This is a genomic window from Kribbella sp. NPDC043289, from assembly GCF_056436705.1.
The window spans coordinates 115,188-172,082 of record NZ_JBWKCB010000004.1; the positions used below are offsets into that span (position 1 = coordinate 115,188).

50 protein-coding genes, 2 tRNA genes and 2 pseudogenes (2 of these 54 running past the window's edge) are annotated in these 56,895 nt (G+C 68.0%); 26 read left to right on the forward strand and 28 right to left on the reverse strand.

All coding sequences use genetic code 11. The features are described 5' to 3' along the window. Together AC0662_RS24875 and AC0662_RS24880 are read right to left on the reverse strand one after the other, a co-directional pair. Positions 1-486, reverse strand: the 5' portion of a protein-coding gene (locus AC0662_RS24875) for an isoprenylcysteine carboxyl methyltransferase family protein (protein ID WP_452198097.1). 27 nt of this gene lie to the left of the window's left edge; the window shows 486 of its 513 coding nt (coding positions 1-486); its start codon is at positions 484-486; the stop codon falls past the left edge of the window. Beyond that, entirely contained in the window at positions 486-1,538 is a 1,053-nt protein-coding gene (locus tag AC0662_RS24880) for a type III polyketide synthase (RefSeq protein ID WP_452198099.1), read from the reverse strand. The genes AC0662_RS24875 and AC0662_RS24880 overlap by 1 nt, the downstream gene beginning before the upstream one ends. An 18-nt stretch (positions 1,539-1,556) precedes the next feature. Between AC0662_RS24880 and AC0662_RS24885 the strand changes: the two genes are divergently transcribed. Together AC0662_RS24885 and AC0662_RS24890 are read left to right on the forward strand one after the other, a co-directional pair. Next, complete coding sequence (locus tag AC0662_RS24885) at positions 1,557-2,369, forward strand: UbiA family prenyltransferase (protein ID WP_478303551.1); 813 nt, start codon at positions 1,557-1,559, stop codon at positions 2,367-2,369. A gap of 53 nt (positions 2,370-2,422) precedes the next feature. Beyond that, positions 2,423-3,907 (forward strand): sulfatase family protein, encoded by a 1,485-nt coding sequence (locus AC0662_RS24890; protein WP_478303553.1) that lies wholly within the window; start codon positions 2,423-2,425, stop codon positions 3,905-3,907. Here the strand turns inward: AC0662_RS24890 and AC0662_RS24895 are convergent. Further along, entirely contained in the window at positions 3,904-4,776 is an 873-nt protein-coding gene (locus AC0662_RS24895) for a LysR family transcriptional regulator (RefSeq protein WP_452198105.1), read from the reverse strand. The genes AC0662_RS24890 and AC0662_RS24895 overlap by 4 nt on opposite strands. Before the next feature lie 124 nt (positions 4,777-4,900). On the opposite strand from AC0662_RS24895, the gene AC0662_RS24900 reads away from it, so the two are divergent. After that, positions 4,901-6,430, forward strand: coding sequence for an MFS transporter (locus tag AC0662_RS24900; RefSeq protein ID WP_452198107.1), 1,530 nt, complete (start codon positions 4,901-4,903; stop codon positions 6,428-6,430). A gap of 126 nt (positions 6,431-6,556) precedes the next feature. Here the strand turns inward: AC0662_RS24900 and AC0662_RS24905 are convergent, their stop codons facing one another. The 3 genes from AC0662_RS24905 to AC0662_RS24915 form a co-directional block, all read right to left on the reverse strand. Then, a complete protein-coding gene (locus AC0662_RS24905; protein ID WP_478303556.1) occupies positions 6,557-8,128 on the reverse strand; it encodes a N,N-dimethylformamidase beta subunit family domain-containing protein in 1,572 nt (523 codons plus the stop codon). A 4-nt stretch (positions 8,129-8,132) separates the two neighbouring features. Further along, positions 8,133-9,695 (reverse strand): N,N-dimethylformamidase beta subunit family domain-containing protein, encoded by a 1,563-nt coding sequence (locus AC0662_RS24910; RefSeq protein WP_478303558.1) that lies wholly within the window; start codon positions 9,693-9,695, stop codon positions 8,133-8,135. A 64-nt stretch (positions 9,696-9,759) separates the two neighbouring features. After that, positions 9,760-11,238 carry a lysyl oxidase family protein gene (locus tag AC0662_RS24915; RefSeq protein WP_452198113.1) on the reverse strand — a complete coding sequence of 493 codons (1,479 nt, stop codon included), beginning with the start codon at positions 11,236-11,238 and terminating at the stop codon, positions 9,760-9,762. 216 nt (positions 11,239-11,454) lie between these two features. Here AC0662_RS24915 and AC0662_RS24920 point away from each other — a divergent pair, with 216 nt between their 5' ends. Both AC0662_RS24920 and AC0662_RS24925 read left to right on the forward strand, forming a co-directional pair. Then, entirely contained in the window at positions 11,455-13,494 is a 2,040-nt protein-coding gene (locus AC0662_RS24920) for a fibronectin type III domain-containing protein (protein WP_478303560.1), read from the forward strand. Positions 13,495-13,549: 55 nt separating this feature from the next. Further along, complete coding sequence (locus AC0662_RS24925; RefSeq protein ID WP_478303562.1) at positions 13,550-14,317, forward strand: DUF427 domain-containing protein; 768 nt, start codon at positions 13,550-13,552, stop codon at positions 14,315-14,317. On the opposite strand, the gene AC0662_RS24930 is transcribed toward AC0662_RS24925, so the two are convergent. After that, on the reverse strand, positions 14,259-14,645 hold the full coding sequence (locus tag AC0662_RS24930) for a MerR family transcriptional regulator (protein ID WP_478303564.1): 387 nt from the start codon (positions 14,643-14,645) through the stop codon (positions 14,259-14,261). The two genes, AC0662_RS24925 and AC0662_RS24930, sit on opposite strands and share 59 nt — an antisense overlap. Beyond that, positions 14,645-15,412: an SDR family oxidoreductase gene (locus tag AC0662_RS24935; protein WP_452198119.1), complete on the reverse strand. Its 768-nt coding sequence runs from the start codon at positions 15,410-15,412 to the stop codon at positions 14,645-14,647. The genes AC0662_RS24930 and AC0662_RS24935 overlap by 1 nt, the downstream gene beginning before the upstream one ends. A 260-nt stretch (positions 15,413-15,672) precedes the next feature. Here AC0662_RS24935 and AC0662_RS24940 point away from each other — a divergent pair. Continuing rightward, positions 15,673-17,625: pseudogene (locus AC0662_RS24940) on the forward strand (SulP family inorganic anion transporter); the annotation flags it as partial. A gap of 14 nt (positions 17,626-17,639) precedes the next feature. Here AC0662_RS24940 and AC0662_RS24945 read toward each other — a convergent pair. After that, positions 17,640-18,476, reverse strand: coding sequence for a phosphatase PAP2 family protein (locus AC0662_RS24945; RefSeq protein WP_478303566.1), 837 nt, complete (start codon positions 18,474-18,476; stop codon positions 17,640-17,642). 250 nt (positions 18,477-18,726) lie between these two features. On the opposite strand from AC0662_RS24945, the gene AC0662_RS24950 reads away from it, so the two are divergent. Next, on the forward strand, positions 18,727-19,356 hold the full coding sequence (locus tag AC0662_RS24950; RefSeq protein WP_478304223.1) for a hypothetical protein: 630 nt from the start codon (positions 18,727-18,729) through the stop codon (positions 19,354-19,356). Here the strand turns inward: AC0662_RS24950 and AC0662_RS24955 are convergent. From AC0662_RS24955 to AC0662_RS24970, 4 genes and pseudogenes are all read right to left on the reverse strand, one after another. Next, on the reverse strand, positions 19,346-19,534 hold the full coding sequence (locus AC0662_RS24955) for a hypothetical protein (protein WP_478304225.1): 189 nt from the start codon (positions 19,532-19,534) through the stop codon (positions 19,346-19,348). The two genes, AC0662_RS24950 and AC0662_RS24955, sit on opposite strands and share 11 nt — an antisense overlap. A 40-nt stretch (positions 19,535-19,574) precedes the next feature. Beyond that, positions 19,575-19,748 (reverse strand): annotated as a pseudogene (locus AC0662_RS24960) (aconitase X swivel domain-containing protein); the annotation flags it as partial. After that, positions 19,745-20,962 carry an aconitase X gene (locus AC0662_RS24965; protein WP_478303568.1) on the reverse strand — a complete coding sequence of 406 codons (1,218 nt, stop codon included), beginning with the start codon at positions 20,960-20,962 and terminating at the stop codon, positions 19,745-19,747. The gene AC0662_RS24965 and the pseudogene AC0662_RS24960, both read right to left, overlap by 4 nt. Before the next feature lie 120 nt (positions 20,963-21,082). Beyond that, positions 21,083-23,122, reverse strand: coding sequence for a S41 family peptidase (locus tag AC0662_RS24970; protein ID WP_478303570.1), 2,040 nt, complete (start codon positions 23,120-23,122; stop codon positions 21,083-21,085). A gap of 153 nt (positions 23,123-23,275) precedes the next feature. Here AC0662_RS24970 and AC0662_RS24975 point away from each other — a divergent pair, with 153 nt between their 5' ends. Together AC0662_RS24975 and AC0662_RS24980 are read left to right on the forward strand one after the other, a co-directional pair. Further along, positions 23,276-24,451 (forward strand): hypothetical protein, encoded by a 1,176-nt coding sequence (locus tag AC0662_RS24975; protein ID WP_478303572.1) that lies wholly within the window; start codon positions 23,276-23,278, stop codon positions 24,449-24,451. 31 nt (positions 24,452-24,482) lie between these two features. Continuing rightward, positions 24,483-25,187: a M50 family metallopeptidase gene (locus AC0662_RS24980; RefSeq protein ID WP_452198131.1), complete on the forward strand. Its 705-nt coding sequence runs from the start codon at positions 24,483-24,485 to the stop codon at positions 25,185-25,187. Here AC0662_RS24980 and AC0662_RS24985 read toward each other — a convergent pair. Further along, positions 25,184-25,912, reverse strand: coding sequence for a DUF5995 family protein (locus AC0662_RS24985; protein WP_478303574.1), 729 nt, complete (start codon positions 25,910-25,912; stop codon positions 25,184-25,186). The two genes, AC0662_RS24980 and AC0662_RS24985, sit on opposite strands and share 4 nt — an antisense overlap. Before the next feature lie 24 nt (positions 25,913-25,936). Between AC0662_RS24985 and AC0662_RS24990 the strand changes: the two genes are divergently transcribed. Continuing rightward, positions 25,937-26,524 carry a hypothetical protein gene (locus AC0662_RS24990; RefSeq protein WP_452198135.1) on the forward strand — a complete coding sequence of 196 codons (588 nt, stop codon included), beginning with the start codon at positions 25,937-25,939 and terminating at the stop codon, positions 26,522-26,524. Here AC0662_RS24990 and AC0662_RS24995 read toward each other — a convergent pair. Both AC0662_RS24995 and AC0662_RS25000 read right to left on the reverse strand, forming a co-directional pair. Next, positions 26,521-26,778: an aldo/keto reductase gene (locus AC0662_RS24995; protein WP_478304206.1), complete on the reverse strand. Its 258-nt coding sequence runs from the start codon at positions 26,776-26,778 to the stop codon at positions 26,521-26,523. The two genes, AC0662_RS24990 and AC0662_RS24995, sit on opposite strands and share 4 nt — an antisense overlap. Beyond that, positions 26,700-27,554, reverse strand: coding sequence for an aldo/keto reductase (locus AC0662_RS25000; protein WP_478303576.1), 855 nt, complete (start codon positions 27,552-27,554; stop codon positions 26,700-26,702). Before AC0662_RS25000 ends, AC0662_RS24995 begins: the two co-directional genes overlap by 79 nt. 46 nt (positions 27,555-27,600) lie before the next feature. Between AC0662_RS25000 and AC0662_RS25005 the strand changes: the two genes are divergently transcribed. Then, positions 27,601-28,101, forward strand: coding sequence for a mycothiol transferase (locus AC0662_RS25005; RefSeq protein WP_452198139.1), 501 nt, complete (start codon positions 27,601-27,603; stop codon positions 28,099-28,101). On the opposite strand, the gene AC0662_RS25010 is transcribed toward AC0662_RS25005, so the two are convergent. From AC0662_RS25010 to AC0662_RS25020, 3 genes are read right to left on the reverse strand one after another with little or no spacing between them, the layout of a single operon-like run. Beyond that, positions 28,094-29,203, reverse strand: a complete 1,110-nt coding sequence (locus AC0662_RS25010) for a hypothetical protein (protein WP_478303578.1) — start codon at positions 29,201-29,203, stop codon at positions 28,094-28,096. The two genes, AC0662_RS25005 and AC0662_RS25010, sit on opposite strands and share 8 nt — an antisense overlap. 1 nt (position 29,204) lies before the next feature. Beyond that, a complete protein-coding gene (locus AC0662_RS25015) occupies positions 29,205-30,074 on the reverse strand; it encodes an exodeoxyribonuclease III (protein ID WP_452198143.1) in 870 nt (289 codons plus the stop codon). Positions 30,075-30,105: 31 nt separating this feature from the next. Further along, entirely contained in the window at positions 30,106-30,882 is a 777-nt protein-coding gene (locus AC0662_RS25020; RefSeq protein WP_478303580.1) for a uracil-DNA glycosylase family protein, read from the reverse strand. A gap of 80 nt (positions 30,883-30,962) precedes the next feature. Here AC0662_RS25020 and AC0662_RS25025 point away from each other — a divergent pair, with 80 nt between their 5' ends. After that, complete coding sequence (locus AC0662_RS25025; protein WP_478303582.1) at positions 30,963-32,525, forward strand: amidohydrolase family protein; 1,563 nt, start codon at positions 30,963-30,965, stop codon at positions 32,523-32,525. A gap of 76 nt (positions 32,526-32,601) precedes the next feature. Beyond that, positions 32,602-33,552 (forward strand): helix-turn-helix domain-containing protein, encoded by a 951-nt coding sequence (locus AC0662_RS25030; RefSeq protein WP_452198251.1) that lies wholly within the window; start codon positions 32,602-32,604, stop codon positions 33,550-33,552. Positions 33,553-33,598: 46 nt separating this feature from the next. On the opposite strand, the gene AC0662_RS25035 is transcribed toward AC0662_RS25030, so the two are convergent. After that, complete coding sequence (locus tag AC0662_RS25035) at positions 33,599-37,333, reverse strand: S8 family serine peptidase (protein WP_478303584.1); 3,735 nt, start codon at positions 37,331-37,333, stop codon at positions 33,599-33,601. Between the two features lie 230 nt (positions 37,334-37,563). On the opposite strand from AC0662_RS25035, the gene AC0662_RS25040 reads away from it, so the two are divergent. From AC0662_RS25040 to AC0662_RS25060, 5 genes are all read left to right on the forward strand, one after another. Continuing rightward, positions 37,564-38,448 carry a sigma-70 family RNA polymerase sigma factor gene (locus tag AC0662_RS25040; RefSeq protein WP_478303586.1) on the forward strand — a complete coding sequence of 295 codons (885 nt, stop codon included), beginning with the start codon at positions 37,564-37,566 and terminating at the stop codon, positions 38,446-38,448. Between the two features lie 33 nt (positions 38,449-38,481). Next, complete coding sequence (locus AC0662_RS25045; protein ID WP_478303588.1) at positions 38,482-39,021, forward strand: hypothetical protein; 540 nt, start codon at positions 38,482-38,484, stop codon at positions 39,019-39,021. Positions 39,022-39,113: 92 nt separating this feature from the next. Beyond that, positions 39,114-39,186: transfer RNA gene (locus AC0662_RS25050), tRNA-Asn, on the forward strand. Positions 39,187-39,246: 60 nt separating this feature from the next. After that, positions 39,247-39,816 (forward strand): DUF4232 domain-containing protein, encoded by a 570-nt coding sequence (locus tag AC0662_RS25055; RefSeq protein ID WP_478303590.1) that lies wholly within the window; start codon positions 39,247-39,249, stop codon positions 39,814-39,816. 95 nt (positions 39,817-39,911) lie between these two features. Beyond that, positions 39,912-40,574 (forward strand): hypothetical protein, encoded by a 663-nt coding sequence (locus tag AC0662_RS25060; RefSeq protein ID WP_452198156.1) that lies wholly within the window; start codon positions 39,912-39,914, stop codon positions 40,572-40,574. 140 nt (positions 40,575-40,714) lie between these two features. On the opposite strand, the gene AC0662_RS25065 is transcribed toward AC0662_RS25060, so the two are convergent. After that, on the reverse strand, positions 40,715-40,852 hold the full coding sequence (locus AC0662_RS25065; protein ID WP_198681893.1) for a hypothetical protein: 138 nt from the start codon (positions 40,850-40,852) through the stop codon (positions 40,715-40,717). A 128-nt stretch (positions 40,853-40,980) separates the two neighbouring features. Between AC0662_RS25065 and AC0662_RS25070 the strand changes: the two genes are divergently transcribed. The 3 genes from AC0662_RS25070 to AC0662_RS25080 all read left to right on the forward strand — a co-directional run bounded on the left by AC0662_RS25070 (position 40,981) and on the right by AC0662_RS25080 (position 43,280). After that, positions 40,981-41,054: transfer RNA gene (locus AC0662_RS25070), tRNA-Ile, on the forward strand. A gap of 71 nt (positions 41,055-41,125) precedes the next feature. Next, complete coding sequence (locus AC0662_RS25075; protein ID WP_452198158.1) at positions 41,126-41,746, forward strand: SAM-dependent methyltransferase; 621 nt, start codon at positions 41,126-41,128, stop codon at positions 41,744-41,746. A gap of 757 nt (positions 41,747-42,503) precedes the next feature. Next, positions 42,504-43,280: a hypothetical protein gene (locus AC0662_RS25080; RefSeq protein ID WP_478303592.1), complete on the forward strand. Its 777-nt coding sequence runs from the start codon at positions 42,504-42,506 to the stop codon at positions 43,278-43,280. Positions 43,281-43,349: 69 nt separating this feature from the next. Here the strand turns inward: AC0662_RS25080 and AC0662_RS25085 are convergent, their stop codons facing one another. From AC0662_RS25085 to AC0662_RS25105, 5 genes are all read right to left on the reverse strand, one after another. Then, positions 43,350-44,423: a right-handed parallel beta-helix repeat-containing protein gene (locus AC0662_RS25085; RefSeq protein ID WP_478303594.1), complete on the reverse strand. Its 1,074-nt coding sequence runs from the start codon at positions 44,421-44,423 to the stop codon at positions 43,350-43,352. A 753-nt stretch (positions 44,424-45,176) separates the two neighbouring features. Beyond that, on the reverse strand, positions 45,177-46,376 hold the full coding sequence (locus AC0662_RS25090; RefSeq protein WP_478303596.1) for a hypothetical protein: 1,200 nt from the start codon (positions 46,374-46,376) through the stop codon (positions 45,177-45,179). 110 nt (positions 46,377-46,486) lie between these two features. Beyond that, positions 46,487-46,795 carry an EthD family reductase gene (locus AC0662_RS25095; RefSeq protein ID WP_478303598.1) on the reverse strand — a complete coding sequence of 103 codons (309 nt, stop codon included), beginning with the start codon at positions 46,793-46,795 and terminating at the stop codon, positions 46,487-46,489. A 35-nt stretch (positions 46,796-46,830) separates the two neighbouring features. Next, positions 46,831-48,336, reverse strand: coding sequence for a dihydrolipoyl dehydrogenase family protein (locus AC0662_RS25100; RefSeq protein ID WP_478303600.1), 1,506 nt, complete (start codon positions 48,334-48,336; stop codon positions 46,831-46,833). Positions 48,337-48,338: 2 nt separating this feature from the next. After that, positions 48,339-48,914 (reverse strand): hypothetical protein, encoded by a 576-nt coding sequence (locus AC0662_RS25105; protein WP_478303602.1) that lies wholly within the window; start codon positions 48,912-48,914, stop codon positions 48,339-48,341. Positions 48,915-49,054: 140 nt separating this feature from the next. Between AC0662_RS25105 and AC0662_RS25110 the strand changes: the two genes are divergently transcribed. Further along, positions 49,055-49,630: a TetR/AcrR family transcriptional regulator gene (locus tag AC0662_RS25110; protein WP_452198172.1), complete on the forward strand. Its 576-nt coding sequence runs from the start codon at positions 49,055-49,057 to the stop codon at positions 49,628-49,630. A 13-nt stretch (positions 49,631-49,643) separates the two neighbouring features. Here the strand turns inward: AC0662_RS25110 and AC0662_RS25115 are convergent, their stop codons facing one another. After that, the gene (locus tag AC0662_RS25115; protein WP_452198174.1) at positions 49,644-50,369 is read right to left on the reverse strand and encodes an HNH endonuclease family protein; all 726 of its coding nucleotides are present in this window, start codon (positions 50,367-50,369) and stop codon (positions 49,644-49,646) included. Positions 50,370-50,587: 218 nt separating this feature from the next. On the opposite strand from AC0662_RS25115, the gene AC0662_RS25120 reads away from it, so the two are divergent. Then, positions 50,588-52,933 carry an arylsulfatase gene (locus AC0662_RS25120; RefSeq protein WP_478303604.1) on the forward strand — a complete coding sequence of 782 codons (2,346 nt, stop codon included), beginning with the start codon at positions 50,588-50,590 and terminating at the stop codon, positions 52,931-52,933. A gap of 165 nt (positions 52,934-53,098) precedes the next feature. After that, entirely contained in the window at positions 53,099-54,319 is a 1,221-nt protein-coding gene (locus AC0662_RS25125; protein ID WP_478303606.1) for a DUF2252 domain-containing protein, read from the forward strand. A gap of 24 nt (positions 54,320-54,343) precedes the next feature. On the opposite strand, the gene AC0662_RS25130 is transcribed toward AC0662_RS25125, so the two are convergent. Then, positions 54,344-55,336, reverse strand: a complete 993-nt coding sequence (locus AC0662_RS25130) for a sugar-binding transcriptional regulator (RefSeq protein WP_452198180.1) — start codon at positions 55,334-55,336, stop codon at positions 54,344-54,346. Positions 55,337-55,432: 96 nt separating this feature from the next. On the opposite strand from AC0662_RS25130, the gene AC0662_RS25135 reads away from it, so the two are divergent. Continuing rightward, positions 55,433-56,482, forward strand: coding sequence for a carbohydrate ABC transporter permease (locus tag AC0662_RS25135; protein WP_452198182.1), 1,050 nt, complete (start codon positions 55,433-55,435; stop codon positions 56,480-56,482). Positions 56,483-56,556: 74 nt separating this feature from the next. After that, on the forward strand, positions 56,557-56,895 hold the start of the coding sequence (locus AC0662_RS25140) for a carbohydrate ABC transporter permease (protein ID WP_452198184.1). It continues 444 nt past the right edge of the window; only the first 339 of its 783 coding nucleotides appear in the window; it begins with the start codon at positions 56,557-56,559; its stop codon lies beyond the right edge, outside the window.

Here is a 56,895-nt window from a genome sequence, read left to right on the forward strand (position 1 = left end):
CGTCTCTTCGCACCGGATCCGGACGGCCAGCAGCGGAATGTTCAGGACGGTGAAGACCAGCGCGGTGATCCACGCGGTGTGCACGAGCGGCAGCGCGATCCCCTCCGCGACGACCGCCACGTAGTTCGGATGCCGCAGGAACCGATACGGGCCCCGAGCAACCAGCTTGAGCCCGGGTACGACGATCACGCGGGTGTTCCACTGATGCCCGAGCACCGTGATGCACCACCACCGCAGCCCCTGCGCGAGCAGCACGACCGCGAACATCGTCCACCCCAACCACGGGATGAACGGCCGATGCATCGCCTCGATCAGGCACGCCGCGAGCAGCCCGGTGTGCAGCGCGACCATGAACGGGTAGTGCCCCCGCCCCGACTCCACGCCGCCGTGCGCGAAGCTCCACTTCGCGTTGCGCAACGACACCACGAGCTCCGCCACGCGCTCTGCAGCGACGAGCAGCACCAGTCCCACATACCAGCCGTACATCACCACTCCATCAGCACAAGCTCGGAACAGAACCCAGGCCCCATCGCCAGCAACACACCAGGTCCCTGGGGAGCAGGATCCAACTCGAGAGTGTCACCGAGCACGTGCAGCACCGAGGACGACGACAGGTTGCCGACCGCATCGAGCGACTGCCACGTCAGGTCCAGCGCGCCGGGCCGCAGCGCCAGCGTCTCCGCGACCGCCTCGAGCACCTTCGGCCCACCCGGATGACTCACCCAGGTCCCGATGTCCGGCACTGTCAACGCGTGCTCCCCCAGGAACCCGCGGACATCGCCGCCCAGATAGGTCCGCACCACGTCGGGTACGTCGGCCCCGAGCACGATCCGGAACCCGCCGGACCCGACGTCCCACCCCATCACCCGCTCCGAGTCCGGATACAACCGGCTGCGCGTCGCCACCACCGAAGGACCCGACGCCAGCGGATGCTCGGACCCGGTCAGCACCACTGCCGCCGCGCCGTCCCCGAACAGCGCCCCACCCACCAGATTCGGCAACGAAGCGTCGTCCCGCTGCAGTGTCAGCGAACACAACTCGACCGACAGCAGTACGGCGACCTGCGTCGGCCACGCCGTCAGATAGTCGTGCAGCCGCGCGATCCCCGCCGCTCCACCGACACACCCGAGTCCGAACAGCGGCAGCCGTTTCACGTCCTCGCGCAGTCCGAGCCGCAACGCCACCCGCGCGTCGATCGACGGCGCCGCCACTCCGGTCACCGTCGTGAACATCAGTACGTCCACATCGGCCAGCGTCAGCCCGGCGTCGCGCACCGCTCCCGCGACCGCCTCGGCGCCGAGGTCCACGGCCGTCTCGATCCACGCGTCGTTCGCCGCACCGAAGTCCTTGAGGACGGCGTACTCCTCCAGCGGCAGGGCCAGATGCCGGTACGACACCCCCGCGTTGGCGTGCAGCCGGCGCAACAACGCCGTACCCGCTCCGTCCGGAAGACACATCGAGGCGAACGCCTCGGTCAGCTCCGACTGCGGATAGCGGTACGGCGGGAGCGCGGGCCGGACCGCTGCGACCCGCGTCATCGTGGCATCGTTACGTGGGTGGGGATCCTCAAGACGCTTCGCGGACTGGCACTCGCCTGCCACCCCGGTCCCACCGTTGCCGTCACCGCACTGGTCACGGCCGTCGCATGGTCGGCCGGGCGCAGTCCGGCCGGGTGTCTCCTCGTCGCAGCAACGATCCTCACCGGCCACCTCTCGATCGGCTGGAGCAATGACGCGATAGATGCCGCCCGCGACACCATTGTGAACCGCCAGGACAAGCCCGTGGTCCGTGGACTGGTGAGTCGGCGGACACTCGCGATCGCTGCCGGCGTCATGCTGGTGGTCACCATCCCCGTCTCCTTGGCCAACGGAATCGCGGCCGGACTGGTTCATCTGCTGTTCGTCGGCTGTGCCTGGGCGTACAACTTGGGTCTCAAATCCACCGCGATCTCCTGGCTCCCGTACGCCGTCGCGTTCGGCGCACTGCCCTCGTTCGTGACGCTCGGCACCGCGGACGTCTGGGCACCGTGGTGGGCCACCGCGGCGGGTGCTCTCCTGGGTATCGGTGCCCATTTGGCGAATGTCGTACCCGATCTGGACGACGATCTCGCGACCGGCGTCCGCGGCTGGCCGCAGCGACTGGGCCGCTACGCCCGCCTGCTCGCCCCCCTCCCGCTCGCCCTCGCGACCGGGCTGCTGGTGATCGCCCCGGCCGGGCCGATCGGGGTGATCGGCTGGATCGCGCTCGCCCTCGTTGCCGCGCTGCTCGCCACGATCCTGCTCTGGCGGGACGCCCCGTTCCTGATCACGATCGCGATCGCCGCGGTCAGCGTGATCTCGCTGGTCCTGCGCGGAGACGCCCTCGTCTGACCTTCAGCGACTCTTCAGGTGCGGATCGTCGCTTCGTGTTTACGGTGGAACACATGCTCTTCCGACGAACGTTCGCTGTCGTGCTAGCTCTCGTGGTCGCGCTGGCCGGATGTTCCCGGGCCGATCAACAGCCGACCTCGGTCAACACCAGCGCCAGTGAGCCCGACCACCCGAACATGGTGTTCGTGCTCACCGACGACCTGTCGATGAACCTGGTGCAGTACATGCCCCAGGTACAGAAGCTGGCCAAAGACGGCGCGTCGTTCGCGAACTACTCAGTCACGGACTCGCTGTGCTGCCCGTCGCGGTCGTCGATCTTCACCGGCAAGTTCCCGCACGACACCGGGGTGTTCACCAACGGCGGCAAGGACGGCGGGTTCAAGACCTTCCACAAGCGCGAGAACGAGGACTCGACGTTCGCGACCGCGCTGCAGAAGGCCGGCTACCACACCGCGATGATGGGCAAGTACCTGAACGGCTACCAGCCGGACGGCAAGGTCGACGGGCAGGACAACTACGTGCCGCCGGGCTGGGACGACTGGGCGGTCGCGGGTGCCGGGTACAACGAGTACAACTACACGCTGAACGTGAACCACAAGCTCGAGAAGCATGGCAAGGAGCCGAGCGACTACCTGACCGACGTACTCGCCGGAAAGGCGCGGGACGTCATCAGTACGTCGGCCGACGCGAAGCAGCCGTTCTTCCTCGAGGTGTCGACCTTCTCGCCGCACGGTCCGTACACGCCCGCGCCGCAGGACAAGGACAAGTTCCCCGGGCTGAAGGCTCCGCGCGACGGTTCGTACGGCAAGCTGCCCGCGAACGCGCCGCCGTGGCTCGCGAAGCACCCGCCGCTGACCCCGAAGCAGCAGACCGCGCTGGACCAGGCGTTCCGCAAGCGGGCGCAGGCCGTGCAGTCGGTGGACCGGATGATCGGCTCGCTGCGGGACACGCTGGAGAAGAAGGGTGTCGCCGACAACACCGTCGTCGTATTCAGCTCCGACAACGGGTACCACCTCGGCGAGCACAGCCTGACCGCGGGCAAGCAGACCGCGTTCGAGACCGACATCCACGTGCCGCTGGTGATGGCCGGTCCGGGGCTCAAGGCCGGCAGCACGGTGCAACAGCCCGCGCAGAACATCGACCTCGCGCCGACCTTCGAGACCCTCGGCGGACTCACCCCCGCACCGGACGTCGACGGCCACACGCTGACCCCGCTGCTCGGCGGTACGGCGCCCAAGGACTGGCGTACGACGAGCCTCGTCGAGCACCACGGCCCGGACACCGACCCGAAGGACCCTGATCACCCGGAAAAGGGCAGCGGCAACCCCACGTCGTACGAGGCCCTGCGCACCGCGACCGCGACGTACGTCGAGTACTCGGACGGGACCATCGAGTACTACGACCGCTCGAAGGACCCGCTCCAGCTGAACAACACGGCGTCCTCGCTCTCCACCAGCCAGCGCGCCGCACTGCACGCCAAGGTCAAGGCGCTCAAGGCGTGCAAGGGCGGAGCGGCCTGCTGGAAGGCCGGCGCCTAGGCCGCGTCGGGCTTCAGCGGGGCGTTGCTGCCGAGGATCGCGGCCGTCAGCGCCTCGGCCGGCTCCTTGGCGGCGCGCGGGTTGGTGATCAGCACCAGGTCGATCGGCGGCAGCTCCGGCAGCCCGGCGCTCGGCGGCGGCTCGACCAGGTCCGCGGGCATCAGCGACCGAGCGAAGATCGCGATCCCGAGCCCGGCCCGAACCGCAGCCAGTACGCCGTTGACGCCGCGCACGATGCACGTGATCCGGCAGGTGCGACCGGCCTGCTCGAGCGACTGCACACCGAGCGAGCGGCTCAGCGACGGCGCCTGGTACGTGACCAGCGGGACTGGCCCGTCGGCCGCGATCCGGGTGCCCGAGATGCCGGCCCAGACGAGCGAGTCACGGCGTACCAGCCGGCCGTTCGGCTCGTAGCCGCCGCCGGCGCCGTGCTTGACGTAGGCGAGGTCGAGGTGACCGGACTCGACCCGGCGGAGCAGGTTGGGGCTCTGGGCGACGGTCAGCTCGAGGTCGATCCGCGGGTACAGCTGCCGGAAGTCCCGCAAGATCTTCGGCAGCGGCGTCAGCGCCAGGTCGTCGGTGACGCCGAACCGCAGCCGGCCGCGGAGCTCCGAGCCGGTGAAGTAGCCGGCGGCCTCCTCGTGCGCGGCCAGGATGGTGCGGGCGAAACCGGCCATCGCCTCGCCGTCCGCGGTCAGCGTGACAGTGCGGGTGTCACGGACGAACAAGGGTCGCCCAACCGCCGTCTCGAGTTTGCGGACATGTTGACTCACCGTCGGTTGCCGGATGCCCAGCCGCTCTGCTGCCTGGGTGAAGCTGAGCGACTGCGCGACCGCGAGGAACGTCCGGAGCTGGTCCGGGTCGTACATCGATGCACCTCCCATTACGTCACGCAATAAGACTAATAGGAGTAATTCGTTGGGGGAATCCAGCGTCCACCCCTGAGGATGGAGGGGTCCTCCCCTGACCAGTCCAATCGCGTAGGGATCGCTCTTGACCTCCCGGGCCACCGGTACTGTCCCGTCCACCGACTTCCACCTTCACCGCACCACCGACTCGACGAAACTCCGGGAAACGCAGGCGCGCCGGCCCGGTTTCAAGGACACCTTCAGCGCGCTGCGGGTCCGTAACTTCCGCCTCCTGGTCAGCGGTCTGCTGGTCAGTTCGACCGGCGGCTGGATCCAGCGCATCGCCCAGGACTGGCTCGTGCTCACGCTCACCGGCAGCGCCACCGCGGTCGGCATCACGACCGCGCTGCAGTTCCTCCCCACCCTCGTGCTCGGCCTGTTCGGCGGCGTGATCGCGGACCGCTTCCCGAAGCGGAAGATCCTGCTCGTCACCCAGATCACGATGGGTACCTGCGCCGGCATCCTCGCGCTGACCGCCTTCACCGGTTCGGTGCAGGTCTGGCACGTCTACACGATGGCGTTCGTACTCGGCCTGGCCACCGCCGTCGACAACCCGACCCGGCAGTCGTTCGTCACCGAACTGGTCCCCCGCGAGACGGTGCGGAACGCGATCAGCATGGTGTCGTCGACGTTCCAGCTCGGCAGCCTGATCGGTCCCGCGCTCGGCGGCGTCCTGCTCGGCACGATCGGCGCCGGCTGGGCCTTCGCGCTCAACGGCCTGACCTTCTTCGCCTCGATCAGCGCGCTGCTGCGGATGCGCGAGAGCGAGATGCCCGGGTTCCACGCCGCCCGCAAGGCGAGCGCGGGACTGCGGATCCGCGACGGGCTGCGCGACGGCGTCCGGTACGCGTTCCACGAGCCGGCCGTCCGCTGGGCGATCGCGCTGGTCGGCATCTACGGCATGTTCTGCATCAGCCTGCCGGTGACTCTGACCGCGTTCGCGGACCGGGTCTTCCACACCGGCGCCTCGGGGTACGGCGTACTGAACTCGGTCGTCGCGTTCGGAGCGCTCGGTGGTGCGCTGCTCTCGGCCCGCCGGGTCCGGCCGACCCGGCTGCGGAACCTGATCGGGATCGCCTGCCTGCTGACGATCACCGAGGTGCTCGCGGCGATCCAGCCGTCGCTGTGGACGTTCATCCCGGTGCTGGCCACGATGGGGATGGCGACGCTGATGTTCCTGACCGCGGCCCAGTCGATGGTCCAGCTGACCACTCCGGACGGCCTGCGCGGCCGGGTCTCCGGGATCTACAACCTGGTCTTCATCGGGGGCGGCGCGATCGGCGGGCCGACGGTCGGGTACCTCGCCCAGCACTTCGGGGCGCGCTCGGCGCTGGCGCTCGCCGGGCTGGTACCGGCGATCGCGACGATCGCGATCGGTCTGCGGCTCCGCCGGGACGGCAAGTTCCGGCTGGTCCTCGTCCGGACCCGGTCCCCGTGGCACCAGGTTCCGCTCCGGCTCAACCTGCGGCAGACCGAGATCCACCTGGCGGCTCCGCAGAGCACCCCGCTCTGGAACCGCACGTCCCGCCCGTTCGCCCTCGGCCGCCGGCAGCACGCGCGGATGGACTCACACGTCGGCCGGGTCCGCTCCCGCCGCCGCCCGCAACACCACTGAGTTCAACTCCCGAGTTCCCGGGGCAGGGCCGAGCGGCTGCCTTCCACCTCGCCCCTGCCCCGGGCCACACCTTGAGCCCCCACCAACCATTTCGGCCGCCTCACAATGGTTGGTGGGAGCACAAAGTCAGCCGACCTTGCCGCCGGAGCCGGTGGAGGTGGACGGGGAAGCGCCGAGGGTGGCTAGGTTTCCGCGGGCCGGATGGGTGCGGCCCATCGGACCTGCGGCCATCGCCCGGAGCAGGTTCAGCGTGACCGTCCGCGTGAACGCCACCCCGGCCGCGGTGAGTGAGAGCTTCGAGTTCGGCGCGCGCAGTGCCGGGACCCACTCCATCGAACCGGTGTCGAAGACCCCGGCTCCGGACGCGACCGTGTAGTACGTCGCGTCCGAGAACGTGTGCACTCCCGCGCCGCAGCTCACCGCCGAGTGCGCCACCACCTGCAGGTTGGCCGGCGTTCCCGCGATCGGATACGCCCGGTCGACCTCGGTCGAGGTGAGCCCTGGGAACGACGTACCTCGCGTCCCGCTGAACAAGAAGAAGTCGCGATCGTGCACCGTGAACGCACCGACCGCCGGGAAGCATTCGTAGAGCATCCCGGTCAACGAGTTCTCGGGGCGCGGATCCGGCTTGCTGCGCCATTTCGCGGTCGTGTCCGGCCGGTTCTTCACCGGGTCGGCATTCGCGTCCTTGTACCCGACCACGACCCGGGACGCCCCGAGCGGACTGTTCTCGTACCGGACCCGCCAGTAGACCGCGTTCGCCCCGAGGAACGCGACGTTCGTCCCCGTGTCCCGCGCCTTCGTCACCGCGTCGCGCATGGCAACGGTCCAGTACTCGTCATGCCCCAGCGACACCATCCCGCGCGCCCCGGCGAGTGCGTCCGGCGCGGTCGCGAGATCCACGCTCGTCAAATAGGCCAGCGGTACGCCGCTCCGCTCGGCCAACTGGATCAGCGGCATCTCGGACTGCACCAACGTGCGCGCGCCGTTCCCGTCGTACGGGCGGTCGAAGGTGACGCGATGGGCGCGACTCGCGAACGACTTGTCGGGCCCGTTGTAGAGCGAGTACCCGCCCCACTGGTTGTAGGCCTGGTACGTGTTCACCGCGTTCACGATCGCGACCGCGCCGCGGGTCGACTCCGAGCGGACGGTCATCGGGACGTACTTCTGCTTACCGTTCGCCGCGGTGAGGAGAAGCAGGTACGCGCCGGCCGGCCAGCCGGTCGTCGAAACGGTGAGGGACGGTTGCCATTTCGTACTGACCATCCGGTCCGCCGGCCGCACGGTCGGGGCGGGTTGCGCGCGACCGGGGATCGTTGACGACGTCCAGACCAGCCTCGCACCGGTTCCGCCGTACCAGCCAACGCGGAAGGCCCGCACCGTGAAGGCGCCTGCGGTCGAGGTGACGAACAGGCGGAAGGGTTGTCCGCTGCGGACGCTGACGTGGTCGGCGTACCCGGCGAGCTCCATCGGCCCGGCGATCCGGTTCACCGGGATCCGCCAGGCCGTCGTCCCCGGCTTCGCGTTCTCGGCCACCGGCGCGGCGGTCGACGGCTTACCCGTGGATGGCTGACCGGACGATGGCTGGCTAGTCGACGGCCCGTCGGTGGTTGGTGACGGGTCCGCGGCAGGCGGGCTCGCGCGGCACCCCGCCGCCGTCAACAGCACGACTACCCCCACCACCAGCCATCGGCGCATACGGTCAGTCTCTCGCATGCAACGGCGGGTGCTGCGTCATAGACCCCACCGGCCCGCCGGTCCCGCTCATCTGCGACGGCGATTCGCGCAGCGTCGACAGGTCGCCGAGCGCGGGATGCGTCCGCCCCAGCGGGCCTCCCGCCAGCGCCCGGAACACGGTGACCGTCACCTTCCGCGCGAACGCCACCGCCGCCGGACCCACACCCGCCTTCGGGTCCGGTCCCGCCAACGCGCGTACCCACTCGATCGAGCCGGTGGTGAACACGCCCGCCCCCGACTTCGCGGTGTAGTACGACGCGTCCGAGAACGTGTGCCGGGCGGGACCACAGGTCGTCGGCGAATGCGCGACCACCTGCAGGTTCGCCGGCGTCCCCGCGATCGGATACGCCCGGTCCGCCTCGTCCCCGATCAGCCCGGGGTACGACGTCCCCGCCCGCGCTCCCGTACCCGCGAACAGGAAGAACCCCGGGTCTCGGATCGTGAACGCACCAACCGCCGGGAAGCATTCGTACAGCATCCCGATCAGATTGTTCTCCGGATCCGGGAACGGGTTGCTCCGCCAGCGCACCGTCGTGTCCGGCTGGTTCTTCAACGGATCCAGCCGCGCGTCCTTGTACCCGATCAGCACGCGCCGCGGACCGAGCCGACTGGCCGCGTACCGAACCCGCCAGAACACCGAGTTCGCGCCGAGGAACGCCAGGTTGGTCCCAGCGTCACGCGCCTTCGTCACCGCGTTCCGCATCCCGGGCGTCCAGTACTCGTCGTGCCCACCGAACACGATCCCGCGCGCCCCGGCGAGCAGCCCCGGATCCGCGTCGAGATCCGCACTTGTCGCATAAGCCAGTCGTACGCCGCTCTGCTCGGCCTGCTGGATCACAGGCATCGCGAAGTCCATCAACCCGCGCGCGCCGCCGTCGTCGTACGGCCGGTCGAACGTCACCTCGAGCGAACGCTGCGCGGACAGTTCGTGCGGACCGTGGTAGAGCGAGTAGCCGCCCCAGGCGTTGTACGCCTCCTCGGTGTTGACCGCGTCGACGATCAGCACCGCGTCCCGGGCGGAGTCCGACCGCACCACGATCGGCACGTACTTCTCCTTGCCGTCGGCCGCGCGCAGCAGGAGCAGGTACGCGCCGGGCACCCAGCCGGTCGTGCGGACCGTCAGGGACGGCTGCCAGTTCGTCGTCACCATCCGCAGCTTCGTCAGCGCCGGCGCCGCTTGCTTCACGCCCCGTACGACGGGTGATGTCCAGACGAGTCGCGCGCCCGTTCCGCCGTACCAGCCGAGCCGGTAGGACTGGACGGTGAAGTTGCCGTCGGACGAGGAGACGAAGAGTTTGAAGGGCTCACCGCTCCGGACGCTGGTGTGATCAGCGTAGCCGGCCAGGTCGGCGGGACCGGCCATCCGGCTCGTTCTGATGACCCAGCTGGTCGAGCCAGATCGGCTGATCTCGACCGGACCTGGGGTGGTGCCGGCCGCCGCGGCGGCCGAGTGCTTCGGGGTCGCCTGGCACCCGGACACCAGAATCGTCGACAACGAGACCATGACAGCAAGGATTCCTGCGCGCACAGCCCCCTCCTCTCGCCATTTCGAGGGTAGGAGGGCGGAGCTTGGAACAGGCTGAGAAGCGTCGTCAGGGAGCGGTGATGACGCCGACCGGGAGCACCTTGACGGTGCGGTGGTGCTTGGTGCCGCCGAGTACGACCTGCCGGAGCGCGACGTTGTTCTTCGTGCTCGACTCGTAAAGCCGGTGCTCGGGGTTGGCGGTCACCTGGACGTAGTACGTGCCGTTGGCCAGGTTGGTGATGTCGAACGACTGACCCGGCAAGGTCTGCACGTAGGTGTCGCCGGAGCCGACGTCCAGGACTTCGCGGACCGACAGCGAGCTGTGGTCGCCGCACGCGGTGTGCAGGTCGGTGTTGTCCGGGTGCCAGTTCGCGTTCTTGACCGTGTAGTCGATCGAGTCCGTCGCGGCCAGACAGAACGCCTCCTTCTGGCTGCGGACCACCTCGGTCTGCCGCGCGTTCAGCAAGCTGTAGCGGGCGAAGTCGGTGAAGTGCCAGTGATTGTGGCCCTCCCGGCCGTCCCACTCCAGCGTGCCGGTGTTCTGGTACCCGACCTGCTTGCCGCGGGCATCGTAGAAGTACTGGTACGCGTCCATCAGGTCCTTGCCCTGCCGCCGGAACCCGTCCAGCACCAGCGGCGATGGGCCCGCGTTCCACACGGTCGCCGAGAACTGCAGGAAGTCCTTGTTCGCATCCGGCGTACCGGCGTCACCCGGCGCGACCTCGATCCCCCACGCGGGCACCGGCCGGAGGTCCGGCTTCGGGCCGTTCGGTATACCAGCCTTGCCCGTCGGTCGAGCCGCGTTCGGCTTCAGCGCCACCGAAGTCGCAGCAGCCGCCTTCCGACCGCCGACGCTGTCACCCTTCTGCACAGTCACGTTCAGAGCGACCGTCGAGTCCTTCGCAGAGATCTTGAAGAAGTCCCGGTACGCCTTGTTCACCGAGACGACCGCCTTGTACTTGCCTAGAGCAAGCTTCGCCGGAGCCCCATCGGTGAACGTCTGCGCCGACCAACCGGTCTGTAGCCCCCAGACCGCCCCCTGCGTGAACGGATTCGCCGTACAGCCGTCCGGGTACGGCGACGTCGCCGGCGCATCCGGGCGGGTCCGGGACCCGTCACCGTTCAGGCAGACCGTCTGGTCCTTGTCCACGACCTTCTTGCCCGCCGCATTGGTCAACGTGATGTGCAGGAACTTCCCGAGCCCGGAGAAGTCCGTGACCAGCCCCTTTGGCAACTGCCGCACCGCCTTGCCGTGCACGTACTGCGTCGCGACCACAGGCGACGCGTACGACGCCCGCGTCGCGCGCACCTCGATCGGTGCATTACCCGCCACCACATGGGTACCGAGATCAAGATCGACGCCGTAGTCCTGGACATCGGTCAGTGTCACGTCGATGCTTCCGGCAACCAACTTCAGTGGCGGCCGCGCGACCGTCGTACCCGACCGGCCGCTGGTGGCCGCCGATGCGCCGGTGGCCGCGAGTGCGACCAGTCCCGCTGCCCCTGCCACGGCGACCGCCGTCCGGCCGAGCCTGTATGCCTTCACGATGATGAAACCCCCTCCTGCACCCGCCGGCGTCCTCACGAGCCGGCCTCTTGCTGGTACGACGACTCGGCGGCGGACCGAAGTTGATCAAGGTTCCATGGCAGTACTGTCACGGGAGGTCAGGGAAAAGTCACCGTGGCTGAATACTTGACTGCGTAAATTAAGCACACCTAGGCTCGGCGAGGTCCGCTCACTCCTCCCCCGGAGGACCATCACATGTCCTTGAGACGCCGCACCACGTTCGTGCTGGCCGCCGTCGCCCTGGTGTCGACCGCAGCCGCCACCGCCCCGGCCGATGCGGTCCAGGCCAAGACCCCGCCATCCGCCCCACAGATCAACCAGCAAATCGCTGCCAAGCCCTACATGGGCTGGAGCAGCTGGAGTCTGCAGTCGACCAACTACCCGGGTGTGAACCCCGACGGCCCGGGCAGCTTCATCAGCGAGAAGAACATCCTCACCCAAGCGAACGCCCTGGCCACGAAGCTCAAGCCGTACGGCTACGAGTACATCAACGTCGACGCCGGCTGGCAGGACGGCGGCGACGAGTACGGCCGTCCGGTCGCCAACGCGAAGCGGTTCCCGCGCGGGATGAAGGCGGTCGGCGACGACATCCACAAGCTCGGCCTGAAGTTCGGCATCTACACCGTCGTCGGCCTCGGCACGGATGTGTACCGCGACGGCAACACCCCGATCTTCGACGCGCCCGGCTGCTTCACCCGCGACATCGTCTACCCGGACCTGCGCAAGACCAACGGCTGGGACGCGGCGTACAAGATCAACTACGCGAGCCCCTGCGCCCAGAAGTACGCCGACTCGATCGCCAAGCTGTTCGCGTCCTGGGGCGTCGACTTCATCAAGATGGACGGTGTCGGCCCCGGCTCCTGGAAGGGCGCGCCGGACGACCCCAACCACAACAACACCGAGGACATCGAGGCGTGGTGGCGCGCGGTCCAGAACGCCGGCCGCCCGATGATGTACACACTGTCCTGGTCACTCAGCCACCGGTACGCCGACGTGTGGAAGGCGAACTCGAACGGCTGGCGGATCGACACCGACGTCGAGTGCTACTGCGACACGATCGTCAAGTGGGACAGCTCGGTGAAGGCCCGCTGGTGGGATCTACCGCAGTGGATCGACGACGCCGGCCCCGGCCACTGGAACAACCTCGACGCCCTGAACGTCGGTGTCGGCGCGATGGACGGCTTGACCGACGCGGAACGCCAGAGCTACATGACGTTCTGGGCGATCAACTCGGCACCGCTGTTCGCCGGTGACGACCTGACCAAGCTCGACGCGTACGGCCTCAAGCTGCTCACGAACCGCGAGGTCATCGCGATCAACCAGTCCGGCAACCCGGCGCGACCGCTGAACCAGGACCAGCTGCAGCAGGTCTGGTACGCGCAGAACGCCGACGGCAGCACCACGGTCGCGCTGTTCAACCTGGCGGACTCCCCCGCCACGGTGACCGGCAACTTCGACCAGCTCGGGATCGGCGGCAAGGCGACCGTGCGCGACATCTGGGCGAACCAGAACACGCGGGACGTCAGCGGTTCGGTGAGCGCCGAGCTGCCCGCGCACGGGTCGAAGCTGTACAAGATCACGCCGGGCAACGTTCCGGTGAGCATCCCGGCGGACGTGACGGCGACCGATGCAAGCCGGACGACCGTGTCGCTGAACTGGCGGCCGAGCGCGGGCGCCACGTCGTACCAGGTGTTTGCCAATGGCAAGCAGGTGGCGACGACCACGAAGCCGAACGCAGTGGTCGGTGGTCTCGCGGCGCAGACGCAGTACACCTTCACGGTCAAGGGTGTGAAGGGCGGTCGTACGTCGGAGCCGAGTGCCGCCGTGACGATGTACACCGCGAAGGCCGGTGGACCGGTGCGGTACGAAGCAGAGGCACCGACGAGTACCCGGACCGGGAACGCGGGCGTCTCGGACTGCAGCCTGTGTTCGGGTGGCGCAAAGATCGGCAACATCGGGTACGGATCGACGGTGACGCTGAACGGCATCACGGTGCCGGCGACCGGCACGTACCTGGTGAAGATCGCGTACACCGACGGCGACACCAGCCGGCAGAGCATGCTGACGGTCAACGGCGCCGACAGCTACTGGGTGAACTACCACGGCCTCGGCGACAACGACTGGGGTACGCCGCAAGTCACCTACCTCCCGGTGAAGCTGACCGCGGGATCCAACTCCCTCAAGATCAGCAACCCGAACGGCTACATCGCCGACATCGACTGGATCACCGTGTAACCACCTGACCGCGGGACCGGCTCCACCAGGGCCGGTCCCGCGTTTTACTGGACGTATGAGCGCCTATCCCGAACCACTGATCCCGCCGGGTGGCACCGCACCGGTCCCCCGGCGGATCCGCGCACTGCTCGACGACCGCGTCGTCCTGGACACCACCGACGCGATCTACCTCTGGGAGTTCCCGCCGTACCCGCAGTACTACGTCCCGCTCGCGGACGTCGCCGACGGGGTGCTGACCGACACCGGCGAGACCAGGACCTTCGAGCACGGCGTCGCGCGCGTCCACACGGCCGGTACGGGAAAGGCCTGGGTGTACGACGACGGCGTCGCAAAGGACCGGGTCCGGTTCCAATGGGACGCGCTCGACAGCTGGTTCGAGGAAGACGAGGAAGTCTTCGTCCATCCCCGCAACCCGTACTCGCGGGTCGACGCGATCAAGTCGACGCGGCAGTACCAGGTCTCCTCCGACGGCGTACTGCTGGCTGACTCCTCGTCCATCGTCATCGTCTTCGAGACCGGGCTGCCGCCGCGCTACTACTTCCCGCGGACGGCCGTCCACCTCGAACACCTCACCGAGACCGAGACCGTCACCGCGTGTCCGTACAAGGGCCGGACCTCCGGCTACTGGTCGGTGCCGTCGGTGCCCGATGTCGCCTGGTCGTACGACTTCCCGACCGCGAACCTGTTGCCGATCGCCAACCACATCGCGTTCTTCAACGAGAATGTCGACATCACCGTGGACGGCGTACCGCAGGAACGGCCGGTCACACCGTTCTCGAACCCAGGTCAGCGACCAACCGATGGAAATGTGGACACTCGGTGAAGTCCGGGGCCTCACATCTCAACGCGTGATCGAGCAGTCGCTTGGATTCCTGTGCCTGCCGGATCTGCTCGTCGAGCAAGGCGTCCTGCTCGACGAGCACGGCCCGGCGTTCCGCGCCGCCGGACGCGTCAAGCATCCGGCGGATCTGCGCGAGCCCCAGGCCGGCGGCCTTCGCGCGCTGGATCATCACCACGCGCGCGACCTGCGAATCGTCGTACTGCCGGCGACCCGCGACGCGGGACGGAGCGAGCAGACCCACGTCCTCCCAGTGCCGCAGGACGTGGGTGGCGAGCCCGCAGCGGGCAGCGAGCTCGCCGATCGTGAGCATCAGATGCCCGCGGTGGTGGCGCCGTCCATCGTGATGATCGACGCGGTGACGTAGCTGGCCAGTGGGGACGCGAGGAAGATCGCGACGTTCGCGACCTCCTCGGGTTCGCCGACGCGACCCATCGGGATGTCGCGAACCATCTCCGCGAGCAGCTCCTCCTTCGGCCGGCCGGTCGCCCGGACCGCGGCCTCGAGCCCTTCGTCCACGCGCGTCGTCCGGGTCGTGCCGGGGTTGATCACGTTCACCCGGACGCCCTGCCCGGCGTACGCCTTCGCGTAGCCGACCGACGCCAGCATCAGCGCCGCGTTCGCCGCGCCGCCGCCGATGTGCAACGGGTTCGCGGCGCGACCACCCTGGCCGACGACGTTCACGATCGCGCCGCTCCCGCGCTCCGCCATTCCACGGATGACGGCCTCGGTCGCGTGCATGTACGTGAAGTACTTCGCCTCCATCGCCGCGTGCAGCGCCGTACTGTCCAGCTCGTCGACCGGCGTCCGTCGCGCCGCCCCGGCGCAGTTGATCAGGATGTCCGGTACGCCGATGCGCTCGAAAGCGGCCGTGGTGGCGTCGGCGTCGGTCAGGTCGACCGCCTCGACCTGGAACGTCAGGTCCGGCAGTTGCTGCTGCGCTTTCGCAAGGTTGGCCGGGTCACGGGAGAGCCCGGTCACCATCGCGCCTTCCCGCGCGAGCGCCGCCACACAGGCGAGGCCGATGCCTTTGCTGGCACCGGTGACCACGGCCGTCTTGCCCGAGAGTTGCAGGTCCACTCACTTCTCCTCGACGTCGATGTCCCGGGCAACGAATTGGAATTGTCGCTGTTCCGGCCTTGAACGAATCAGTACGATGGGTAACCAGATCGACACTCTTTGTTTCGACGCCTGATGCCCGAGCTGTAGGTCGGGTCTGGTGTCCCAGCGCCGTAGCGAGCAGGTGCTGGGACACCAGACCCGACCATTCCCAGAGCACCCGACGCCGGAGGACTTTCCTCGTGCCGACCACCCATTCCCCACCTTCTTCCAGTGAACGCATGTCCAGGCTGCGTTCGCATTCCTCAGCAATTCTCCATCACGACCTGCCGGCCTCGCTGGTGGTGTTTCTCATCGCGATACCGCTGTCGCTGGGGATCGCCGCCGCGTCCGGCGCCCCGCTGATCGCCGGCCTGGTGGCCGCTGTCGTCGGCGGTGTCGTCGCCGGCGCGCTCGGCGGCTCCCCACTCCAGGTCAGCGGCCCGGCCGCCGGTCTGACGGTCGTCGTCGCCGGACTGGTCAGCCAGTTCGGCTGGGCCGCGACCGCTGCCATCACGTGCGCCGCCGGCCTCCTGCAGATCCTGCTGGGCGTCACCCGCATCGGGCGGCTGGCGCTCTCCCTCTCACCCGCCGTCGTGCACGGCATGCTCGCCGGGATCGGCGTCACGATCGCCGTCCAGCAACTGCACGTCGTCCTCGGCGGCAAGGCCCAGAGCTCCCTGATCGCGAACGTCGCCGCACTCCCGGCACAACTGATCACCCACCACGGGCACTCAGTTGTAGTCGGCGTCCTGACGGTCGCGATCGTGCTCGCGTGGCCGCGGATCCCCAAGGTCAAAGCGGTTCCGGCACCACTTGTCGCCGTCGTCGCGGTGACCGCGCTGGCGGCGGTCGCGATGCCCGACGTGACGCGCGTCGACCTGCCGGACAACCCGTTGCAGAGTCTGATCATGCCGGCGATGCCCGAGGGCACCCCGGTCGAGATCATCACCGCGGTGCTCACGGTGGCGCTGGTCGCCAGCGTCGAGTCGCTGCTGTCGGCCGTTGCCGTGGACAAGCTTCATCGCGGCAACCGGAGCAACCTCGATCGCGAGCTGATCGGTCAGGGCGCCGCGAACGCGGTGTCCGGCGCGCTCGGCGGGATGCCGGTCACCGGCGTCATCGTGCGCTCGTCGACCAACGTCGCGGCCGGCGCGCGGACCCGGGCGTCCTCGATCATGCACGGCCTGTGGATCGCCGCGTTCGTGCTCGCGGCCGGATCGATGCTCGAACTCATCCCGATGGCCGCGCTGGCCGGCGTACTGCTGGTCACCGGTCTGCGACTGGTGCAGCTCGCCCACATCCGCACGCTCCGCCGCCACGACGAGTTGCTCGTGTACGTCGTGACCGCGGTCGGCGTCGCCGCATTGGGACTGGCCGAAGGTGTGCTGCTCGGCCTCGTCCTGGCGCTCGTCCGTCTGCTCTACCGCCTCGCGCGAGCGACCGTCACGGCGACCGAGTCGAACGACGTGTGGACAGTGCGGATCCGGGGCGCGCTCGTGTTCCTCGGGGTCGCGTCGCTCGTGCGCACCTTGCGGTCGATCCCCGCCGGGGCGCACGTCCGCGTGGTGCTCACCGTCGATCATCTCGACCACGCCGCGCACGAGGCGATCGAGGACTGGCAGCGCGGGCACATCGCGCGCGGCGGTTCGGTCGAGATGCACCGGCCGGGGTCGGGTCAGCAGGTGTCGATGCTGGACGGCGTCCGCGAGTTCGAGGCGACGGCCGATCAGATCCGGCCGCTGCTGGCGAAGCTCGCGGCCGACGGACAGCAACCGGAGCACCTGTTCATCACCTGCGCGGACTCCCGGATCGTGCCGACGATGATCACCACCAGCGGTCCGGGTGACCAGTTCTGCGTGCGGAACATCGGCAACCTGGTGCCGGCCAAGGGATCGAACAGCAGTTCCGTCGACGCCGCGATCGAGTACGCCGTCGACGTCCTCGGGGTGAAGTCGATCGTGGTCTGCGGACACTCCGCGTGTGGCGCCGCCGCGGCCGCGCTGGCCGCGGACGTTCCCGAGGGCTCGGGTCTGCAGAGCTGGCTCCGGCACCTCGAACCATCGGTACGCCGAGCCTTCACCCTGCCCGACGTCGTCGACCCCGCGAGCGGCGTGAAGCTGTCCCCCGCGGACAAGCTGTCGGTCGCGAATGTCGCCGTACAGCTGGAGAATCTGCGCAGTTTCGAGTGTGTCCGCAAGGCCGAGGATCAGGGCCGGCTCGAGCTGATCGGGCTCTGGTTCGACATCGGCGCGGCCGCGGCGCGCCTGGTCGTCGACCAGCCGCCCTTCCTGGTCCGCGCCGACGACGAACTGTCGAAGATCAGGAGCAGCGGTACGGCGAGCGCGATCGCCACGAACCCGTCCAGCCAGTAGTGGTTGGCGGTGACCACGACGACCGTGAAGGTGAGCAGCGGATGTGCGACCCACAGCCAGCGCCACCGTGATCTGGTCGCCCGGATCAGGAACACCGCGATCATCAGCGACCAGCCGACGTGCAGGCTCGGCATCGCGGCGAACTGATTCGCGACACCGGAGTGCGTGCTTGGTCCGTAGACCGACTGACCGAGCAGTACTCCGGTGTCGACCCAGCCCGGCATCATCCGCGGCGGCGCCAGCGGGAAGAACATGTGCCCGATCAATGCCAGCCCGGTCAGCGAGGCGAGCGCCCAGCGCGCCTTCCCGTACGCGGCCGGGCGTCGGATCATCAACCACAGCAACACCGCAGCGGTCAGCGGGAAGTGCACGCTCGCGTAGAACACGTTCGCCGCGCGGGCGAGTCCGTCGACCTGCAGCGCGTGGTGCTGGATCGTCGCCTCGCTCGGCAACCCGAGCCAGGCCTCCCAGCGGATCAGTTCGTGCGCGTGCTTGAACGCCGTACCCGAATGCTCCGCCGACAGGAACCGGCCCAGGTTGTAGACGCCGAAGAGCAGTGCGAGCAGTGCGATCTCACGGACGATCCGCCAGAACCCACTGTGCCCACCTTGTCTCTGGCCCAGTTCCGGGAGCGTGGGCTGCCCCACCCGGTCCAGAGTCACCTGCGCCATGCCGACCCCCAGCTCAAACCGAACGCGCGTTCTCTGAAAATCCACCCTGCGCCTGGGATCGCCCGCAGATCAAGAACGGTCATTCGTTTTCCGATGTGATCCTTGGCACCATTTCAAATTATCGCAATATGCTGATAGTTGCGAAGAATATGAAGCACCTCACATCGCGAGAAACTCGGTGGCGATGATCGTCCTGCGGCCGGAAGGATCGGCGTACCGATCAAGACGGAGGTGGCGTGGTGCGGGCATTGTGAGCGTGTTCATCCGGTGGACCTGGATGCGCGCGGTCCTGCACAACGGATGGTGGCTGGTCACCAGCGTCTACCTGGTCGTCGACGCCGGCCTGTCCCCCGCCCAACTGGTGCTGATCGGGTCGGTGCAGAGCGCGTTCGCGCTGGTCTTCGAGATCCCGGCGGGCGTCGTCGCGGACACCATCAGCCGCAAGTGGTCACTGGTGATCTCCCAGGTCCTGATGGGTACGGCGATGCTCGCGACCGGGCTCTTCGAGTCGTTCCCGGCGTTGCTCGCGACCCAGGTGCTCTGGGGAATCTCGTGGACTTTCGCAAGCGGCTCCGACGTCGCGCTGATCACCGACGAACTCGACGGGCCGGACCGGATCAACGGTGTGCTGGCCCGCGCCGCCCGGGCCCAACTGACCGGTGCCGCCACCGGCCTGGTCGTCACGGCGGACATCCGAGCCACGACGCACTCGTTCCTCGCGCAACTCGAGTACTTGGGCGAGATCGTCTGCGGCGTCACGATCTCCACGCTCGCCGGACTCACCTCGGTGTCCATGGCCCTCACGGGGTGCGCGGTCCTCTTCGCGGCGACCGCCGTACTCATGCGGTTCCCGACCCGGGAAGAGGCTGTCACCAGGTGATGGTGGTCCGGGCCGGGTCGGCGGTGACGTCCACTTGCGCGCCGTCGGGAATTGCGTCGTACGACGCGACCGCGACCGGCAGGTGCAGGTCGTAGAGTTCGGCGGCGATCAGGGCCCCGAGCGGGATGATCGTGTCCGGGCGGGTCAGGATGATGGCGGCGGGGGGCCGTGTGCGCACGGATCTGTTCGGCGAGGACGCTGGAGGCGGAGCTTGAACCGCGGCCGGACTCCATCAGCAGAACGCGTCCGGTGAGGATCGCGCCGCACTGCGGATGATGCGCGTCGACGATGCGGCCCTGGTTGTCGGTGCCGCCCCAGAACGACAGCGGGGCGGTGAGTCGGATGGGAACGCCGGTCGCGGTGCCGGGGTGCAGGGTGCGACCAACGATCATGCGAGCACCACGCGGCCGGCGCGAGCCGAAGCGACGCACTCGGTCAGCGATCCGAGCACCGCGGACACGTTGATGTTCCCGGGAGCGTAGTGCGCCCACTTCGCCGAGTTCGTCATCACGTGCTTCCAGTCGGGCGACAGAATCGCGGTGACATAGGTGCAGGTGTCGACGACCACTGTCACGCCGGCACTCTCCAGCACCCGCAGTACGCCGTCCGCGATCAGACGGTCCCGCGTCACGCGAGAAGTCGACAAGTAGAACGGCACCTTCAACGGTGGCCCCACCACCAACTCGGCCAGCCGAACGCACTCGTCGTACGACGCATGTGGCGTGCCGACACTCACCGCATCGAGCTCGGTTCCGACCGCCGACAACTCTCGCCGTACGCGCTGCAACGTCTCCACCGACACCACGCGCACCGGCAGCCCATCAACAGACGCCGGCGCTTCCGGCGTCACCCCGACCACATGGAACAGCGCGACTCCCCCGGCCGACGCGGCGGCCGCGCCGAGGGCCTTCAACGCGTCCTCGCCGACATCGTTGGGGATGCCAACCAGTACGGGGATCTCGGCCCCGACCACCGACCCGATGTGGTGTCCGAGCAGCGGGTACGCGAGTTCGGACCGCAGGAAGTCACCGAGCCGTCGGCAGTCGAACACCACGGTCCCGCGGCGCGCCTCGGTCGTCTGCAACCCGGCGTACGGCGCTCGTCCGGTGATCGCCGCGCAGACGTCGAGAAAGTCGCCGTACCGATCCGTCCGCGCGCCGAGCACCGAGTTCGCGAACACGATCGCGTTGGACTCCGCCCAGGCGATGTGCTCGCCGAACGCTGGGCGATTCGGCAGCTGGTACGGCGCGCAGGTGAACGTCGGCGTGCAGCCGAGTGCGACGTACGCCGCCATCAGTTCCCGGCCCGCCGCGGCGAGCTCCTGATCGCGAACGAGCCCTGGATGGATGAGGTCCATCGAGCCGACGTTCAACGTGGTCGGGACGCGCACCGTCGCGCCCAGCTCGACCAGACGCTGCGCGAAGTCGAGACTGACCTGACCGTGGTACAGGCAGGAGTCGACGTGCACCGAAGTGATCTCGACGAGCCGCGGCGCCTCCGAGATCCGCGCCTGACCGACGATCACCCGCATCGCGAGCGCCACGCCGTCCCCGTCCCGACCGCCGAGCATCGCCTGCTCGTCGGCGGTCAGGTGGAGACTCTGCATACCTCGAAACTAGCGGACCTGCAGCACTCATCAACCACGCTGGGCGCGGCACCGTCACGCTCAGCACCGCTGACGACCGGCGCGATTGGCGAGGTTGGTGAGTGCTGGCGGTCCGCGGTCCTAGACCGTCTGCCGTCGCGACGCGACCAGGACGCCCGATTGATAGCCGTCGGCGCGCAGGAGTTGGCCCGGGGTGACGTCCAGGATGTCGATGCTGACCGACGCGCCGAGGTCCTCGGAGCTGATCGGCCGGTCGTCGAGGTAAACGTCGACGCGATTGATGCCCTGCACATCGATCGCGACGGTGAGCGTCGTACCGTCGAGCGAGGTCTTCAGGTCGAGCCGGCGGACCGGCATCGCCGCGAGCAGCGCGCCGGCCTTGTTCAGCAGGTCGACATTGCCCTCGAGCAGGTCGGCCCGGGTCATCCGGTGCGTCTCCTGCGGTTTGACGCCGAGGTCCTCGACCGGCGTCCCGGCCAGCTTGCCGACCCGCAGGGTACGCCGGATCGCGACCCGCAGGTTCGCGCCGTTCGGCAGCGCGACGTACGGCGAGGTCTCGTCGGGTGGCGGCGGTTCGTTCAGCAGCTGCGCGAGCAGACCGTGCGTCCAGACGTTCGCGCCGCCCGCGCCGGTGTTGTCGTCGACGCCGAGGATGGTCCCGATCTCGTGGTCGGCGAAGCCGGCGCAGAAGATGTCGGTGGCCGAGTAGACGCGGGCGTCGGTGATCAGCACCACCGGGCCGTGGTACGTCTGACCGAGGTCGTTCGCGCCGTCCTCGGGCGTGATCGGCTTCGCGGCGGAGTACTGCGCGCCGGTCTCGATCGCGAGGTCGAGCGAGTCGAACCACGGGCCGAGGTCGATCCCGGACGGGTTGTCCTTGTGCCGCCGGCAGATCCGCAGGTTGAGCGGCGTACTGATGAACTGGACCGGCTCCGGCGCGACGCGCCGCGGCGTCATCGTCTGCAGGGTGAACTCGCTGGCGTAGATGTGCCCGCCGCCGTTGTCGCGGACGTCGACGACCAGGCCGTTCTGCGGCAGCGCGGTGGTCAGCCGGACGAACTCGTCCCGGAACGCGACCGGGTCCTGGACGCTGAACGTGAAGATCCGCAGATGCCCGAAGGTCCCGTACGGCGTGGAGACCTCGCGCGCCCGGAACACGCCGGGCATCGTGGTCGGCAGGTCCGCGCCCTCGACCGCGGCCGGCGTGGCGAGTTCGACCGAGCTCCGGCCGCGTTCGAGGTCGACGACGTCCCGGACGTACAGCGCCTTCTTCGCGCGGGACTTCTCGTCGGAGTCGAGGTCGAGACCCATCGACGCCGAGGCCACGCTGACCGCGTCCAGGTCCGTCATCGGTGGCAGGTTCGCGGTGACCTTCCACTGCTCGCGGAGCTCCTGGTTCGAGCCGTCGAGGCCGACGTACGTCAGCGTCACCCAGTCCTCGTCGGGCGGGGACTGGATGATCAGCGGCCGGAGCGTGAGCGACTCCAGACCGCGGGCGAGGTTGGCCGCCTGGTTGCTGCCCGCGAAGACGGCGCCGTTGAGGGCGACCGCGCGAGCGATCGGCGTACCGTTCCAGTGCGTCACCTCGGCGCCCGCTCCGAAGTGCGGCGCCTGGTAACCGGTGACCGTACGCGTGACGAGGTAGTGCTCGCCGCCGGTCTCGTCGTAGCACTTCTCGATCAGGAACGGCAGGTAGGCGACCATGCCGGCGAACGGGACCGGCAGCAGGTAGTTGGTGTGCAGGTCGCGGACCGAGTGGAAGGTGCTCGACATCTCGCGATGGAACAGCCACTCGGCCTCCATCGTGTCGGGCGTCTGGCGGGCCAATCGGGCGCGCATGACGCGCAGCCGTTGCAGCGGGTTGACGGCGTGCATCGCGATCTTCAGCGGCAGGTGCACGTAGTTCTCGCTCAACAGCAGCAGCGCCTGGTCCACCAGGAGCCGGCGCTGGTCGAGGGTCAGCGTTCCGGCCGAGTCGAGAAAGTCGGCGAGCGGAACAGCGGCGACCGGCACCGCGGCGGTCGGCCGCGGCGCCGCCGCCTCGTGCACAGCGGCAGAAGTGCTCCGCCGTACTGCGGTCTTCCGTGCTGCGAGCTTCTTCGCCGTGGCCTTCTTCGCTGCGGTCTTCTGCGCAGCGGTCAGCTTCCCCGTGCTCTTCATCGTGCGTGGTTGCGACATGGTTCCCCCATTGCGGCGGACCCTCCCCAGGGCCACGAATCCCTCCACGGTCGTCCGCGCCCCGAACGATGTCAACGGGCCCGCCACGCCGTTCCGCCAGGACAGCCGGACGCGTTGTCAATCACTATCGAAGTTATGCGGATCAGTCGTTTGTTGTTAACGGCGGCCCTCCTGATCGGCGTCCTGCCCGCGCCGTCCGCCCAGGCCGCGGCCGCGTTCCCACGCATCGACGCGACCGGCTTCCAGCTGGTCTCCGGCGACACGTTCACGACGTACGGCGAACGTGTCGCGCAGCTCGAGACGAAACCCCAGCTCGCACCGGTCGGCGTCACCGAAGTACTCGCGGCGTCCAACCGGACCGGGCGGGCGCTGTGCCACTCGACGTACCTCAACGCTGCCCTGAATCCACAGGGGTTCTGCTGGCAGGACGGGGAGGACGACGACGAGAACGTGTGGATCCCGCAAGGCGTCAGTGGCTCCGGCGACGCGCAGCCGGCCGGGGGCGCGCGGCGGGTCGCGGTCGCGAGCTGGCACAACACCGACGACACGGCGATCCGCGTGTCGTTCCTCGACCTGGCGACGAACAAGTACCGGCACGTGCTGCTCGTCGAGCCGACCGCGGACGGGAACTTCCAGGCGATCGCCGGACACGGCCACGGGCTGTTCTGGTCGGGCAACCTGTTGGTGGTGGCGACCAGCGGATCGGTACTGCGGGTGTTCGACCTCCGGCACATCTGGCGCACCGACACCTCCACCGGAGAGGTGGGGCTAGGTGTCGACGGCAAATATCACGCACTCTGGCACGCGTTCGCGCTCCCCCAGATCGGCGCCTACTGGTACGCCGGTGGCGGCTGCGCGAACACGACCGGGACCAAGCCGTGCTTCGCGTCGCTCGGTATCGACCACGGCGGGGCGGGCTCCTTCGTCGCGGCCGAGCACACCGAGCGCGGCGGTGGCCGCATCGTGCGCTGGCCGCTCGACGAGTCGACCGGATTGCCGCGCGCGGGCGCCGACGGCGTCGTCCATGCGGTCGAGGCGTTCGACTCGCCCGTGTGGGGCATGCAGGGCGCTGTCTCCGACAACAACAACTTCGTGATCTCCGGCGTGTGTCCGGAGTACGCCGGGAACATCGGCGACGGCGTCGACTACCCGAGCTGTCTGCACCGTGGCATCGGCGGCGAGTCGACAACGGCGTGGACCCAAGCGCCGAAGAACACCGAGGACCTGTCCTACTGGCCGGCGACCAAGGAGCTGTGGCTGATCAGCGAGCAACTCAGGGAGCGGGTGACCGTCCACATCCCGTTTCCCTGAGGGTTGACCACCCGCCTGCAAGGATGGGCGGGTGAGTGAGTTCTGGGACAGCGTCACGTCCGTCCAGCCCGAGCCGTCCCTGCGGTTGGTGATCGGGACCGGTGTGGTCGCGCTGCTGCTGATCGCGTGGCGGCCGTTCTGGCAGTTCACCCGGCAGGTCGTGACGATCGCGCACGAAGGCGCGCACGGTCTGATCGCCGCACTGGTCGGACGGAAGCTGTCCGGGATCCGCCTGCACTCGGACACTTCTGGCGTGACGGTGTCCCGCGGACGCCCGACCGGCGCGGGCATGATCGCCGTACTGCTGGCTGGTTACCCGGGCCCCGCTCTGTTCGGCCTCGCCGCCGCGTTCGTCCTGAGCCGCGGGTACGCCGTCGCGCTGCTGTGGGGACTGCTGCTCGCGCTGGTGATCCTGCTGCTGCAGATCCGCAACCTCTACGGTCTCTGGTCGGTGCTGGTGTTCGGTGCCCTCGTCTTCGGCGTGTCGTGGTGGGGCTCGCCGTCGGTACAGTCCGCGTTCGCACACCTGCTCACGTGGTTCCTGCTGCTCGCCGCGCCGCGAGCGGTCATCGAACTCCAGCACTCGCGCCGCCGCGGCCAAGGTCGTACGTCTGACGCCGACCAACTGCGCCGCCTCACTGGCGTGCCGGCACTGATGTGGGTCGGCGTGTTCGGGCTGGTGACCCTCGGCTGTCTGGCGATCGGTGTCGTGTGGTCCGGCGTACTGCCGAGCTAGGCAGGCGGCGGCAGCATGACGCCGAAGCCGGTCACTGCGAGCCGTAGCAGTACTTGTCCCGGCCGCAGCAGGTCAGCCACCTTGGCCGCACTCAGCACCTCCAGCTCGGCCAGCCGCTTCTCATAGCTGCCGTCGAGGCGCGCCTGCTGCAGCTCGGCGGTGTTGTGCCAGACCTTCTGCCGCGACTCGCGCAGGAAGCGTTGTGAGGCCAACCGGTTGAACGGTGTGAGGACGCGATCGACCAGACTGCGCGGACCGGTCGCCGCGAGTTCGTCGTCCTCGGCCCCGACCCGCTCCGCGAGCACACCGTCGATCCGTTCGTGATCCCGGCGGCGCCGATCCATCAGGTGCCGGTCGAGGAAGTCGTCGTCGCTGATCACCGCGAGCAGTGCCTGCGGCAGGTCGTAGTTCACATGCGCGTTGATCCCGAGCAGGACGTGTACCAGCGGCGGCAGATTCTCCGGCGCATCGAACGCCAGCCGCCAGGGCCGCGCCACCCGGTCGCCGTCGTGCGCCTGCAGGTAGAGCTCGGCGAATCTCACGTCCCACACCTCGACCCAGCGGGGGTCCTCGAACCGCGCCCGGTCGATCGCTCGCCCGACTGCCTCGGTGGTCCGCAGATAGGTCCCGAGGAAGTATTTCCGGTGCGCAAGCTCGGGCGGCACGTCGTCGAGGCGCAGCCGCATCCGAGAAACCACGTCCGCGATCGGTCTACCATCTTTCATCGGATCTCCGCAGGGGGAGGGATCATGTACGCCAGATCAGGACCACTGTCCTTCGACCCGGTGCTCGTCGGCAACCGTGAGGCCGATGCCTGGGCCGCGTATTACCGCCACGAATGGCGCACGTTTCTCACGGCCGCCGTCGGCATGGTGTCGGCCGGCTTCGGTATGCCACCGCATCGAACACTCCTCGGAGCATGGTGTGTACTCCGAGCGAACCAGGTGTGGTCGCCCTACCCGGACAACCAGCCGGACGCGGCCCGCGCCTACATGCGCCGCTTCTACGAACTCGTCGTCCTGTCCGGCGCGCTGGCCTTCGAGCCGGTCGAGGCCGCCCGGCTGGAGGTCGAGTGGTGGCGCGTTCACCGAGTGCATCAGCATTCGGACGATGTCACCGAGCCGCAGCTGGTCTCCGCACTCGTCGACCTGTACGCGTACGTGTTCTGCGCGGACCGCGGCGCGCTCGAGCCGGCCGCGCAGAAGCGGGTCGACGCGATGAACCTTTCGGACCAGTGGGTCCAGGCCGGTTGCGATCGCGACGACCCACTGCTGGCGGCGGAACGACAGGCCCTGGTCGCCTCGTACACCGCCCTCCGCGCCGCCGTGGAGCTCTAGGCGCGTCCGCCGGCGATCGGGCGCCCGCGTTGCGCCACGCCGGGACCGCCGTACGGATAGTCGGCCGCCCCTGGGTCGCTCGCTTCGTCGAGCTTCGCCGTCTCGTCCGCGGTGAGGTGCAGGTCCGCCGCGGCGAGGTTGTCGTCGAGCTGCTCGAGCGTGCGGGCGCCGAGGATCACCGACGTGATCGCCGGCCGGTCGACCAGCCAGGCGAGCGCGACCTGGGCCATCGAGATCCCGCGGGCCTCGGCGATCTCCCGGACCGCGCCGACGACGTCCCGGACCCGCTGGTTCGTACTGCGCCGTACCACGACTCGACGCCGCGATCCGGGTTCTCACCGAGCCTGGTGCTGCCGGTCGGCTCGTCTTCAAACGAGTACTTCCCGGTCAGCCAGCCGCCACCGAGCGGCGACCACGGCAGCAGACCGAGCCCGTTCTCCTGGGCGGCCGGGACGATCTCCCACTCGATCTCGCGAACCAGCAGGTTGTACTGCGGTTGCAGCGTGACGAGCCGCGACCAGCCGCGCCGGTCGATCAGGTCACAGGCCTTCTGCAGCTGCCATCCCGTGAAGTTCGACAGGCCGCCGTACCCGATCTTGCCGGACCGGACGGCGTCCTCGAGGAAGCTCAGGGTCTCCTCGAGCGGGGTGACCGGGTCCCAAGCGTGCAGTTGGTACAGGTCGATGTGATCGACGCCGAGGCGCTGCAGCGACGCGTCGAGCGCGCGCCGCAGGTGCCGGCGGGAGGTGCCGACGTCGTTCGGGCCGTCACCGGTCGGGAACCGGCCCTTGGTCGCGAGTACGACGCCGTCGCGCGCGGAGCTCCTCGCCAGCCAGCGGCCGACGATCTCCTCGGACACGCCGGCCGTGTACACGTCCGCGGTGTCGACGAAGTTGCCGCCGGCCTCGACGTACCGGTCCAGTTGCGCGTGCGAACCGGCCTCGTCGGTCTCGTTGCCGAACGTCATGGTGCCGAGCGCGTACGTCGAGACGACGGCGCCGCTCGCGCCGAGAGTGCGATATTCCACCATTGGTCCCTTCTCAGAACTGTCTCCACGGCAGACTACGGTGGCTGTCATGAAGACGAGTGAACTGCTGATCGACGCACACAGCCGGGTCCACGAGGTCCTGCACGACGTCGTAGAGGGGCTCGACGAGAAGACGCTCGCAACCCGGCCGGGTGATTCCGCCAACTCCATCGCCTGGCTGGTCTGGCACCTGACCCGGGTCCAGGACGACCACCTCGCCGACGCGGGTGGGTACGAGCAGGTGTACACGGCCGACGGATGGTTCGAGCGGCTCGCGCTGCCGCTCGACGCGGCCGACACCGGGTATGCGCACACGTCGGAGCAGGTCGCGCAGGTCAAGCTCTCGGCAGACCAACTCCTCGGGTACTACGACGCCGTGCACGCGCGGACCGCGGAGTTCCTGAGCACCGTGACCGACGAGGGCCTGGACCGGATCGTCGACCGCCGGTGGACACCGCCGGTCACGCTCGGCGTCCGGCTGGTCAGCGTCATCGACGACTGCGCCCAGCACTCCGGCCAGGCGGCGTACGTGAAGGGGCTGCTCAGCTGAGCGTCGTCTGCCAGAGGGACGTGCCGGCGATCAGGTAGAGCTTGTGGTCCGGCATCAGCACGGCGGCCGTTGGTGATCCCTCCGGCCCCTGGGAGTCGCGGACGGTCCAGTGACCGTCCTGACCGCTGATCACCTTCACCTTGTTGTCCTGAGCAACGACCTGGACGATCGTGTCACCGTCGCGCACGGGCGGTGGCAGTTTGTCCTTGTCCCCCACCGGGACCGACGGGAGTCCGTGCAGGCGTTTCGCCGTCCCGTCGGCGTCGAGCTGCCACATCGCGAGTTGGCCGTCGACGTACCCGGAGATCACGCAGTCCTTGGCGCAGGTGGCAGTGTTGGCCTGGCTGCGGTTGCCCGGCTCGGGCAGGACGATCCGGGTCCAGCCCGAGTTGAGCTTGGTGGAGCGCCAGACGGCGGCCTCCTGGGCGACCACGTTGGGTGCGAGCCGCACCTGCGAACCGACGATCACGATGCGCTCGCCGAGCGTCGTACCGAAGCCGGGGCCGACGAGGAGGGACGGCGTACTCTGCAGGACGGTCTTGGTCGGGTCCTGACGGGTCCACTTGTTGCCTTCGGGCAGCCAGACCATCGCGTCGTTGCCGGTCTGCACACCGCCCCATGAACCGAGCAGCGCCCGGCCGCTCGGCGTGATGACGGCGCTGTAGAGGTCGCCGGCGGTTTGGCCGCCGAACGTGAAGAAGTCCTGCGGGCGTTCGATCAGACCGGTCTGCGGGGTGCCGCTCCAGACCGTCCAGCGGGTGTTCGAGTGCGCGCCACCGGCGGCGCCGCCGAGAGCAAGCAGTTGCTTGCCGTCGTATGCAATCGAGTACCAGATGGCTTCGAACGCGTACGGGCTGGCGGGGTTGGGTTTGACGGTGATCGAGGTGCGCTTGCCGCTGCCGTCGAGGAGCTGCAGCTCCGGGACGACCTGGGCGCCGCGATGTCGAAGGCCGATCAGCAGCTGGTCGTCGTGCGCGGTCAAGGTGACGGGCTCGGCCGGGGTGTCGACCTTGGTCCACGCGACCGTTTGCGGCTTGGCGTCGTCACTGCAGGCGGCGAGGGTCGCGAGCAAGAGGATCGCGATCGCAGTGCGGCGGCGCATCTCAGCGGCTCTGCGGGAGCTTGGTCGTCTTCTTCCGCCCGGTCCGCGGCGCGGAGGGCGGTGGGACCATCGGACCGATGTCGCCGTCCGGTGCGGTGTCGAGATCGATCATCACCGGCGCGTGGTCACTCGGTCCGGTGCCCTTGCGCGCCTTGCGGTCGATCCACGCGGCCTTGACGCGCTCTGCGACCGAGTCGGTCGCGAGCATCAGGTCGATGCGCATGCCGAGGTCCTGATGGAACATGCCGGCGCGGTAGTCCCAGTAGCTGAAGACGCGGTTGTCCGGCCAGCGGTCGCGGACCACGTCGTGCAGGCCCTTCGCGGCCATCAGCTCGGCCAGCGCCTGCCGTTCCGGTGGGGTCACGTGCGTCTGACCGACGTACGCCGCCGGGTCGAAGACGTCGGCGTCGGTCGGGGCGATGTTCATGTCACCGCAGACGATCTGGTCGGCCGGCCCGTCTGCGACGACCTTCGTGAGCGCCGCAAGCCAGGCGAGCTTGTAGTGGTAGTGATCGGAGTCGGGAGTGCGGCCGTTCGGCACGTAGAGCGAATGGATCCGGATGCCGCCACAGGTCGCGGCCACCGCGCGCGCCTCCGGATTCGGGAAGCCGGGCGCGCCGGCGACGCCGGTCACCACGTCCTCGAGGCCGACCTTCGAGAGCAGGGCCACCCCGTTCCACTGCGGTTCGCCGTACAGGCCGATCTCGTAGCCGCGGCCGGTCAACTCGGCGCCGAGCAGCGTGGTGAACGCGTCGTCGGCGAGCTTGGTCTCCTGCAGGCACACGACATCCGGCTGCCGCTCGTCGAGCCAGTCGAGCAACCGCGGCATCCGCTGCTTGACCGAGTTCACATTCCACGTCGCCACTCGCATCCGACCAAGGTAGCCCCCGCCGGGGACCATTTCAGCCGAGCTTGGGTGCCCGCCAGACCAGAGTGTTCAGGACGTCGGTGTCCGGGCGGTCGACGCTGTTGTTGTGGCGGGGTTTGTCATGCCGCCCCCACGCGTCGTCACCCAGCCATGCCGGTACGCCGAACGGCAGGTCGCGCGGCGGGATCGGCGCGTAGTCGGCCTCGAGGAACTTCGGGCCGTAGTTAGGCCCCGTGGCGTCGCCGTCCGGGTCCGGAGTCACGATCGCGCGCAACTCGGTGATGGCGGCGCGCCAGCTGTCGATCAGCACCTTCGGCTGGTGGCTCGACGGATGCGGCACCTCGAACACCGGCACGTTCGGCTTGCCCGTCCACAGCTCGACGGCGGACCGTGCCTGGACGCCGAACGCCACGATCGCCTGCAACGGCGGACCGGTGATCAACTCGAGCAGCGTGTTGCGCCAGGTCAGTTGATCGGGCCTGGAGAGCAACGGAACCGCCTGCTGGGCGCAGGCCGGGATGAGTCCGTAGGCGTATGCGTTGACGAGCGCGTAGCTGCGCGTCAGGCCGAGCTTCGTCAGGAAGCCCTGCACCCGTTGACCGGCGTCGCCGACCAGCGTGCGGCCGGCGATGCGTTCGGTCGGTCCGGGGTCGGACGCGACCGCGAGCAGCCGGGCCGTGCGGTTCAGCCGGCCGCGGTAGAACACCGGACCCCAGTCGTACCAGAACAATTCCTTCAGCTCCACGTAACTCGGCACTTTCGCGAAGTGCCGCGCCACCGTGGCCGGCGGACCGGGATCGAAATCGGCCATCGAAGTCCTCCCCCTCGACGATCCACGACCTTACGCTCGTGACCAGGGGCGGCACGGGGAATTCTACGGGAGGCAATGCCATGTTTGTACTGCGTGGAACCGTGGTCACGATGCGACCGGGTGGGGAGATTCTTCCGGGCGCCGCGGTCTATGTCGGCGACGACGGGTTGATCGCCGCGGTCACCCCGCTGGACGCCGTACCGCCGGGATTCGAGAACGCGCCGCGCATCTCCGCCGGCGGATTGATCTGTCCCGGGCTGATCGATCTACACAATCATTTGATGTACAACAGCCTGCCGTTGTGGACGGAGCCTTCGCGCGCCGTTCCGTGGACGTCGCACAACCAGTGGGGACGCGCACCGACGTACAGCGCGCAGATCAGTCAACCGGCCCGCCTCCTCGGCGCCGCCGCGGGACGAGCACTCCTGAGGTACGTCGAGACGCGGGCGATCGTCGGCGGTACGACGTCCATCCAGGGGAACCCGCGGGGCGCCGTACCGCCGGACAACGAGCTGATCCGGAACGTCGACTCGGAGAAACTCGGGACGCCCGAGGATTTCATCCGGGTCAGCACACTCGTTGCCGATAGCAAGGACGCGCTGGCGCCTTATGTCGCGGCCGTCGCCGCCGGCCGAGGATTCATCGCGCACTCGGCGGAAGGATCGGATCCGAAACTGCGCGCCGAGTTCCGGTTGCTCGCCGACGTCGGAGTGGTGACGCCGCAACTCGTCGCGATTCACGGGGCGGCGCTGAATGCCGACGATTTCGCGACGATGAAGGCCGGGAATTCGACGCTGGTGTGGTCGCCGTTCTCGAACCTGTGGTTGTACGGCGCGACCGCGGACGTGAAAACCGCGCAGGCCACCGGGGTGCGCTTGTGCCTCGGGTCGGACTGGGGTCCGTCCGGCACCAGGAATGTGTTGTGGGAACTGAAGGTCGCGGATCTCTGGAACCGGACGGAATCGGTCTTCACTGACTCCGAACTCGTGCGGATGGTGACGTCGAACCCGGGCGACGCATTGACCGAGGTCTGGCCGCGTCCCGTCGGCCGGCTGGAGCCCGGTGCCCTCGCCGACCTTCTCGTACTGCGTCGCACCGACGTGGACGTCTATCGGAGCATCATCACCGCCACCGAGTCCGACGTACGCCTGGTCGTCGTCGGCGGCAAGGCCCGCTACGGCGTGCGCTCCTTGATGAAGCCACTCGCTCCGTTGGCCACCCCAATCAAGGTCGGCCGGCTGTCCCGCGTGATCGACTACGGTGATCCGGCCGTCACGTGGGACTCCGTCGTCGCCGCCCTGGAAGACGTCCGCGCCGATCCGCCCGGCGCCTCGGCGCGCGTGACGGCGACCTTCGCGAGGCTCGCCGCCGCTTTCCCCGCCGCTTTCACCCCTGACCCCGATGGGACCGCGGACGGCTTCGCGGCCGCCGCCTCGCAGCCCGGCGCGTTCGTCCTGCTGCCGGACATGCCGGCGCCCGAACTCGACGACGAAGTCCGCCGCCGCGGCACTGCCGGCGCCACCCCGATCCCGGTCACCATCCCGCCACTCGAACCACTCACCACCGGCTCCGCATGGTTCGACGCGGTCGACGCCAACCCGTTCCATGGCGGTCTGCTCAGCGGACTCCGTGCGTACGCCTGAGACAACTCGTCACCACCCCCGCCGGCCGGGGTAGCGTCCAGCCACGACTTCGTGAGGGCAAGGGGCAGGGGTGGCGATGCTGCATGGTCTCGGAATAGGTCAGCAGGACGAAATGGTCTACGTGGAACTGCTGCGCCGACGCAGGGCTACCGTGACCGATCTGACCGTGGCTGTGCAGTTACCGTCCGAGACCGTGACCGGTGCGCTCGTCAGGCTCGCCGGGTTCGGGTTGGTCACGGGTGACGAGACGGGCCAGTACAACGCCGTACCTCCGGACGTCGGGCTCGGGACGCTGATCGTTCAGCACCAGACGACGCTGCAACAGGTGCAGCACCGGCTGACCGAACTGGTGGACGTGTACCGCACCGGCGCGGCGTCGACGATGAGTGAGGTGGAGGCGCTCACGACACCGGAGGAGCTCGCCACCTGGGTGGACAACATCGAGCGGGGCGCCCAGCACGAGTTGCTGGCGTTCTTCCGGCCGCCGTACGTGCTGGACGGTGACTTGGAGGTCACCACCGACGTGCCGTCGTACCGGTATGTGTACGAACGGGCCGCTCTGGACGATCCGCGGACACCGGCCGAGATCGGCCGGTTCCTGGACGGCGGCTACCAGATCCGGATCGTCAACGAACTGCCGAGCAAGATGATCATCATGGACCGGACGATCGTGCTGCTGCCGATGCTGCCGGACCAGACCGGGATCGACCCCGGCTTCCTGCTGGTCCGTGGCCAGTCACTGGTCCGCTTGCTGGTGGACCTGTTCGAACGGGTCTGGCAAGTTGCGACGCCGCTTCGGCTGAGCGCTGCCAGCCTGGTCGAGGGCGGTCCGGCCTGGGACGACTTCGACATCAAACTACTGACCTACCTGCTGTCCGGAATGCCGGACAAGACCGCAGCCGGCCGACTCGGCACCAGCGAGCGGACTGTCCAGCGCCGGATCCGGCGACTGATGGAGCTGTCCGGCACCGACAGCCGCATGCAGCTGGCCTGGTACGCCGCCCGCTCCGGCCTGATCGCTCCGTGACGAAAGGTGTCCCCACCCGCGGCCGCGGGTGGGGACACCTCGGGGATCACCGCAGCTGGTAGGCCCGGGTCACGGTCTGCTCGACCGTGGTGCCGTCAGCGTCGGTGGCTTCGACCTTCAGCGCGACGAACCCGTTGGTCGTCCGCGGCGCCTTCACGACTCCGGTGGCGGTCGCGCCCCCGGTCGTCGTCACCGCGGCCGGCGTCCAGGTCGCGCCGTCGTCGTACGAGGCCGACAGCTTGACGCTCTTCAGCTTCGGAGCGGCCAGCCCCTTCGGGTACCGGAAGCTCAGGCCGATCGGCACTGCCTGGCCCGCCCGCACACTGTTGTCGAGAGCAACGTTCAGGTCGTAGTCGACCGACAGCACCGGCAGCAGGCTGCGGTCGGTGTGCGCCGACACGAACGTCCAGGCGGTGTTCACCTTGTTCGACGTCGCCTGCTGCTTGCTGACATCGAGCACCAGCTTGTACGTCGCCTGCTGCGGCACCATCGGCCACGACACCGAGCTGGCAGGTGCCGACCCGAGCAGCTGACCATCACGGTAGACAGTCGTCTTCTTCTGCTCCAGGTTGCTCGGCAGGCTGACCCACTGGCTGCTGTTCTGGCTCAGCAAGGCGGTCACATCCACCCCACCGAGTTCACCGATGCGTACGGCGCCGTCCGGGTGGTTCGGCGTGATGGCCGAGCGAACCACCGGCTTGTTCCACGCCTGGCTCGTGACCTGCCCCGGCTGGAGCACCCTCGGCAGAGACTGGACCGCACCGCCCATCGGCTCCCAGATACCGGACGGCGACACCAGCTCGAAGGTCCGCACTCCGGTGCTGACGTATTCGGTGAGCTTCCGCGGCATCGCGTTCCGCTTCAGCGTCATCACGATGAACGTCTGCGCATCCGACAGCAGCATCCGCGCGTAACCACCCGGTGCGGCCGGCGTCGCGGAGTAGAAGCTGCTGTCGACCGTTGCCAGCTCCCGCGAGTCGACGCGGTACTGCTGCGCCGCGCTGATGCCCTGCTGGGTCTTCAGCACCTCGTAGGTGTACGCCGGCACCGCAGTACCCCGGAACAACAGCTTGGTGTCGCCACGAGCGGCCAGGGCCGCCAGCTTGGCCCCCTGCTCGCCGGACAGCGTCAGCGCGGGGATAGCGGTCGGAGTGGTCTTCAGGACCATCGCACCCCAGTCGCCAGGCGTGTCGCTGTAGATGACGACCACGCCGGCACCTGCGGCGGCCGCGTTCGTGATGACCTGGTTGGTCGAGACGGCGTCACTCCGCTTGACCAGGGCCACGTTGCCGCGGACCGACGTACCAGCGAAGTCCTCTGGTCGGCCTGTGCCGGTGTTGACCACGCGGAGCAGGCGTGTGCCGTCGATGCGGGCGGAACCTGCCCAGCCGTCGATGTACTCCGGTGCGAGGCTGTAGACGCTTCGACCGATCACCTGCGTCGACAGCTCCGGTGCGTTGGTCGAGAAGTGCAGCCGGTGCTCGAGCAGCTCTTTCTTACCGGTGGACGGGATCGCCCAGAGCTTGGTGTAGCCAGGAGCGTCGGACTGCAGCTCGTACCGCAGCGGGTTGGTGTTGCTGAGGAACGACAGGCTCATACGGACCTGGTTGGCCTGACTCGGCTTCGGCGTCTGCAGACCGACCTGGTGCGCCTTGGTGCCGTCGAAGGTCAGCGCGCGGTCCTGGTCGAGTACTACGCCGGACTCCGCGCCGTACACGACCTCGCGGGCCTGCAGGTAGTCCGGAGTGAAGCGGTAGGTCATCGACTCGAAGGCGTACTCACCACGTGGCAGGTTGAGCTGCACCGTGCCCTCGGTCCCCGCGAAGTAGTACATCTCGGCCGGCTTCGGGTTCTTCAGGTCGAACACGTAGACCGTGCCGTACGACGACGCCGGTGCGTTCTTGTCGTGGTCCTTCACGTTGATCGTGACGTTGAACCGCTCGACGTCCTGCACGAAGCCGACGGCCGTGGTGACAACGGTCTTGCCGTCCGCGGACGTCGCGACCACGTGCTCGCCGTACGAGCCGGTGGGCATCGTGCCGCCGGTCAGCGTCACCGGTACGCCGGCAGTGCCGTGCGCCGGGATCGTGACGGAGTCCGCACCGAGCTTGAGGGCTCCGGCCGGGACAGTAGTACCAGCGGACTTCCACGCCAACGAGAGGGTGACTGCCTCATCGCCGTTGTTGGCGTAGGTGAGCTGCTTGACGTCCGGGTCGGTCGAGCCGAACGGACGCATCCCGAAGTCGACGACACCGTCGGCGGACACGGTCTGCTTGAACGCGCGGCTGACATCGACCCGGCCGGCACCCTGCAGGTAGACAGAGGTGTCAGCGGTGGTCTTCGCCGTGCTGATCAGCTGGTTCTTCAGCTGGGCAGGCGTCCAGTCCGGGTGCTCCTCTGCCAGGATCGCAGCGGCGCCGGCAACGTGCGGGGTCGCCATCGACGTACCGCTGGCCGCCGTGTAGTTGGCGTCCACCGGGTGGCCCATGGAGGTGCCGGCCGCGCGGGCGGCGACGATCTCCGAGCCGGGTGCGGTGATCTCCGGCTTGAGGCCGCCGTCCGCCAGCGGGCCGCGGCTGGAGAAGTAGGTGACCGCGTCGTCGTGGTCAACGGCGCCGACCGTCAGCGCGGACTGCGCGTCACCGGGCGAGCCGACCGTCGAGTCGGCGGGGCCCGAGTTGCCGGCCGCGATCGTGAACAGGACGCCGGTCTGCGCGGTCAGGGTGTCGACGGCGTCGACCAGCGGGTCCTCCTCCTTCGGACGGGCCGGTCCGCCGAGGCTCATCGAGACGACCTTGGCGCCGGAGTGCGCGGCCCAGTCCATGCCGGCGAGGATGTCGGACTCGGCGCCGGAGCCTTCGTTCGAGAGGACCTTGCCGATGACCAGTTCGGCGCCCGGCGCGACACCGCGGTACTTGCCGCCCGACGCCGCGCCACTACCGGCGATCGTCGAGGCGACGTGGGTGCCGTGACCGTGGCCGTCCTGGACCGTCTGGCCCGGGACGAAGCTCTGGCTGGTGGCGATCTTGCCGGCCAGGTCGGGGTGGTTCAGGTCGACGCCGGTGTCCAGGATCGCGACCTTGACGCCGGTGCCGTCGTACCCGGCCGCCCAGGCGTCGGGAGCGCCGATCTGCGGGACGCTCCTGTCGAGCAGGGCGTGCATCTTGCTGTCCAGCCAGACGTGGTCGACGCCGCCTGACAGCTTCGCCTTGGCGCCCGGCACCACCGAGTCCCAGAACGAGACGGTCGTCTTCTTGTCCGCGGTCAGCGCCGCACCGCTGATGCTCGGCAGACCACGCTTCACCTTGGTCCCCACGGGGGCGGTCGGCGCGACGCCGCGTGCAGAGGCCGAGCGGCCGGAGTACCGGACGATCAGCGGGATCGAGCCGCTGTGCGCGTCGTCGTACCCCTGCGCGACCAGGCCGGTGACGTTGAACAACTGCTGGTCGAGCTTTCCGGACGCGATCATCGGCTCGGCCTCGGCCGGGATCACATAGACGTCCTTGCCGACCGCGTAGCTGCGGAAGTTGCCCGCCGAACCGGCGTGCGGGGTCACCGCCACGGCCGGCTTCCCAGCGGACGTCGTCAGGGTTGCGACGTCACCGGTCACCAACGTGACCTTGGACGCCGGTTGCTGCGCCGCTGCCGTGGGCGTGACCCCGGCCGCGGGGGTCGGCGCGACCGCGGGGGTCGGCGGCCCGGCGGAGGCGATCCCGCTCCCCGGCACCACGAGGGCGGCGGCGAGCGCGACGCCGAGCAGCATCGATCTTCTGGTTGCCATCTGGGTGGCCCTCCTTCTTGCCGGATTCCTTTCCGGTGGCGGAAAGCCTCGCCGTGCCGACCGGGGTGCCGCTACGGATCCGCCTGGCGATCACCCGACATGACGGGTCGCCGCCAGCCTGTAGGCGGTCTCGCGCTCCGTAGTTATCCACATACTTGAAGTCACCGTGCTGGGAGCCGTCGAATCACGGCACTCTCTTGGGCAAGGAGATTGGCGGCGAAAGGGACGGGATGGGAGAGCTGGACTGTGAACCGGCGGACGTGACCGCGCTGGTGGCGTACCTGCGCGACATCGGGCAGCACGAACTACTGACGTTGGAGGAGGTGAACGAGCTCTCGCACTGGATCGAGGCCGGGCTGCTCGCGGCGGAGCGGCTCGGTGCCGGCCCGGGGCGGCACGATCCGGGTGACCTGCGCGCGGTGGTCACGCTCGGGCGGCAGGCGTGGCAGCGGATGATCGAGGGCAACCTGCGGCTCGTCGTGTCCCTGGCCCGGCGGTACGGCGGGAAGGGCATCTCGCTGCTGGACCTGATCCAGGAGGGCAACATCGGGTTGATGCGGGCGGTCGAGCGGTTCGACCACCGCCTCGGCCACCGCTTCTCGACGTACGCGATCTGGTGGATCCGGCAGTCGATCGGCCGCGCGATCTCGGACCGTTCCCGCCTCGTCCGGATGCCCGCCCAGGCGTACACCGACGCGTCGCGACTCGCCTCCACCCGGCACGAGCTGATCCAGGAACTGGGCCGCGAACCGAGTACGCCGGAGCTCGCGCGGGCGACCGACCTGACCATCGCGAGGATCGAGCGGGCGCAGGCCTGGCGGATGCATCCCGAGACGCTGGACCTCGACGACGCGGATCCGGTGATCGACGACGACCCGATCGTGCTCCGCGCCGCCCTGCGACGTGATCTCGCACACCATCTGCAGTTCCTCGACGACCCGCACCAGTCCGTGCTGCACCACCGGTACGGGCTGCTCGACCACATCCCCTGCACAGTGGAGGAAACCGCGACCCACCTCGGAATCACCCCGGACAAGGTCCGCACGCTCGAACGCGAAGCGCTGCGGCACCTGCGACGCCGCGCGCTCCCGCAGCTCCGTGACTACGTCGCCTGACAACGGACTTGGAGGGGCTGGAATGATGTGGGTGTGAGACTTCTGCGTACGGCCTGGCCGCGTGAGTTGACCGATGCCGTCGCGGCGAAGGCGCGTGCGGTGACCGGGCGCAAGGAAGACATCCTCGCGGCCGTGCAGCTGGCCAACGGGCGCTGGGCCGCCGGCACCCGAGCGGCCGTGTACCTGCCCTCCGACTCCGCGGACGCCGACCGCCGGGTCGGTTGGGAGACGATCGAGCGCGCCAACTGGGACTCCGAGGCGTCGGTCCTGCACATCTTCGAGACGACCGCCTTCGGCACCCCGTTGCGGGCGACCGAGCTCAAGGTCGAGGACCCGGCGCGGTTCGGGCAGCTGCTGCGCGAGCGGGTCGACGCGAGCATCGTCGTACAGCGTCATGTCCCCCTCGCCGGCAAGCGCGGCGTACGCATCGTCGCGCGCCGAAGTCCGGCCAGCACGGAGGCCGAAGTCCTCTGGAACGCCGTTCTGGACAAGGGATTGGAGCCCGACCAGCCGGGCGTCCTGGACGCCGCCGACGCCGCGCTCCGAGAGGTCCGCGAGGAGTTCGGAATCTGACCCCGCAGGCAGCCGAATCCCGTTTTTGTAGTTCGTCACCTGCCTGCTAACCTACTCAGGTCCTCGGGATTCGGGGCCAAGCAACACCACGATCCCGCGTAGCTCAATTGGCAGAGCAGCCGGCTGTTAACCGGCAGGTTACTGGTTCGAGTCCAGTCGCGGGAGCAACACACCAGCCGGTCTCCTCCTCGAGGAGCCCGGCTTTCTCATGTCGAGGGTGGGCACATGTTCCGACAATCCTGGCTGGTCCTGCTCGGCGCTCTGGTTCTGCTGAGCGGCTGCGGCACAGATCCCGCGGCAACATCAGAGCCACCTCCAGGACCGCGGCTCGCGCCGACTATTGCACCGACCCCGTCGCCGACTCCCCCGCCGCCGCCCTGTCCGGCATCCGGCGCCGCCATCGCCGTCGGACCTGTGGAGGCGGCGCTCGGACATCGAGCCGTGGTTTTGAAACTGACGAACTGCCGCTCCACGCCGATCACCCTCAACGGATACCCCGAGCTCGCCGTCCTCGACGCCCGGCACCGGACGATGAACGTGAAGGTGACGCGCGGATCGTCGTACATGGCGATCGACAGCGGAGCCACGCGAATCGTCCTGCACAAAGGGCAAACAGCACTCGCCGCCGTCTCCTGGTCGAACACCGTAGAGGTTGCCGAGGACAAGGTCTCCGGCGCCTACCTGGCGATCACCGCCCGCGCGGACGACCGCCCTGTCGTCCGGCCGGTCGACACGGATCTCGGCACAACGGGCAAGGTCACGGTCACTGCCTGGTGCCTAACGTTCAAAAACTGAAAATTCGCCCCACCACTATTGGCCTAGACCAGCCCAGGCCGTAGCTTCCTCCCAGATCCCGAGGGGGGCCTCGGGGATGAAGGGGAAGGAACCCTGTGAACATCAAGAAGGTCTGGACCACCAAGGGCGGCCGGCTGCTGGTGGCGGCCGTGCTCGGGGCCGGCGTGCTGGTCGGAGTCACCGTGGCGGCGAACGGCGCCGTACGGCCGGACTGCAAGAGTCTGTCGTACCCGCTCTGCCCGCGGTCCGTCGCCGCCTCCCAGGTGGTCGACAACAGTCTGCCGGCCAGCAAACTCACGAAGACCGACCGGGACGCGTTCCTCAAGGACACCGACGCGTACGGGAAGTCCGGCGTGGCGGCCGACTTCAAGGCCAAGCCGATCGACAAGATCGGCGGCTCGTTCAAGACGAACAAGACGAAGATCGGTGAGTTCACGCTGAAGCCGGGCACCTGGCTGCTGAACTCGACCGCGTTCTTCGCGCGCACCACCGCCGGCGCACCCGGCACCCGGCCGGAGCTCGCCCTGCGCGTCGGCGCGACCGCCTCGGCCTTCGGCGACGACTTCGGCACCATCCTCGGCGCCGAGATCTCCCCGGCGAAGGACCGCGAACTCACCGGCTCCACCGTGAAGGTCGTGACCGTCGACAAGACCACCACCGTCGAGGTCTTCGCGTTCGGCTACAACGACGACGCCAGCTCCGCCGGCAGCGGCGAGATCGACGCCTCCGCGTCCGTCACCGCCGTCCTCGTCGGCTGAGACCGACAAGCTGAAACGCACGACTGGCTGAACCACGAGGCCCTGACCGCAGACAGCGGTCAGGGCCTCCGCGCACTCGGACGCCGCACGGGGCCACCTGTCGGCCCCGGCACCGTCGTGCTCCGGGAGGAAGCAGTCGCCTACTTCCCCTTCTTCCGATCGATCGCCCGCTGAATACGGTCCTGAGGCTGACCGAGGATCTTCGCAAGCAGCGGCACACGGTACTTGTACGCCGCGATCGCGCCCACCACGATCACCAGGAAAATGAACCAGCCCATCGGTGTTCCCTTCGTCCGGACCTGCCTCCATCATGCCCGGTCCGCCCTAACAACCCCTCAGTCAAACCCCTGACCGACCCCTGGTTTCACACCCCACCCCCACCGACCGGATACGATCTGCCGCACACGGGGCGGTAGCTCAGCTGGTTAGAGCAGGGGACTCATAATCCCTGGGTCACGGGTTCGAGTCCCGTCCGCCCTACTTTGCAAAACCGCAGCTCACGACCACATCCCACGGTGACCCCCAGCAGCAGGAAAGGATCGGGGGGGGGTATGAAGCCCGCGCCCTTCAGTGGGTTCACCACCCCGGAGTTCTGGGACGACGAGCACATCTCCGCACAGATGCTCGCCGCTCACCTCGACCCGGATACTGGCGCGGCGTCGCGGACACACGAGTTCGTCGCCCGATCCGCATCATGGATCGCCGCAGTGCTCGCGCTGGGACCTGGCTCGTCGGTCCTGGATCTCGGGTGCGGCCCGGGCCTCTACTCCTGCCACCTCGCGCGCGCGGGCATCACGGTCCGAGGGATGGACATCTCCAGGCGCTCCGTCGCCCACGCTCACTCCGTAGCACAAGACGAAGGCCTGCCTGCGACGTTCGACGTCGCCAGCTACCTCGATGGCGGGTTCTGGGCCGAACCGCCATATGAGGGAATCCACAAGCGGTTCACCTATCCAGACCAGCGGCTCGTACTCGACCGCTTCACCATCACGAAGGACGGCCACGCAAGGCAGTTCTGCAACTGGATGCACTGCCTCACGCCGGACCAGGTCACTGCAGAACTCACGGCCGCAGGCCTCGCGCTCCCTGACCTCTGGGGCGACGTCGCCGGCTCTCCGTACGACGCGACCTCGGAGACCTTCGCCGTTGTGGCGCGGCGGCCAGCGGCATAAACCTGTGCTGGCCGGCTTCGCCGCAGCACCCGGGGGTGCGACAGCAGATCGTGGCTGTCAATAACCCCGGATGGCCGAGCGTCACCTGACAGCGACGCCACGCATCGTGTCTGAGGCCTCCGGTCGGCCGAGCACCATGACCACTCCGAACGAAGGAGAGTGAAACCCATCAATCCGAAGAGCGGTGAGGGCGTCGGAAGTCCTCCGACGTACGACGACAGCGTCCCCGCTTCCGTGCTCGCCGCGTCCACGGCAGGGCTGTTCGACAACGGCACGACCACGGAGGCCATCACACCTGTTCAGGCCCACGGCGCACGCTATATCCCGAAGAGCAACGTGCTGCAGCTTCCGAACGGGCACTGGCGATACTTGCCGGCCGGCGGGACACAGCCGATCACGGTCGAGGCGAATGACCCTGGCGCGTTGCGGCAGATCGCGGAATCGACGGCGTGGCTCGAGCGCGGCAGCGTACCGGGCGAGCCCGGTCCGCAGCGGGACGCGGCCGCTCGGGCGCTGCTCTCCATGCGTGCGCTACTGCAACCGAACGGCGCCTCGGCAGCGGCCTGGCACTCGATCTGGAAATACTCGTGGCCACGTGACTCCAGCTTCGTGTCGGCGGCGTTCGCGCACACCGGACACTCGAGCGAGGCCTACCAGATCCTCTGCTACAACGCGGCGACGCAGCGACGCAGCGAGCCGACGGAACCTGGGAGGCACGGACCAAACTGGACGGGTCAGGGCCACCGGACGGTCGCGAATGGCAACTCGACGGAAGCGGCTGGGTGCCCTGGGCAACCTGGCAGTGGTACCAGACCGCCCCAGCCGAGAACCGGCAGGCCCGGCTCGCGGACCTGTACCCGATGATCAACGTGCCGCGAACTACATTGCGGGCTCGCTCGATCCTGAAGGCCTGCCGCCCGCGTCGCCCGACTATTGGGAACTCGGTACCGAGACCGCGAACATCGGCACCGCAGCGCCTCTGCTCAGCGGGCTGAAGTCGGCCGTCGACCTCGCCCGCGTGCTCGGCCACACCGCCGACGCCACCTGGTGGACGACCGCCGCCGGCCGCCTGTCCGTCGCAATCAGCAAGCACTTCGCCCCACTCGGATACCAGCGCACCATCGACGGGAAGCACGGCTACGACAGCGCCTTGGCGTTCATGGCACCCCCGTTCAACGAGGCGCCAGCCGACTTGCCCGCCGCGCTCGATGCGACATATCAGGCACTCGTTCGCCCCAACGGCGGTGTAGTCCCCGGCAACGATCCAGACTTCGACTGGGGCGAGTCCACCTGGACCCCGAGCACATCGTTCTTCGCATTGGCCTGGGCGGGCCTTGCCGACACGCCCAAGGCACAGCCGGTGCTCGACTGGGTGCTCTCCAAACGCAACATCCTCGGCGAGCTGCCCGAGCTTGTCGACGGTGATGGATACCCCGCGTCGACCGTGCCGCTGGGCTGGACCGGCTCCCTGCTGGTCATGACGCTCACCCAACTCCAAGACCACAGCATCGCGACACCACCACACGCCGCCTGAAGCCCGTACTGGTCCCACGTCCCGGGTGGGCGTGGGACCAGTGTCGCCTCTACTCAGGCCTACGTCCGATCAGTGGTGCATGCAGATCGACGCCGGATTGCTGGTCTTGCAGAAGTTGGCCCGGAACACGATGTTCTTGCCAGAGCGGTCCCAGAAGATGTCCAGGTGGTTCTTCTTGAAGAAGTTGCGCACGACCGCGACGTTCTCCGGGGCATCCGAGCCGGCCAGCGAGCCGTTGAGGACCGCGAGACCCGCTGACGGGATGCCACCGGGCTTGGACGCGTTGTTGCCGACGATCCTGTTGCCCGTCACCAGCACATGGTCGGCACCGAGCACGACGACGCCGTTACCGGACACAGCCGGTCCACCCTCTTCGGGATCGGCCGGGCAGAACCGGTCGTTGTCGGTGATCAAGTTACCGATCAGGGACCACGCGCCGGCCGGACGGTTGACCCCGCCTGGAGTGGTGCCGTTGGGCCCGGTGTCGAGAACCAGGGCGCCGATGCAGTTGGCCCGCATCACGTTGTGGGTCACCAGGCCATGCCGTGAGTCGCGCATGAACATTCCGAACGAATAGCCCTTCAGCAGGTTGTGCGCCACGTACGCTCTCGCGTTGTCGGTGTCGCCGACATACAGGCCTGCCTCGCCGCCGTTGCCGAGCTCCGTGTTGTGGGTGAAGACGATGCCCGTGGACTCGAACGCTGCCGCCCCGTACTCATGGTGCCTCAGCCCGGTGTGATGCGACACCTCGATCCCGCGCTTGGCTCCGGACGCCACCACGCCGATGGACGGGTGGCCGTCCGTGGTGAGGTTGCTGACCTTGGACCTGCGGTCCGGACCCATGAACGCGAAGCCAGAGACCTCGTCCGGTTTCGCCCAGCAGGCAGTTTTCGTGAACTTCTTGGGTGGTTTGACGACCGTACGACCCTGGCCGGCACCGACGATCGTGAGTCCCTTGCCGACGACGCAGACCGCGTCGTAGTACACGCCTTTCTTCAACCTGATGGTGTCACCTGAACGGGCCTTGTCGACCACTTTCTGGATCGAGTGGCCCGGTTGCACCACCCAGGTCGTCGAGTGGCGCGTCCCGGTGGCTGATGCCGGCCCCGCGCTCGCGACGATCAGCCCGACGATGGTGACCAACGTGACGACCAGCCACCGACCTGGTCGTCCCGCCCGGCCACTACCGCGCGAGCTGCGTCCTGTTCCTGCTGAAGATTTCGACCACGGCTGAACGCGCATGGTCCCTCCCTGTGCCTCGATGGCATGGTGGCCGACCGGGCCCGCGCCCGGTGACCGCAGACGGTAGCCGCAGTGCGAACAGGTGGCGACCCCCGCCATCCCCCGGCGACCTGGGCCGGGCGGAAGGGCAGGCACGGCCTTACGCGTAGCAAGCCCGCAGTGTGCAGCCGAACAGTCCGCCCCCGAACACCGCACAACAGCTACCCACCCCACTTCGGACCCTACGCAGGGAGGGCGCAAAGTCAACCCCTGAAGGGTTCCGGCCTCCGCCGAGGTCTATGCACACTGGATGTGAGTGACTCTGTGCTGGTGCTGGCCCGGCAGCCAGTCACCCGTCCCGAAGCTGGGTCAGCGCGCAGAGACGAGTGAGCGCGTCGTCCATAGGGGCCGTTAGCAAGGAACCGGCCGAGCCGCACCCGCCGGCGGCGATTACATCCGCTCAAGAACGAGCGGGTTTCCCTGCTCACCCCTGCCCCGCATGACCGTCGCGGGTATCGCACCCATTGTGACCACCACGCCCCGCATGATCGTCAGACCAGGTCTGCCCGAACTGATCCCGCTTGTCACCAGGTACGTAGCGCCGGAGGCTGGATAGGTACACCCGGCGGCCAGGGAGCCGACCACGGTCGGCAGATCCCCGGCGTGCCCAGAAGATCAGGACCGGCCGTCGAGGCCGTTAGCACGCGAGCCGGTTCGGTGAGTCGGCGACGAAGCGGGTTGCGAACCCGACGTCCCGGCGTTCCGCAGCGGGGAATCCTGCTGCAGGAAGCGGCCCAGGTCCGACGCCTCAGGGGTGGCGCCGGTGTGCATGGTGAAGGCCGTCGATCTCTGCATTGTGGCCTCGCGCACCAACGGTTCCCGAGCTATATCGACCTTCCGAAATTCTCGATATGCCTCGGCCGCCTGTGCGAGGGCCCACTCGGTGTCACGCGGGTCCGGAGGACCTGTGACGTTCTCCCGGGTAACGAAGCCGGCTTGCAGCAGTAAAGGACGGCTGTGCTTGTCGAGCAGAGCCTGGTGTGTCAGGTGAGTCCTTCCGACCGCCGGCACGGGAAGGCCTTCTAGATGCTTCGGCGTCAGCCTTTGGGTGGTCGTAAACCCCGTGAGCCGCCCGCCCTCGGTCTCTATGGTGAATCTTTTCCACTCGCCCTCTTCGGGCGCGGGGCCTCTGTTTTCTATCAGCACATGCTGATCGCGCTGCGAGAGTATCTCCGGCCCGAGCACCATCTGGTGCCCGAGGTGGACACCCCGCCCATAGCCGAACGCCCAGGCCTCAGCCGCGGAATTCTCCTGGGAATCCTTCTGCAGGAAGCGGCCCAGCTCCGACGCCCCGGGGCTGGCGCCGGTATCCATGGTGAAGGCCGTCGACCTCTGCAGTGGGGCCGGGTCTCCATACTTTCCCCCAGCTATGTCGACGTTCCGAAACTCTCGGTACGCTTCTGCCGCCTGTGCGAGAATCCGCTCGCTGTCACGTTGGCGCGGAGCACTTGTGACGTTCTCCCGGCTGATGAAGCCGGCTTGCAGCAACAAAGGACGGCCGTGCTCGTCGTGCAGAGCCTGGTGTGTCAGGCGAGTCTTTCCGTCTTCCGGCACGGGAAGGCCCTCGAGGTGCTTCGGTGTCAGCCTCTGGACGGTCGTGTACCCGGTGACCCGGCCGCCCTCGGTCTCCATGGTGAATCTGTTCCATTGACCCTCTTTGGGTGCGGGACCTCGGGACCTTTCCAGCATGATCTGTTCGCGGTCCGAGAGTATTTCTGGCCCGAGCACCATCTGGTGCCCGAGATGGACACCCCGCCCATAGCCAAACGGCCAGATCTCAACCCCGGCTCGGCTTTCCGCGTTCGTACGGTCCACTCCGGCTCCTATCGCAGGACCACATCACTCAGGCGCCGAAACGCTATCCGCCGACGAGGTCACCGCTCCGGCGCGATCGGAGCGGGTCGTTGTAGGGCGGTTGGGGTTGGTCAGGATTCCTCGATGTCGGCGAAGACGACTCGGACTCCCCCGGTGGCCGACTCGAGGGCGTGGGGGAACAGCACTCCCATTTCCGGGGTGGTGACCGCCGCGTTGGCTGCGTCGTAGTCGGGGAAGTACAGGTCGATCAAGCGGTACGCCGGGGTGGGCGTGCCGTCTTCCTTGGGCCAGACCTTGGACGTCTCGAGCTTAAGGGTTCCCGGGATCTTTCGGGCGAAGTCGAGCAGGTCGGCGTACGAGGACTCGAACGCGGCCGGGTCGACGGGGTTGTCGAAGATGAAGGTGATCTTCGTGGTCATGGGTAACTCCTTGGATTGATCGGTGTGGTGATGGGTCAGTGATCTCGGCCGTCGGCCTCGAGGAGGCGGAGCCAGATCTCGCTGATGGTCGGGTACGCGGGAACGGCGTGCCAGAGCCGGTCCAGCGGGACCTCGCCGGCGATGGCGATCGTCGCGGCATGGAGGAGTTCGGCGACATCGGGGCCGACGGCGGTGAACCCGATCACGATGTTGCGGTCCGCGTCGATGACGAGACGCGCCTGGCCGTGGTAGCCGTCGGCATGCAGCGCGGCACCGGAGACCGCGGCGAGGTCGTAGTCGACCACCCGAACGTTCTTTCCGGCTGTCTCGGCCTCCTGTGCGGTGAGGCCGACGGTGGCGACCTCGGGATCGGTGAAGATCACCTGGGCGCGGGCCAGCTCGTCCGCGGTCGCGGCGTGGCGTCCCCACGGCCGCAGGTCAGCTGTCGTGCCGTTGGCTCGTGCGGCGATGGCATCGCCCAGCGCACGGGCCTGGTACTTGCCGTGGTGCGTCAAGGGCGCGCGGTGGTTCACGTCTCCGGCGGCGAAGAGCCAGCCAGTGCCGGGATCGGCGGCGGTGTCGTCCCCGATCGGCTTGCCGTTGCCATCCAGTACGGCGAGCGCGTCGTCGACGGTCAGCCAACTGCCGGGAACCAGACCGAGCCGATCCAGGCCAATGTCCTTCGTGTTGGCCGTCCGACCGGTGGCGACCAGAACTTCGTCCGCCGTCACTGTTTTGCCGTCGGACAGGTCGATCTCGACGATGCCGGAATCGTTGCGTTTGGCACCGATAGCGTCGACGTCCAGATGCAGCGCGACACCCGCCGTACGGAGCGCCGCTGCCACCTGCTCGCCGGCGAACGGCTCGGTGGCCGGTAGCAGGCGCGTCTGAGAGATCAGCGACACCTGAGATCCGAGGGCATTGAAGGCGGTTGCCAGCTCGGCGCCGACGACTCCGCCACCGATGATCGCCAACCGGTTCGGAATGCTCTGCGCGGCTGCGGCTTCCCGGTTCGTCCACGGCCTCACGTCGGCCAGCCCCTCGATCGGCGGCAGGTGTGCGCTGCTGCCGGTCGCGATGACCACGGCGTGGCGTGCCCGCAGTGTCGTCGTCGTACCGTCGCCGGTGTGGTCGGTGACAGTCACCGTACGGGCGCCTGTGATCCGGCCGTGTCCGCGTACCAAGGTGATGCCGGCGCTGGTCAGCCATTCGACCTGACCGGAGTCGTTCCAGTCCGCGGCGAACCGATCCCGGCGGGCGAGGACGGCAGCCGGGTCCAGCACACCGCTGACAGCCTGACCAGCAGCGGGTAGCGCACGGGCGGCGCGAAGGGCAGCGGCGTCCCGGAGGAGTGCTTTGGTCGGCATGCAGGCCCAGTAGGAGCACTCCCCGCCGACCAGTTCGCGTTCGACGACGGCCGCGGTCAGACCGCCCTGGACGACGCGGTCGGCGACGTTCTCGCCGACCGGGCCGGCGCCGAGGATGATCACGTCGACGACGGAATCCACGTCCGCCTCGGAGCTCGAGTTCAGCCCGGTCATGATCACTTCGCCGCCTTCCGGATCACGACGTGCAACCGGATCGCCGAGATCAGGAAGAAGATGCCACCGAGGATCGCGTACCCGCCGACGCCGCTCAGCGCGGGGTTCGAACCACCGGCCATCGCGAAGAACGCCGTACCGGCCAGGACGGAGATCCCGCCGCTGAGGACCATCGCCAACTGGCCGCCGAGGCGCCAGCGGAGAATCGCCACGATCAGCTGCACGATGCCCGCGGTGATCGCCCAGACACCCCACACCCGCAGGACATTCGGGATGCCGGAGGCAACGGCCACGGCCAGGCCGATCGTGGTCAGCAGGCTCAGTGCGATGTTGACGTAGAGCGGCGCCTTCGGCCGGCTGGAACCGGACGAGCGGTAGTCGCTGATCGCTGCCGCGACGTCGAACAGCGGGTAGATGACGATCAAGGCGACGGCGCCTGGATTGATCGACTTCGCGATCGCCATCACCAGGATCGCCCAGACGATGGCGAACCCGAAGCGTACGAAATACAGGTTTCGCAGGGCCGTCGTATTCGCGGTGGTCTCGGCGACAGCAGTTGCTTGCGTTGAAGCGGACATCAGATCCTTCTTCGATTTGGTAGATAGAACGATCGGTACACCTGAGCTTGCAGCAGGGTGCCGGCAGATGTCAAGACCGATCGTTCTATCTACCTGCTACGATCGAGGAGACACTTCACGAGGTCAGGAACGAGGAACACATGTCGGAGGCCCGCGCTCGACTGCTCAACACCGCCACTCGGCTCTTCTACGCCGACGGCCTGCACGCCGTGGGTGTCGACCGCGTCATCGCCGAGGCACAGGTGACCCGCGCGACGCTCTACCGGCACTTCCCCAGCAAGGACGACCTCCTCGTCGCCTACCTCACCCAGGCCGACGACGCGATCCGGACCCGGACCGACGCCACGCGATCCTCGGGCGCCGACCCCGACGACATCATCCGAACCGTCGCCCAGGCCATCGCCGACGACATCCGAGGCCCGGGCTTCCGGGGATGCGCGTTCCTCAACGCCGCGGCCGAGTACCCCGACCCCGAGCATCCGGTCCACCAAGCGGTCCTCAAGCATCGGGAGTGGTTCCTGACGACCATGATCGAGCTCTTCTCCACCACCGCGAAGACCGACGCCGAACCCGCGGCGCGGCACTTCGTCATGCTGAGAGACGGCGCCATGACCGCCGGCTGCCTGACCGACCCAGAACGAATCTGCACAACCTTCCTCCGCGGAGTCGAAGGACTGCTGACGTACCGCAGCGGCCTGGAATCCGACCCCAGCTAGGTGGCTCGGTTTCCTAGAGACACGACTGGGTGATCGCCTGCGCCGCCCCGCGGTCGGCCGCGGTGATCGGTAGTTGGTATTTGCGGGCGACCTGGAGGTATCGCAGAACGTATGTGCATCGGTAGCCGCGGTTGATCGGTAACCACTCGCCGGGTCCATCGTCATTCTTGGAGGCGTTGGCCGGGCCGTCGACAGCCAACAGATTCGACGCCTGGTCGTTGGCGAAGTCGACGCGCCGCTGGAGGGGCCAGCGCGCCGCGCCCATGTCCCACGCTCGGGCCAGCGGGTACACGTGGTCGATCTGCACCTTGGTCGCGGCCGCCTTGCGGAACTCGATCCTGCGACCTGTGTAAGGGTCGACGACCAACACGCCCGCAATCACGACGCACTTGGACCGACCGCGATACTGCACCGCGGTCAGCTGAGCCGCCAGTACGTCGTTGCGGGTATCGCACCCATTGTGACCGCCCTGCCCCGCATGATTGTCGGACCAGGTCTGCCCGAACTGATCCCGCTTGTAACCAGGTACGTCGGGCCGCTCAGCGATGACCCGGATCTGGCGGAGTTCGGCCGAGATCACCTTGGCCGTTCCGGCCGCTGGCTGAGTGGTCGCGGGAACGCTCGGGCGTGTGGTCGCAGGCAGTGGGCTCGACCCGACCGGATCGGCGCCGGCCCCTGGATCGGTGCACCCGGCGGCCAGGGAGCCGACCACGGTCAGGGCTATGAGGAGAGCGCGCATCACGCGACCCTAAGGCCACCACCTAGGTCTCGCCCGCTCCGCCTGAGGCGTGTTCGCCGATGCTGGGTCTGGTCGAGCACTATCGCTCCTGGGCCACTCCCCCTCGGAGGATGACGACGGGCACCGGGGACGTCGCAAGACTGGCCTCCGCAGGACGCGGCTGCCCGCGCCGGGCTGTCGCCGTCATCGTCAGGCGTTGTCCCAGGGGGTGGGTCGGTGTGAGCAAGCCGTTCCGAGGCAAGATCGACATTGACATCAAGGATTCGGTCCCGGACTGGGGACCGTACACTCAGCCGATCGCGCCGGACGGCGCCCCGAACGTGTTGTACGTCGTACTGGACGATGTGGGCTTCTCGGCGATGGAGCCGTTCGGAGGCGTGATCGAGACACCGAACGTCGGCCGGATTGCTCAGCGCGGACTGACGTACACGAACTTCCACACGACGGCGCTCTGCTCGCCGACCCGGGCCTGCCTGGTGACAGGACGCAACCACACCACCAACGGCATGGGCTGCATCACCGAGGCGACGTCGGGGTTCCCGAACGCGAACGGTCACATCCCGTTCGAGTGTGCGAACGTCGCCGAGGTGCTGGGCGAGCACGGCTGGAACACGTTCATGGTCGGCAAGTGGCACCTGTGCGCCGAGGACGAGATGAACCTCGCCTCGTCGAAACGGCAGTGGCCGCTCGGCCGGGGGTTCGAGCGGTACTACGGCTTCCTCGGCGGCGAGACGAACCAGTGGTACCCCGACCTGGTCTACGACAACCACCCGGTGCCGCAGCCGGCACTGCCGCAGGACGGGTACCACTTGACCGTCGACCTGACCGACAAGGCGATCGAGTTCATTCAGGACTCGAAGGCGATCGCTCCGGACAAGCCGTTCTTCCTCTACTACTGCCCCGGCGCGGCCCACGCGCCGCATCACGCGCCCAAGGAGTGGGCCGACAAGTACAGGGGCCGCTTCGACATCGGATACGAGGCGTACCGCGAGGGCGTGCTCGAACGCCAGAAGGCCTTGGGCATCGCACCACAGGGCGCCGAGCTGTCGCCGATCAACCCGTACGTCGAGACGACGAGCCACGACGGCAAGCCGTGGTCCGAGCTCGACCGGGTCCGGCCGTGGGACTCGCTGTCCGAGGACGAGCGGCGGCTGTTCGCCCGCATGGCGGAGGTGTACGCCGGTTTCCTCAGCCATGCAGACCACGAGCTCGGCAGGCTGCTCGACTACCTGGAGCACACCGGCCAGCTCGACAACACCATCGTCGTCCTCGTCTCCGACAACGGCGCCTCGGGCGAGGGCGGCCCGAACGGCTCGGTCAACGAGAACAAGTTCTTCAACGGTCTTGCCGACACGATCGAGGAGAACCTGAACGCCCTGGACCAGCTCGGCGGGCCGAACACCTACAACCACTATCCGACCGGTTGGGCCTGGGCGTTCAACACCCCGTTCAAGATGTGGAAGCGCTACGCGAACTACGAGGGCGGTACGGCCGACCCGCTGATCGTGTCCTGGCCGCGTGGGTTCGCCGCGAGCGGCCAGATGCGCCGTCAGTACACGCACGCGGTCGACATCGTACCCACGCTGTACGAATGCCTCGGAGTCGAGCTTCCCGACGTCGTCAACGGGTACCCGCAGAAACCGCTGGAAGGCATCAGCTTCAAGTACACCTTCGATGACGCGTCCGCGGCGACCCGGAAGGAAACGCAGTTCTACTCCATGCTCGGAACCCGCGCGATCTGGCACCAAGGCTGGAAGGCCGCCACCGCGGTGCCGGCCGCGCCCGAGTCCTGGGGCGACTTCCATCTGCAACGGTGGGAACTGTTCGACACCGAGGCGGATCCGAGCGAATGCGAGGACCTCGCCGGCAAACACCCGGGCAAACTGCAGCAGCTCGTCGCCCTGTGGTGGGCCGAAGCCGGACGCCTCCAGGCCCTTCCGCTGGAGTCACGCGACGCCGTGGAGATCCTCACCACCGAGCGCCCCCAGCTGTCCAAGCCGCGGACCCGTTACGTCTACTACCCCGGTGGCGCGGAGGTCCCCGAGTCGGTCGCACCGAACATCCGCAACCGCTCGTACACCATCGCGGCCGAACTCGAAATCGCGACGCCGGAAGCCGGCGGAGTGATCTTCTCGCAGGGTTCGAAGTTCGGCGGCCACGCGCTCTACCTCAAGGAAGGAAGCCTCCGGTACGTCTACAACTTTGTCGGCGAACTGGTGCAGACGATCGAATCCGACGAGCCGGTCCCGACCGGTCACGTCGTCGTGTCGGCCTCCTTCGACATGGACAGCACCACCATGCCCGCCGAAGGCGTTCTCAGTCTCCACATCCTCGACCGCAAGGTCGGCGAGGACCGGATCCGGACCCAACCCGGGAAGTTCGGTCTCGGCGGCGGAGGACTCGTCGTGGGCCGAGCGGGAGCCGAACCCGTCAGCACGGACTTCCCCGGAGACCGCCCATGGACCTTGGCCGGCGCAACCGTCAAACGCGTCGTCATCGACGTCAGCGGCGCCCCCTTCGCAGACCTCGCCCTCGAGGCACGAGCTGCATTCGCACGCCAGTAGGAGGGGGCGATGACCTCCGTAGCAGAGGGTGCGACGGATCGTCCGTCGCTGCCGGTTCCGGCGCGTGACTGGCGGTCGCGTCGTGCTGACGGTCGCGCGGCCAGAAGGCGCGCTCCCCGTCGCGACTTCGGTCGGTGGGACGCGGACAACCGCGGGCAGGATGCGATGGACATTCTGCTGGCGCAGAACACGATCCGCGCAGAAGCGCTCTTGCCGATGCGCAACGGCCGGATGGCGGCCACCCCGTGGACCTTCTACCGCGGAGCCGCCGCGGTCATGGCGGCGGATCTGGGTTCTCGTCCACACAGTGGGCTGATCGTGCAGCTCTGTGGTGACGCGCACCTGCTCAACTTCGGGCTGTGGGCTACGCCGGAGCGGAATCTGTCGTTCGACTTGCGGGATTTCGATGAGACATTGCCTGGCCCCTTCGAATGGGACGTCGCTCGGCTGGTGGCCAGCATCGTGGTGCTGGCGCGAACCTACGACGTACAGGCCGACCGTGGGGAGAGCGCGGTTGCGGCTTGCCTGCGCACCTACCGGGAGCGGATGGCCGGTTACGCCGGCGCCCGCTGGCTCGACATCTGGTACGACCTGATCGCCGTCGACCAGTTCCTCGGCGTGTTCGACGACCCCGACAAGATCCGCGCCACCGCTCACATCGAGCGCAAGGCACGGAAGCGGACCCACCGGGGGGCGTTCAAGAAGCTCACCGAGCACCGCGACGGGCACCTGCGGATCACCGACGACCCGCCGGTCCGGCAACATCGCGACGACGGCCTGGCGGAGGAGCTGTTTGCTTCATACCGCGATTCCCTGCCCGATGAGCGCCGCCACCTGTTGGACCGGTTCGCGCTCGTGGACACCGTCCGCCAAGTGGTCGGGGTGGGCAGCGTCGGGATGCGGGTACACCTGATCCTGCTGGAAGGCCGCGACCGGAAAGATCCGCTGTTCCTGCAGATCAAGCAGGCGGGCCCCTCCGTGTACGAGTCCTCCTGCGGGCCGAGCCGCTATGAGAACCACGGGCGCCGGGTCATTGAGGGCAAGCGGCTGGTGCAAAGCGCCACGGACATCTTTGTCGGCTGGACCGAAGGCCGCGGCCACGACTATTACGTGCGCCAGTTCCGGGACATGAAGGTCATTGCCAACGGCGAGCTGATCGCCCCGCAGCTCGAAGCGTTCGCCACCGCCTGCGGCAAGGTGCTGGCCCGCTCCCACGCGCGCACCGGCGACCCGGTCGCGATCGCCGCCCACATCGGCAAGGGCCGGGCGTTCGACGAGGGAATGGTCGCGTTCGCGCACGCCTACGCCGACCAGACCGAACGCGACCACCGCCAATTGGTCGACGCCATCGCATCCGGACAACTGCCCGGCGCACCCGGCTGGTAACCGTGGCCGGCGGCCGGATCCTTGTCATGGGCCTCCCATGAGTACGGCCTCAGCCAAGTCGCGGTCGATGACGATCCCGTTGATCAATCCGGACTTCAACGTTGCTCGAACGGCGTCACTCTTGCGTACGTCAAAGGCGATGCCGATCCGCGTGGGTACCGAACGCAGCTCGGCTTCGGAGATACCGATCATCCTTTCGTCGAGCGGCGTCTGCACCTTGCGACCTTCATCGTCCAGGAGGAATCCGACGACCTCCGCACACACCCGCAGGTCTCGAGCAGTTTCCCGGTCGTACGCCGACGCTGCCTCATAGACCGTCGACAGTCCGTCGCCCCAGGCACCGATGCCGATCACGCAGACTGTCAACTCATGGAACAGCCGATGACATCGCACGAAGTCGGCTTGTTTCCGGTAGATCTCCGGACCTGAGTCATCTGGGCACACCATCGGCGCGTAGTAGAGGTAGGCCGGCCCGCCACCAGCCCGCGTGAACCGGCGCACTGCTTCCATCACATCCCACGCGTCGATCCGCGACACCGCACCGGTGATCTGCACGACAGCGCACCTGCTGAACCCGCCCGGAAGGTCTGGTAATCCCATCAGCGTGCGGGTCGACGAAATGCCCAGGACGTCCCGATCGGTCACGATCTCTTGTAAAAGGGAGGTTGCGGCTTGCCCGACACTGCTTCGTAAGAGCTGCGGAGAGTCGTCCGGCGCCTGAGTCACGGCGCAGTACCGCAAGCCGAAGCGATCCTGCAACTGGCCGGACAGATCCATCTCCAGGTCATCGGGCAGGCCGATCTCGATCCGTACCAAGCCAGTCTCCCGAGCCCGTTCCAGCAGCCGGCCGACCTGGAACCGGGACAGGCCGAGTTCCTCCGCGATCTGCACGCGAGAACGCTGCTCGAGGTAGTAGCGTCTCGCCACCCCAGCCATCAGCAGCATCTGGCTCTGCTTGCCGCGCACCCGCCGGCCGTCGATCTTGGGGATCTCAGAGCCATCGTTCATATCGCTCATGTGAGCATTCTAGCCCTCATTTCTGAGCGGGTCATTGCCAGGCTGACGAGGCTGATGCATTAATTCAGTGCCGTCTGCTTCAACCCTACTGATCAGATGAGCGATAACCGAAAGGCCCTTCATGGAACGACAGCCCTCACCCGCCGGCGCGCGCTGGCGGCGGCGATCTCGACCGGCGGCGGCCCCGTGACCGACCTTCTGGCCGGCTCGACCGGCACTACCGCAGCGACGGGAACCGCGAAGGCTGCTTCCCACTGGAAACGTGCCTTACGGCGCAACGGCAAGGATTACCTTCTCTTCGCGGCATTGGTCGGCCCGAACCTCGCGCTGATCCTCGTCTTCTCCTACTGGCCAGTGATCTACAATTTCTACCTGAGCTTCACCTCGTGGGACATGATCTCGTCGACTCCCACGTGGGTCGGCACCGCGGAGTACCGCGAGCTGTTCACCAGCTCCGACTTCGGCCATGTGCTGCTCAACACGGTGAAGTTCGTGGCACTGGTCGTCATCGGTGCCGTCGTCGGAGGCCTGGCGACGGCCTTGGTCCTCAACCAGCGACTCATCGGCCGTGGTCTGGTTCGAACGGTCAGCTTCGCACCGCACATCGTCTCCGGGGCCGCGATCGCCACGCTCTGGCTGTTCATCCTCGATCCGAGTTTCGGCCTGCTGCGTGCAGTTCTGGAGCCGCTGGGGATCACTTCACCCCAGTGGACGACGAGCTCTCACTACTCACTGTTCGCCCTGGTGATGGTGTACCTGTGGAAGGGAATCGGGTTCTGCGCGATCATCTACGTCGCCGGCCTGCAGAACCTCCCCAGTGAACTGTTCGAGGCCGCGAAGCTGGACGGCGCGGGTGGCTGGTCGCGCTTCCGCTACATCACGCTCCCGCTGCTGTCCCCCGTCAGCTACTTCCTGATCGTGACCTCGATCATCGGCACCTTCCAGGCCTATGACGTCACCGCCATCATGACCGGAGGCGGTCCGGGGATCTCTTCGACGACATTGAGCTGGTTCATCTATCAGAAGGCATTCCAGGCCTCCGACGCCGGACTGGCAGCTGCCGCGGCGATGGTCATGCTGATCATGCTGCTCGCGATCACCTTCCTGATGACCCGCTTCGCCGAACGGAAGGTGACCTATCAGTGAGCGCCAACGTCTCACCACGGCGACAAACTGCCGGCAGGACAGCGCCCCGACAGATCGTCCTCTACGCACTCCTGGTGCTGATCGCTGCTGTCTTCGTCATGCCGCTGTACTGGCTGTTCAGCTCAGCGGTAAAACCCAGCGGCGAGATCTACCGCTTCCCACTCCAATGGATCCCGCGGGACCTGCACTGGTCGAACTTCGCCAACGCCTGGCACGACGCGCCGTTCGGGTCCTTCTTCGTCAACTCGATCATCGTCACCGTCATCGGAACCACCATCAAGATGGTGCTGGCAACCGGGTCCGCCTACGCATTCACGTTCCTGCCGTTTCCCTTCAAGCGGGGCATCTTCTTCCTGCTGCTCGGCACTCTGATGACCCCGGGCACGATCACGCTCCTGCCCAACTACCTCACC

Bases quoted from the DNA above. Each gene is read 5' to 3' on its own strand.
- AC0662_RS24880 (WP_452198099.1), bottom strand. From the start codon at position 1,538: ATGACGCGGGTCGCAGCGGTCCGGCCCGCGCTCCCGCCGTACCGCTAT.
- AC0662_RS24890 (WP_478303553.1), top strand. From the start codon at position 2,423: ATGCTCTTCCGACGAACGTTCGCTGTCGTGCTAGCTCTCGTGGTCGCG.
- AC0662_RS24895 (WP_452198105.1), bottom strand. From the start codon at position 4,776: ATGTACGACCCGGACCAGCTCCGGACGTTCCTCGCGGTCGCGCAGTCG.
- AC0662_RS24905 (WP_478303556.1), bottom strand. From the start codon at position 8,128: ATGCGCCGATGGCTGGTGGTGGGGGTAGTCGTGCTGTTGACGGCGGCG.
- AC0662_RS24920 (WP_478303560.1), top strand. From the start codon at position 11,455: ATGTCCTTGAGACGCCGCACCACGTTCGTGCTGGCCGCCGTCGCCCTG.
- AC0662_RS24925 (WP_478303562.1), top strand. From the start codon at position 13,550: ATGAGCGCCTATCCCGAACCACTGATCCCGCCGGGTGGCACCGCACCG.
- AC0662_RS24930 (WP_478303564.1), bottom strand. From the start codon at position 14,645: ATGCTCACGATCGGCGAGCTCGCTGCCCGCTGCGGGCTCGCCACCCAC.
- AC0662_RS24945 (WP_478303566.1), bottom strand. From the start codon at position 18,476: ATGGCGCAGGTGACTCTGGACCGGGTGGGGCAGCCCACGCTCCCGGAA.
- AC0662_RS24965 (WP_478303568.1), bottom strand. From the start codon at position 20,962: ATGCAGAGTCTCCACCTGACCGCCGACGAGCAGGCGATGCTCGGCGGT.
- AC0662_RS24970 (WP_478303570.1), bottom strand. From the start codon at position 23,122: ATGAAGAGCACGGGGAAGCTGACCGCTGCGCAGAAGACCGCAGCGAAG.
- AC0662_RS24975 (WP_478303572.1), top strand. From the start codon at position 23,276: ATGCGGATCAGTCGTTTGTTGTTAACGGCGGCCCTCCTGATCGGCGTC.
- AC0662_RS24985 (WP_478303574.1), bottom strand. From the start codon at position 25,912: ATGAAAGATGGTAGACCGATCGCGGACGTGGTTTCTCGGATGCGGCTG.
- AC0662_RS24990 (WP_452198135.1), top strand. From the start codon at position 25,937: ATGTACGCCAGATCAGGACCACTGTCCTTCGACCCGGTGCTCGTCGGC.
- AC0662_RS25000 (WP_478303576.1), bottom strand. From the start codon at position 27,554: ATGGTGGAATATCGCACTCTCGGCGCGAGCGGCGCCGTCGTCTCGACG.
- AC0662_RS25005 (WP_452198139.1), top strand. From the start codon at position 27,601: ATGAAGACGAGTGAACTGCTGATCGACGCACACAGCCGGGTCCACGAG.
- AC0662_RS25010 (WP_478303578.1), bottom strand. From the start codon at position 29,203: ATGCGCCGCCGCACTGCGATCGCGATCCTCTTGCTCGCGACCCTCGCC.
- AC0662_RS25015 (WP_452198143.1), bottom strand. From the start codon at position 30,074: ATGCGAGTGGCGACGTGGAATGTGAACTCGGTCAAGCAGCGGATGCCG.
- AC0662_RS25020 (WP_478303580.1), bottom strand. From the start codon at position 30,882: ATGGCCGATTTCGATCCCGGTCCGCCGGCCACGGTGGCGCGGCACTTC.
- AC0662_RS25025 (WP_478303582.1), top strand. From the start codon at position 30,963: ATGTTTGTACTGCGTGGAACCGTGGTCACGATGCGACCGGGTGGGGAG.
- AC0662_RS25030 (WP_452198251.1), top strand. From the start codon at position 32,602: ATGCTGCATGGTCTCGGAATAGGTCAGCAGGACGAAATGGTCTACGTG.
- AC0662_RS25035 (WP_478303584.1), bottom strand. From the start codon at position 37,333: ATGGCAACCAGAAGATCGATGCTGCTCGGCGTCGCGCTCGCCGCCGCC.
- AC0662_RS25040 (WP_478303586.1), top strand. From the start codon at position 37,564: ATGGGAGAGCTGGACTGTGAACCGGCGGACGTGACCGCGCTGGTGGCG.
- AC0662_RS25055 (WP_478303590.1), top strand. From the start codon at position 39,247: ATGTTCCGACAATCCTGGCTGGTCCTGCTCGGCGCTCTGGTTCTGCTG.
- AC0662_RS25065 (WP_198681893.1), bottom strand. From the start codon at position 40,852: ATGGGCTGGTTCATTTTCCTGGTGATCGTGGTGGGCGCGATCGCGGCG.
- AC0662_RS25075 (WP_452198158.1), top strand. From the start codon at position 41,126: ATGAAGCCCGCGCCCTTCAGTGGGTTCACCACCCCGGAGTTCTGGGAC.
- AC0662_RS25080 (WP_478303592.1), top strand. From the start codon at position 42,504: ATGGCAACTCGACGGAAGCGGCTGGGTGCCCTGGGCAACCTGGCAGTG.
- AC0662_RS25095 (WP_478303598.1), bottom strand. From the start codon at position 46,795: ATGACCACGAAGATCACCTTCATCTTCGACAACCCCGTCGACCCGGCC.
- AC0662_RS25100 (WP_478303600.1), bottom strand. From the start codon at position 48,336: ATGACCGGGCTGAACTCGAGCTCCGAGGCGGACGTGGATTCCGTCGTC.
- AC0662_RS25105 (WP_478303602.1), bottom strand. From the start codon at position 48,914: ATGTCCGCTTCAACGCAAGCAACTGCTGTCGCCGAGACCACCGCGAAT.
- AC0662_RS25110 (WP_452198172.1), top strand. From the start codon at position 49,055: ATGTCGGAGGCCCGCGCTCGACTGCTCAACACCGCCACTCGGCTCTTC.
- AC0662_RS25115 (WP_452198174.1), bottom strand. From the start codon at position 50,369: ATGCGCGCTCTCCTCATAGCCCTGACCGTGGTCGGCTCCCTGGCCGCC.
- AC0662_RS25125 (WP_478303606.1), top strand. From the start codon at position 53,099: ATGGACATTCTGCTGGCGCAGAACACGATCCGCGCAGAAGCGCTCTTG.
- AC0662_RS25130 (WP_452198180.1), bottom strand. From the start codon at position 55,336: ATGAGCGATATGAACGATGGCTCTGAGATCCCCAAGATCGACGGCCGG.
- AC0662_RS25135 (WP_452198182.1), top strand. From the start codon at position 55,433: ATGAGCGATAACCGAAAGGCCCTTCATGGAACGACAGCCCTCACCCGC.